General features: G+C 59.0%; 55 protein-coding genes and 2 pseudogenes. 19 read left to right on the top strand and 38 right to left on the bottom strand.

What is annotated here, in order from left to right:
- The first annotated feature begins 85 nt into the window (after nucleotides 1-85).
- Nucleotides 86-364 carry a hypothetical protein gene (locus CLV74_RS20150; protein ID WP_106268372.1) on the top strand — a complete coding sequence of 93 codons (279 nt, stop codon included), beginning with the start codon at nucleotides 86-88 and terminating at the stop codon, nucleotides 362-364.
- Between the two features lie 220 nt (nucleotides 365-584).
- On the opposite strand, the gene CLV74_RS20145 is transcribed toward CLV74_RS20150, so the two are convergent.
- The 9 genes from CLV74_RS20145 to CLV74_RS20105 all read right to left on the bottom strand — a co-directional run bounded on the left by CLV74_RS20145 (nucleotide 585) and on the right by CLV74_RS20105 (nucleotide 5,175).
- A complete protein-coding gene (locus CLV74_RS20145; protein ID WP_072704079.1) occupies nucleotides 585-1,286 on the bottom strand; it encodes an RES family NAD+ phosphorylase in 702 nt (233 codons plus the stop codon).
- Complete coding sequence (locus tag CLV74_RS20140; RefSeq protein ID WP_072704097.1) at nucleotides 1,283-1,684, bottom strand: MbcA/ParS/Xre antitoxin family protein; 402 nt, start codon at nucleotides 1,682-1,684, stop codon at nucleotides 1,283-1,285. Before CLV74_RS20140 ends, CLV74_RS20145 begins: the two co-directional genes overlap by 4 nt.
- Nucleotides 1,685-1,749: 65 nt before the next feature.
- Nucleotides 1,750-2,394, bottom strand: a complete 645-nt coding sequence (locus CLV74_RS20135) for an antitoxin of toxin-antitoxin stability system (RefSeq protein WP_106268367.1) — start codon at nucleotides 2,392-2,394, stop codon at nucleotides 1,750-1,752.
- On the bottom strand, nucleotides 2,387-2,806 hold the full coding sequence (locus CLV74_RS20130) for a hypothetical protein (protein WP_072704085.1): 420 nt from the start codon (nucleotides 2,804-2,806) through the stop codon (nucleotides 2,387-2,389). Before CLV74_RS20130 ends, CLV74_RS20135 begins: the two co-directional genes overlap by 8 nt.
- Before the next feature lie 71 nt (nucleotides 2,807-2,877).
- Nucleotides 2,878-3,075 carry a hypothetical protein gene (locus CLV74_RS20125; RefSeq protein ID WP_008335997.1) on the bottom strand — a complete coding sequence of 66 codons (198 nt, stop codon included), beginning with the start codon at nucleotides 3,073-3,075 and terminating at the stop codon, nucleotides 2,878-2,880.
- Nucleotide 3,076: 1 nt separating this feature from the next.
- Entirely contained in the window at nucleotides 3,077-3,454 is a 378-nt protein-coding gene (locus CLV74_RS20120; RefSeq protein WP_072704088.1) for a DUF6915 family protein, read from the bottom strand.
- Between the two features lie 10 nt (nucleotides 3,455-3,464).
- Nucleotides 3,465-3,956 (bottom strand): DUF6878 family protein, encoded by a 492-nt coding sequence (locus CLV74_RS20115; protein ID WP_072704091.1) that lies wholly within the window; start codon nucleotides 3,954-3,956, stop codon nucleotides 3,465-3,467.
- A gap of 96 nt (nucleotides 3,957-4,052) precedes the next feature.
- Complete coding sequence (locus CLV74_RS20110) at nucleotides 4,053-4,457, bottom strand: DNA repair protein RadC (RefSeq protein ID WP_245888630.1); 405 nt, start codon at nucleotides 4,455-4,457, stop codon at nucleotides 4,053-4,055.
- Nucleotides 4,458-4,464: 7 nt separating this feature from the next.
- Complete coding sequence (locus tag CLV74_RS20105) at nucleotides 4,465-5,175, bottom strand: IS6 family transposase (RefSeq protein ID WP_106268365.1); 711 nt, start codon at nucleotides 5,173-5,175, stop codon at nucleotides 4,465-4,467.
- Nucleotides 5,176-5,328: 153 nt separating this feature from the next.
- Between CLV74_RS20105 and CLV74_RS20100 the strand changes: the two genes are divergently transcribed.
- Nucleotides 5,329-5,580, top strand: a complete 252-nt coding sequence (locus CLV74_RS20100; RefSeq protein WP_106268363.1) for a WGR domain-containing protein — start codon at nucleotides 5,329-5,331, stop codon at nucleotides 5,578-5,580.
- Between the two features lie 155 nt (nucleotides 5,581-5,735).
- Here CLV74_RS20100 and CLV74_RS22640 read toward each other — a convergent pair whose 3' ends face one another.
- From CLV74_RS22640 to CLV74_RS22635, 4 genes are all read right to left on the bottom strand, one after another.
- Nucleotides 5,736-6,071: a hypothetical protein gene (locus CLV74_RS22640; protein WP_146134994.1), complete on the bottom strand. Its 336-nt coding sequence runs from the start codon at nucleotides 6,069-6,071 to the stop codon at nucleotides 5,736-5,738.
- Nucleotides 6,072-6,461: 390 nt separating this feature from the next.
- Entirely contained in the window at nucleotides 6,462-7,124 is a 663-nt protein-coding gene (locus CLV74_RS20095) for a hypothetical protein (RefSeq protein WP_146134993.1), read from the bottom strand.
- Nucleotides 7,125-7,189: 65 nt separating this feature from the next.
- The gene (locus tag CLV74_RS20090) at nucleotides 7,190-8,014 is read right to left on the bottom strand and encodes a nucleotide-binding protein (protein ID WP_072704217.1); all 825 of its coding nucleotides are present in this window, start codon (nucleotides 8,012-8,014) and stop codon (nucleotides 7,190-7,192) included.
- A gap of 15 nt (nucleotides 8,015-8,029) precedes the next feature.
- Nucleotides 8,030-8,425, bottom strand: coding sequence for a hypothetical protein (locus tag CLV74_RS22635; protein WP_072704214.1), 396 nt, complete (start codon nucleotides 8,423-8,425; stop codon nucleotides 8,030-8,032).
- 543 nt (nucleotides 8,426-8,968) lie between these two features.
- On the opposite strand from CLV74_RS22635, the gene CLV74_RS20085 reads away from it, so the two are divergent.
- The 4 genes from CLV74_RS20085 (at nucleotide 8,969) to CLV74_RS23250 (ending at nucleotide 11,835) form a co-directional block, all read left to right on the top strand.
- Complete coding sequence (locus CLV74_RS20085) at nucleotides 8,969-9,313, top strand: plasmid mobilization protein (protein ID WP_072704198.1); 345 nt, start codon at nucleotides 8,969-8,971, stop codon at nucleotides 9,311-9,313.
- Nucleotides 9,307-10,689, top strand: a complete 1,383-nt coding sequence (locus CLV74_RS20080) for a hypothetical protein (RefSeq protein WP_072704194.1) — start codon at nucleotides 9,307-9,309, stop codon at nucleotides 10,687-10,689. Before CLV74_RS20085 ends, CLV74_RS20080 begins: the two co-directional genes overlap by 7 nt.
- A 232-nt stretch (nucleotides 10,690-10,921) precedes the next feature.
- Nucleotides 10,922-11,488, top strand: coding sequence for a hypothetical protein (locus CLV74_RS23255; RefSeq protein ID WP_072704191.1), 567 nt, complete (start codon nucleotides 10,922-10,924; stop codon nucleotides 11,486-11,488).
- A 74-nt stretch (nucleotides 11,489-11,562) separates the two neighbouring features.
- Nucleotides 11,563-11,835, top strand: a complete 273-nt coding sequence (locus CLV74_RS23250) for an SLOG family protein (protein WP_245888628.1) — start codon at nucleotides 11,563-11,565, stop codon at nucleotides 11,833-11,835.
- Nucleotides 11,836-11,843: 8 nt separating this feature from the next.
- On the opposite strand, the gene CLV74_RS20070 is transcribed toward CLV74_RS23250, so the two are convergent.
- The 8 genes and pseudogenes from CLV74_RS20070 to CLV74_RS20035 form a co-directional block, all read right to left on the bottom strand.
- Complete coding sequence (locus tag CLV74_RS20070; protein ID WP_072704187.1) at nucleotides 11,844-12,137, bottom strand: helix-turn-helix domain-containing protein; 294 nt, start codon at nucleotides 12,135-12,137, stop codon at nucleotides 11,844-11,846.
- The gene (locus CLV74_RS20065; RefSeq protein ID WP_245888627.1) at nucleotides 12,134-12,487 is read right to left on the bottom strand and encodes a type II toxin-antitoxin system RelE/ParE family toxin; all 354 of its coding nucleotides are present in this window, start codon (nucleotides 12,485-12,487) and stop codon (nucleotides 12,134-12,136) included. Before CLV74_RS20065 ends, CLV74_RS20070 begins: the two co-directional genes overlap by 4 nt.
- Nucleotides 12,488-12,672: 185 nt before the next feature.
- Nucleotides 12,673-13,380: an IS6 family transposase gene (locus CLV74_RS20060; protein ID WP_072704184.1), complete on the bottom strand. Its 708-nt coding sequence runs from the start codon at nucleotides 13,378-13,380 to the stop codon at nucleotides 12,673-12,675.
- A 51-nt stretch (nucleotides 13,381-13,431) separates the two neighbouring features.
- Nucleotides 13,432-14,901: pseudogene (locus CLV74_RS20055) on the bottom strand (ParB/RepB/Spo0J family partition protein); the annotation flags it as partial.
- A gap of 106 nt (nucleotides 14,902-15,007) precedes the next feature.
- Complete coding sequence (repC, locus tag CLV74_RS20050; protein WP_245888626.1) at nucleotides 15,008-16,093, bottom strand: plasmid replication protein RepC; 1,086 nt, start codon at nucleotides 16,091-16,093, stop codon at nucleotides 15,008-15,010.
- Nucleotides 16,094-16,303: 210 nt separating this feature from the next.
- Nucleotides 16,304-17,272 carry a plasmid partitioning protein RepB gene (gene repB, locus CLV74_RS20045; RefSeq protein ID WP_245888625.1) on the bottom strand — a complete coding sequence of 323 codons (969 nt, stop codon included), beginning with the start codon at nucleotides 17,270-17,272 and terminating at the stop codon, nucleotides 16,304-16,306.
- Nucleotides 17,272-18,471 (bottom strand): plasmid partitioning protein RepA, encoded by a 1,200-nt coding sequence (repA, locus tag CLV74_RS20040; protein WP_028288490.1) that lies wholly within the window; start codon nucleotides 18,469-18,471, stop codon nucleotides 17,272-17,274. Before repA ends, repB begins: the two co-directional genes overlap by 1 nt.
- 366 nt (nucleotides 18,472-18,837) lie before the next feature.
- Nucleotides 18,838-19,719 (bottom strand): recombinase family protein, encoded by an 882-nt coding sequence (locus CLV74_RS20035; protein WP_072704174.1) that lies wholly within the window; start codon nucleotides 19,717-19,719, stop codon nucleotides 18,838-18,840.
- A gap of 226 nt (nucleotides 19,720-19,945) precedes the next feature.
- On the opposite strand from CLV74_RS20035, the gene CLV74_RS20030 reads away from it, so the two are divergent.
- Together CLV74_RS20030 and CLV74_RS20025 are read left to right on the top strand one after the other, a co-directional pair.
- Nucleotides 19,946-21,016, top strand: a complete 1,071-nt coding sequence (locus CLV74_RS20030) for a hypothetical protein (RefSeq protein ID WP_106268359.1) — start codon at nucleotides 19,946-19,948, stop codon at nucleotides 21,014-21,016.
- A gap of 531 nt (nucleotides 21,017-21,547) precedes the next feature.
- Nucleotides 21,548-22,213 (top strand): L,D-transpeptidase, encoded by a 666-nt coding sequence (locus tag CLV74_RS20025; RefSeq protein WP_106268357.1) that lies wholly within the window; start codon nucleotides 21,548-21,550, stop codon nucleotides 22,211-22,213.
- Nucleotides 22,214-22,238: 25 nt separating this feature from the next.
- Here CLV74_RS20025 and CLV74_RS20020 read toward each other — a convergent pair whose 3' ends face one another.
- A complete protein-coding gene (locus tag CLV74_RS20020; RefSeq protein ID WP_040618662.1) occupies nucleotides 22,239-22,523 on the bottom strand; it encodes a hypothetical protein in 285 nt (94 codons plus the stop codon).
- A 182-nt stretch (nucleotides 22,524-22,705) separates the two neighbouring features.
- On the opposite strand from CLV74_RS20020, the gene CLV74_RS20015 reads away from it, so the two are divergent.
- From CLV74_RS20015 to CLV74_RS20005, 3 genes are all read left to right on the top strand, one after another.
- Entirely contained in the window at nucleotides 22,706-25,060 is a 2,355-nt protein-coding gene (locus tag CLV74_RS20015) for a heavy metal translocating P-type ATPase (RefSeq protein WP_106268355.1), read from the top strand.
- 34 nt (nucleotides 25,061-25,094) lie between these two features.
- Nucleotides 25,095-25,382, top strand: coding sequence for a TFIIB-type zinc ribbon-containing protein (locus tag CLV74_RS20010; protein ID WP_071974146.1), 288 nt, complete (start codon nucleotides 25,095-25,097; stop codon nucleotides 25,380-25,382).
- Between the two features lie 182 nt (nucleotides 25,383-25,564).
- On the top strand, nucleotides 25,565-26,077 hold the full coding sequence (locus CLV74_RS20005; protein ID WP_106268353.1) for a L,D-transpeptidase family protein: 513 nt from the start codon (nucleotides 25,565-25,567) through the stop codon (nucleotides 26,075-26,077).
- On the opposite strand, the gene lnt is transcribed toward CLV74_RS20005, so the two are convergent.
- Genes lnt through CLV74_RS19955 form a run of 10 tightly spaced genes read right to left on the bottom strand, consistent with a single transcriptional unit; the run spans nucleotide 26,058 to nucleotide 33,504 of the window.
- Nucleotides 26,058-27,665, bottom strand: coding sequence for an apolipoprotein N-acyltransferase (gene lnt, locus CLV74_RS20000; protein ID WP_106268351.1), 1,608 nt, complete (start codon nucleotides 27,663-27,665; stop codon nucleotides 26,058-26,060). The genes CLV74_RS20005 and lnt overlap by 20 nt on opposite strands.
- Nucleotides 27,632-28,090: a signal peptidase II gene (gene lspA / locus CLV74_RS19995; protein ID WP_018001715.1), complete on the bottom strand. Its 459-nt coding sequence runs from the start codon at nucleotides 28,088-28,090 to the stop codon at nucleotides 27,632-27,634. Before lspA (CLV74_RS19995) ends, lnt begins: the two co-directional genes overlap by 34 nt.
- A gap of 28 nt (nucleotides 28,091-28,118) precedes the next feature.
- Entirely contained in the window at nucleotides 28,119-28,901 is a 783-nt protein-coding gene (locus tag CLV74_RS19990; protein WP_106268349.1) for a ZIP family metal transporter, read from the bottom strand.
- Nucleotides 28,902-28,913: 12 nt separating this feature from the next.
- Nucleotides 28,914-29,369 carry a DUF411 domain-containing protein gene (locus CLV74_RS19985; protein ID WP_043772538.1) on the bottom strand — a complete coding sequence of 152 codons (456 nt, stop codon included), beginning with the start codon at nucleotides 29,367-29,369 and terminating at the stop codon, nucleotides 28,914-28,916.
- A 3-nt stretch (nucleotides 29,370-29,372) separates the two neighbouring features.
- Nucleotides 29,373-30,740 (bottom strand): M23 family metallopeptidase, encoded by a 1,368-nt coding sequence (locus CLV74_RS19980; RefSeq protein WP_106268347.1) that lies wholly within the window; start codon nucleotides 30,738-30,740, stop codon nucleotides 29,373-29,375.
- The gene (locus CLV74_RS19975) at nucleotides 30,737-31,363 is read right to left on the bottom strand and encodes an SCO family protein (protein WP_106268345.1); all 627 of its coding nucleotides are present in this window, start codon (nucleotides 31,361-31,363) and stop codon (nucleotides 30,737-30,739) included. Before CLV74_RS19975 ends, CLV74_RS19980 begins: the two co-directional genes overlap by 4 nt.
- The gene (locus tag CLV74_RS19970; protein ID WP_058249020.1) at nucleotides 31,363-31,830 is read right to left on the bottom strand and encodes a copper chaperone PCu(A)C; all 468 of its coding nucleotides are present in this window, start codon (nucleotides 31,828-31,830) and stop codon (nucleotides 31,363-31,365) included. Before CLV74_RS19970 ends, CLV74_RS19975 begins: the two co-directional genes overlap by 1 nt.
- Nucleotides 31,831-31,853: 23 nt before the next feature.
- Complete coding sequence (locus tag CLV74_RS19965) at nucleotides 31,854-32,513, bottom strand: DsbA family protein (RefSeq protein WP_106268343.1); 660 nt, start codon at nucleotides 32,511-32,513, stop codon at nucleotides 31,854-31,856.
- Nucleotides 32,510-32,932 (bottom strand): disulfide bond formation protein B, encoded by a 423-nt coding sequence (locus CLV74_RS19960; RefSeq protein ID WP_009573598.1) that lies wholly within the window; start codon nucleotides 32,930-32,932, stop codon nucleotides 32,510-32,512. The genes CLV74_RS19965 and CLV74_RS19960 overlap by 4 nt, the downstream gene beginning before the upstream one ends.
- A gap of 5 nt (nucleotides 32,933-32,937) precedes the next feature.
- Nucleotides 32,938-33,504: an SCO family protein gene (locus CLV74_RS19955; RefSeq protein WP_038008468.1), complete on the bottom strand. Its 567-nt coding sequence runs from the start codon at nucleotides 33,502-33,504 to the stop codon at nucleotides 32,938-32,940.
- Between the two features lie 207 nt (nucleotides 33,505-33,711).
- Here CLV74_RS19955 and CLV74_RS19950 point away from each other — a divergent pair, with 207 nt between their 5' ends.
- From CLV74_RS19950 to CLV74_RS19920, 7 genes are all read left to right on the top strand, one after another.
- Entirely contained in the window at nucleotides 33,712-34,140 is a 429-nt protein-coding gene (locus CLV74_RS19950; protein WP_013959865.1) for a MerR family transcriptional regulator, read from the top strand.
- Between the two features lie 103 nt (nucleotides 34,141-34,243).
- Complete coding sequence (locus CLV74_RS19945) at nucleotides 34,244-34,822, top strand: cation efflux transmembrane domain-containing protein (RefSeq protein ID WP_106268341.1); 579 nt, start codon at nucleotides 34,244-34,246, stop codon at nucleotides 34,820-34,822.
- 95 nt (nucleotides 34,823-34,917) lie between these two features.
- A complete protein-coding gene (locus CLV74_RS19940) occupies nucleotides 34,918-35,673 on the top strand; it encodes a transglutaminase-like domain-containing protein (RefSeq protein ID WP_106268369.1) in 756 nt (251 codons plus the stop codon).
- The gene (locus tag CLV74_RS19935; RefSeq protein ID WP_106268338.1) at nucleotides 35,663-36,580 is read left to right on the top strand and encodes a cation diffusion facilitator family transporter; all 918 of its coding nucleotides are present in this window, start codon (nucleotides 35,663-35,665) and stop codon (nucleotides 36,578-36,580) included. Before CLV74_RS19940 ends, CLV74_RS19935 begins: the two co-directional genes overlap by 11 nt.
- Nucleotides 36,577-37,134: a methyltransferase family protein gene (locus tag CLV74_RS19930; protein ID WP_088726085.1), complete on the top strand. Its 558-nt coding sequence runs from the start codon at nucleotides 36,577-36,579 to the stop codon at nucleotides 37,132-37,134. Before CLV74_RS19935 ends, CLV74_RS19930 begins: the two co-directional genes overlap by 4 nt.
- Nucleotides 37,076-37,768, top strand: a complete 693-nt coding sequence (locus CLV74_RS19925) for a prephenate dehydrogenase/arogenate dehydrogenase family protein (RefSeq protein ID WP_088726084.1) — start codon at nucleotides 37,076-37,078, stop codon at nucleotides 37,766-37,768. Before CLV74_RS19930 ends, CLV74_RS19925 begins: the two co-directional genes overlap by 59 nt.
- Before the next feature lie 224 nt (nucleotides 37,769-37,992).
- The gene (locus tag CLV74_RS19920; protein WP_342753501.1) at nucleotides 37,993-38,352 is read left to right on the top strand and encodes a cation efflux transmembrane domain-containing protein; all 360 of its coding nucleotides are present in this window, start codon (nucleotides 37,993-37,995) and stop codon (nucleotides 38,350-38,352) included.
- A gap of 21 nt (nucleotides 38,353-38,373) precedes the next feature.
- Here the strand turns inward: CLV74_RS19920 and CLV74_RS19915 are convergent, their stop codons facing one another.
- From CLV74_RS19915 to CLV74_RS19895, 5 genes are all read right to left on the bottom strand, one after another.
- A complete protein-coding gene (locus CLV74_RS19915; RefSeq protein WP_106268336.1) occupies nucleotides 38,374-39,621 on the bottom strand; it encodes a cytochrome P450 in 1,248 nt (415 codons plus the stop codon).
- Nucleotides 39,622-39,738: 117 nt separating this feature from the next.
- On the bottom strand, nucleotides 39,739-41,085 hold the full coding sequence (locus CLV74_RS19910) for a TRAP transporter large permease (RefSeq protein WP_245888631.1): 1,347 nt from the start codon (nucleotides 41,083-41,085) through the stop codon (nucleotides 39,739-39,741).
- Nucleotides 41,086-41,101: 16 nt separating this feature from the next.
- Nucleotides 41,102-41,623 (bottom strand): TRAP transporter small permease subunit, encoded by a 522-nt coding sequence (locus CLV74_RS19905; RefSeq protein WP_106268333.1) that lies wholly within the window; start codon nucleotides 41,621-41,623, stop codon nucleotides 41,102-41,104.
- Between the two features lie 37 nt (nucleotides 41,624-41,660).
- The gene (lspA, locus tag CLV74_RS19900; RefSeq protein ID WP_106268331.1) at nucleotides 41,661-42,170 is read right to left on the bottom strand and encodes a signal peptidase II; all 510 of its coding nucleotides are present in this window, start codon (nucleotides 42,168-42,170) and stop codon (nucleotides 41,661-41,663) included.
- Nucleotides 42,167-43,021 (bottom strand): cation efflux transmembrane domain-containing protein, encoded by an 855-nt coding sequence (locus CLV74_RS19895; protein WP_106268328.1) that lies wholly within the window; start codon nucleotides 43,019-43,021, stop codon nucleotides 42,167-42,169. The genes lspA (CLV74_RS19900) and CLV74_RS19895 overlap by 4 nt, the downstream gene beginning before the upstream one ends.
- A 56-nt stretch (nucleotides 43,022-43,077) precedes the next feature.
- On the opposite strand from CLV74_RS19895, the gene CLV74_RS19890 reads away from it, so the two are divergent.
- Nucleotides 43,078-43,443: an ArsR/SmtB family transcription factor gene (locus CLV74_RS19890; RefSeq protein WP_106268326.1), complete on the top strand. Its 366-nt coding sequence runs from the start codon at nucleotides 43,078-43,080 to the stop codon at nucleotides 43,441-43,443.
- Nucleotides 43,444-43,558: 115 nt separating this feature from the next.
- On the opposite strand, the pseudogene CLV74_RS19885 reads toward CLV74_RS19890, so the two are convergent.
- A pseudogene (locus CLV74_RS19885) lies at nucleotides 43,559-43,640 on the bottom strand (IS5/IS1182 family transposase); the annotation flags it as partial.

The raw sequence follows: 43,640 nt of genomic DNA, 5'->3' as shown, positions 1-43,640 counted from the left end.
CCGACAAATCTCGTCAGGGGATAGGTTCCACATGGGTCAAATCTCAGTGACATTTTATATCGCCGCTGGGTCAGTTCTCGGTGACATCCAACACGTAACGCCCAAGCAGATCGCCTATGCGCGGTCGCTCGCCCTGCGCAACCGGACGCTCCTGCCCTGGGAGGTTCAGCAAGACCGGCGATCTTTGAGCGCCTGGATCGAGGCTCAGGCCCGGCTGAGGCCCGTATCGGACATGGACCAGCTGCCCACCTCCAGGCAGGTGGCCTTCGCTGAGAAGCTCGCCCGGATCAAACGGCGCGCCGTTCCGGACGAATGCTTCCGCGACAAGGGGCTGATGTCGAAGTGGATCAACGGGAATAAGTGATGGGTGTCAGTTGGTGGATGGCGAGTCAGCGCACGAATCCACCAAGGCTTCCTTCCGCCTATGAAATGCTGGCCGTAGCGCCTCTGTCGATAAGGGTGGAGAATCCAACGCCTCAAAGAACGCCTGATGGTCACATGGCTTCAAGTTCGTGACGTCCACGCTGTTGTCGTTTGCCTGTTTCATTTCTTCGGCCCCCCAAAAGCGCATGCGCTGTAACTTGTCAGCCGACAGCCGCAATCGAGTAGTGTGGTGTCCCATCCCACACAAGATCCCAAGACGCGCCCGGACGGACGTTCTGAATTGTGTGGGGCTCGAAGCAGACCAGGCAATTCCCGCCCGGTGCAGGAGCCCGGACCGAAGGGTAAATCAGGCCCTTGGATCCGCCCCGACGCAGATGCTGTGCCAGGCTTTGGCCCTCGGGATACCCGACAGCCGGATCCGGATGCAGCGCCGGATGACCTGCCTCATCGGAAATATCATCGAAGACGCCGATGAAGTCGGCTAGCAATTCCACATAGCGGGCGCTGTCATGGAAGCTGCCGATAAAGCCGAGTTCACGCGTGCGGTGCCAGGCCACTTCGCTGACAGAAACCATCACATCCCATGCACAGTACCACGCGCCGCGCTCCTCGGTGTTGAAGCGGTTTCCGCCGGCGCGGGTGTAGGTGAAGGCGGCATTGACGTGACTGTCTCCATAGATGCGCAGATCGCGGCTGCGGCGTTGCCAAGCGAGTTCGCGCGGGTCCAGATGCGGGTTGCGCCCGCGTTCGGCCTGTAGACGTCCACTGGTCAGGCCCTCGATCTCTGCCAATATCTCCATCTCGTCATCGGTATCGACGAGACCGCGCAGCGATGGTGGCTTGTGGTAGGTGGCAGGCAGGAGACGAACGAGACCGCGATCGGAAATCTCGGTATGCTTCATGCCCCACCACGCAACGCATCAAGATAGGTCCGAACCGCGAGGATCTGCGGCAAGCCCCCGTCGATGGCGGTGTCGACTGGTCGGCCGCCACCAAAGAGCGGACCGGTGTTCGGCCGGGTGAACCAGCTTCTTGCCAAAGGCTCCGAGAAGTAGAGTTCGAGCGACTTGAAGATGCCAATTACAGCGCTGAGCCGCAGCAGTTGATCCTTGGTGAGCTCTCCCGCGAAATCCGGCTTCTTGGCGCGCTTCCACGTGCTCTCTGACATGTCGGCAAGGCCAGCCGCTTCCTTGAGACTGAGACCCCAAGCATCGGCCACGCGTGCATAAGCTTTCAACGCGACGGCGTTGATCTGTGCGGGTTCCCGGATTTTCTCTGCAACGTGCATGGCGTCCTCCATTGACTTCAATATAGTCCATATGGACTTACTGTAAAGATCAAATGAACCTTGCGCTTTCATCTCTGTTACCCGAACCGCCGCCCTCCTTCCGTGAACGTATACGCGTTGACGATGATCCCCTCCTCGATGGCCTCGTCCGAGGTGAGGTGGTCGTATTCGGCCTCAAGCTGGCGGTAAAGCCAGCGGGCCAAATCACGCAGCGCCTCGGTCACGACTTCTTCCGCATCCTCGGTCGGCGGCTGCCAGGTCGCGCTGTCCCGCGTGATGTCCACCGACATGGTATATTCATGGTAGTGGCGGCCACGGTGGCTGGCCTCGGCGGCGAGTTGGTAGAAGTTTCGCCGCTGGATGGCCTGCAGGCGGTCGGCGATGCCATGCAACGTCGCGTCCGTGGGCGCGTAGTCCCGAATGCGCGCGGCGGCGCCCTTGGCGTGGGACCAGTAGCCTTCGAAACAGGCCCCGTCGCCCTGGCTCCAGAAGCCGGAAAACCAGATGCAGGGCTTGGCCCGCGTCCCGCCGCCCATCAGACGGACCGGGGTCGTCTTCAGGCGGATGCCGAGGAGCGCACAGACCCGCTCGAAATCCTCATAGACCGCGTCCCACCACTCGTCGTAGGGTCCAAGGTCGCGATACCAGTTGCGGGCCTTCTCCTTGGCGGCATCCGAGAGCTCGGGGAACTGGTAGACGGTGGTGCAGATGATCTCAGGCATCGACGTCCTCCCCATTCAGCGCAGCGGCCAGCCATTCCTGGCTGCTGGACCAGCCGATGGATTTACGAGCGCCGAGATCGATGGCATGCGCACCGCCGCCAAAGGCGTCGAGCCGCGGCCGGGAGCAGGTCAGAGCATACTGAAACCCCCAAAGGCCGGTGAGGTCGAGGTCTTCGGCGAGCCGCAAGACGAAGCGGATGACGGCTTCGACATCGCCGTGTTCGTCGTCATGGATCCAGAGGCTGCTGCCCTCGGGGGCATCCTGGTGCACGAGATCGAAGCCAGCGACATCTGGGTCGTCAGCGTCCTGATTCGCAGCGCGTAGTTCCTGAAACAGCGCGAGCGCGCGGGCGGCCTTGTCAGGGCTGCCGACGTCGATCAGGCACGAGAAATGGGTGAAGTAATCCGCCATGGGGACCTCCTGAATGGGGAAGACCCGGCCAGAAGGCCGAGTACTGGATTGGAAGGGTCGGCCGGGAGCGATCAGCCGGTCGGTTTGTCGTCCGCTGCCTGTCGCGCGGCATGCGCGGAGAGCATCTGCCGGTAGAAGCGTTTGCGTGCGGCCCGGAAGCCGCGCAGTGCGCGCGTGTTGGGGTGGAGCGCTCGGACCGCCGCGCGAACCACTGCCAGTGGCGAAGCGGTCGGCGGCAAGCCAAGACTTAGATAAGTGGGATCGGTCATGTCACGTGACCTCGACCACGGGCGAGACGAGATGCGGATCGACCTGTGCCTCGATCCGTTCGGTCCGACCCATCCAAGGCTCGGGCCGAATGGCCTTCACCCAATCGGCGAAGCTCGGGATGAAGCCGAGGTCCTCCTTAACATGCTGCTCGCCGACCCAGCGGGTCGGGATGCCGCGCCCGGTCGAGAGCGTGAGGGTCGGGCCGAAAATCGTCTCGGCCATGAAGATGCCCTCGGCATGGTGGCGCAACGCCCGGTGCCGAAAGTCGGCTGTGATCTCCTTGCTCTGGTCGAACCAGGAATGCACGGCGAGGTAGTCGTCGACCGTGCCGTCCCATTTCTTCACCGAGGACAGGGCGTGGTGATACGGATGTGCCATTGCCGCCCCCTCAGAAATCGTGGGTATAGAGTTCGGACGAGGTGAAGCGCTCGTTGAACTCGAGGTGGATGGAGCGAGCGCTCGCGTCGAAGCAGAATTCGCCGTAGGCCCCGTCATTGTTTTCCCAACCGCCATGGGTGTCGGAGAGCAAGTCGTAGGCCAGCTGCTCCACGACATCTTCGAGCGAAAGCGCCCGCATCTCGACCTCCGGATCGCCCCAGGTCAACGCGGCATAGGCGATCTCGGTCTTGGGGAAAGCAACCTCGGTCTCGCCAGCGTAGGCTTCGATGCTTTCAACCTGGCCGCTATCGCCATAGCCGTCGAAGCTCACGGTCACATGGGTGATGCTCGCGGCAGTCAGGCCATCGAAGAGGCGCTCCTTGTTGGCCGGACGCAAAGCTGCGATCCGCGCGTCGCGCTCGGCCTGCCGAGCCAGCACGGCGTTGAAATCAATCCCGGACGGCGCCATCGGCGCGACCAGGGTGGGTTCGATCTTGGACATTGGAAACTCCGGAATGAGGGAATGGATCTGAACCCCAGGCTCTCTCTCGTCCTCGTAGGTTCATATCCTCCCCTGCCCTTCTCTGACTCTCGGGCGTCACGCCGCGATCTGCAGGGCGTGAGACGCGAAGGCGCGCCAGAGCGGATCGACAAGACGGGCATCGAGAAGGTCAGCGTGGTGCCGCAGCCTTCGCGCGAGGCCATGTTCATGCCACTCGGCCGCTCGTATGGCCTGCGCGCGGGTCTGGCTGGCCGCGGACACGACGGCACGGGCTTCGGCGGCATCCGAGACCGGGTGGCACCATGCGACGCCGCCATCATTGGTAGCACCGGCCAGAACGAGGCGGCCCTCCCGATCGAGGATTGCCAGGATGCGCGAAGCGTCTTCAGGTGCGATATCTTCGGCGTGAACGATTGCCCCCTGCATGGCATCGGCCAGCGTGGCAAACCGCTCCAGTGGGATTGCCAACTTGTTTTCACCTGTTTGAGAGAGGCGAGACATCTGCCTGTCAGGCGGTCATTTCGGCAGCATAGCCTCTCCAGAGGTCGAAAGCATCGGACCTTGCGTGGCGGTATGAGACGGCGGAGAGTTGATAGCGTCGTGGGCGAAAAACGGTGTTGATCTGATCATGGGCAGCCAGAAATCTTTGTGCCTGCCGGGGAGATTTAAACCGCCCCATCAACTTCTCGCGTTTCCGTGTTGGCCTGTGTGATCCTTCGATCCGGTTGTTCAAGCCCTTGTGTGCGCGATGATCTGCGCCCGGTGCGAGGTCCCGGATCGGCCTGAAATAACTGCGCAACTTGTCCGTAATGATGACACGGGGTTCACCGAACCGGTCGATCAGCCTTGCCAGAAAACGTCTTGCAGCATTGGCATTGCGCTGTGGCTGAACGAGAATATCAAGGACGTCGCCGTTCGCGTCGACCGCCCGCCAAAGCCAGTATTTTCTGCCGTTGATTGGGATGATGACCTCATCCAAGTGCCATTTGTCGCCCGCGACCGGTCTGTCGCGCCTGATGCAATCGGCAAAGTGACGGCCAAAGCGGTTCACCCATTTTCGGATCGTTTCCCGGCTGACCGTCACACCCCGATCGGCGAGAAGATCCTCGACATCCGCCGTGCTGAGCGCGAAGCGATGATAGACCCAGACGGCATATGCAACGATTTCACGAGGGAAACGGTAGCCTTTCAGGCGCGGCATGGAGGATGGTGTATTCATACACAACGCCTAACCAAGCACCCCTCCGCAAACAAGTTGGCAATCCCCCTAGAACTTGTAGAGATGGTTCATCAAGGACTTGAATCTGGATCGCGCCACAGATTCAGAAATTGAATTGGACCGCGGTCGGCAAAACCCTCGATACTCAAGTGCATGAAACACATGCCTACACCTCTATACCTGACACGCTCGGACCCCAGCCGGAACATGGCTCGGTTCTATGCACTGTCACTTGAACCCACGCTTTTCGGCGAGGTGTCCTTAGTCAGGAATTGGGGACGGATAGGAACGTGTGGGCAGGTTCGAACGGAAACGTTCGAACGACCAGAGGCCGCGAGTGCAGTGTTCAACCATCTTCGCACTTTAAAGCTTCGGAAAGGATATCGCGTCAGAAGCGGCGGTTGATACGCTACTGAAACAAACTGTCCATTGCTCCGTGGAGCCATAGCCCCTGAGTGAGCCGAGATGAAGACTCTCAGCGTACCAGTCGAACACTCAACTCGTACTAGCTCCTAACACCGCTTGCAGCAGACGCTTGCACGAGCGCGGACCAAACCATCTTAAGTCACATCTGCCATGATGAATCTTTTGGGCCAGAGTAGGTCTCTGTTTAAAAGTCCAAAATCTTTATTGATATCATACCTACTAAATAAAGAAAAAGGCTTAAGTTCACTGTTGTAAATCATACCCGGTGGTGATGTGCGAAGTTTTTCTGGCGTGGGCATGAAGTTGTAAACGTAAAATCTGCGGTATCTTATAAAATCACCGAAATCTTTTTCGATATTTACCCCATATGTAAACGTTCCATTCCACTCCTCAAAGCTCCACCTTATGCATTGACCATCAGCCAAGAAGTATGGCTTAGCTTTTTTGAGATAATTTTCGATTTTTCTCAAATCACTCCCCCCTAGTCCAGTTGCGTTACAGCGCTTTAGCGTGAATATTAAAAAACTTGTAATAATCAGGTATAAATATAAATCTTCAGCCTAGCGTTTGAAGCAAATGCAACACAGATCATACTTGCGACAATATAAGAACAAAACAAGAACATGCAGCCGTAGCCTTGACGATTTAAGAAGAAGAAATTTTGCGAGAACAGAAGTTTGGTAGCCTTCCCCTGATGAAATCATCCGGATTCATCACGAAAACATTGACTTTCGAAGAAAGTCTCCATCAGGCACGGACACCCCTTTGAGACATGCTCAATCATTTCTGGCAAGTCTAAGGACATTGGGGCATCCGACCATTGCGCGATACCCGCACTGTCAATGGCAGCGGCCATCTGGTCAACTGCCGAGTGAATGGCTCAGGAAATACTGGATTCCACTCGTCAGACGAGCCCACCGGATTGCTACCCAGTTAGAAGCAGAGGGGCGTGGTTCCTGTTCCTGCGGCTCCAGCCACAAGGGCAGAAGGCACCAAGCGGGCCTGCCATCCTGCGGCGGGTGATAGGCTGATTGACCGGTCACGCAGACCTGCTTCAAGAGCCAGTCCAAATCTGTGTTCGCGGACTGCAATTGCGCCCATTCGCCAGCATCAGTGCGCGCGGCAAAGGCCGCATATTCCGCCGCCCCCGCTTTGGCATGAGTGCCCCCGATCCAGTAGCCCGAGCCAAAGAGCACCGGCACCGCCAATGCCACGGCCAACCCGACCCTGCCCGCCACGCGCAGGGTGTGCTGCGCGGCAAGTCTGGGCAGGTCCTCTGCCAGGGTATCACGGACGGTATCGGTGACGCGCCGCGTAAACTCGCGCTGCTCACTCTGATGGATGACGCGGAATTTCTGGTATTCTTCGCAGGCGGCGACGCCGATCCTGTCCGATAGCTTGCCCATCTCATCCAGCCTTTGATCCAGACTCGTCTCCAGCAGCACCCCCACCGCGATCTGCACCGCCAAAGGGTCATTCGGGTCGATCCCGGCGCTGTGGATCCGCTGATACACCAGATCCATCTGAGCCCGCGTCATCGGCCCCCAGTTTTTCAAAAGGGCATCTACTCTGGTCGGGGGAAACCGCTTCATTGTGCCAGCCCCAGAATTTGGCGGATTTCGTGTGTCAGTTCCTTGCTGAAATCCTCAGTGAAATTGTACAGGCGCGATTGGTCGGTGATCGACATTTCCGGCATGTTTGCCCCGACAGTGAAGGGAACCTTCTGCGCCTTGAGCAGTGCCATGGTCCGCTCATCAATAGCGGGCAGATTCATTTCCGCGCCTCCAGCGGCCAGCAACCGCGCACGGGTTTTACCGCCCTTCTCCTCGCCCGTGGCATCAGTATAACCGTACCAGTGGGGGAAGTGGGCCTCGGACCGGTTCCCTTGCAGATTCAGCATTGCGATGTGCCGGACGTGATGGCCAAGATCGCCGAGGTTTTCGGTGATATCCAGGTACTTGGCCACGGACGCGACTGTGCTGATGTCCGGCGTCAACAAATGGACGAACACAGCGCAAGTGTCAAAACGGGCAATGGAGCGAACAAACTGATAGAGGGAGTCCGGCTTGTCCCCGAACAGCCGCTGCATGTCGGTCAACCCGCCACCCGCGATATCATGGACCATATGAGGGTAACCCTGCCGCAAGCAATCGACCAGCACGGTGCGGGATTCATCCCTGACGCTATATGGAAAGGCACCCACCAAGGGGTCTTGGGCCTCGGTCAGCTGCCCCGTGGCATCCCGCGTTCCCAACGTTTCATAGAGGGAACTGACATCGACGTTGCCGTCATAGGCCGCGACGGGAACGCCCTCGAAACGCAGGGCATCAACCAGAGCGATGGCGGCGGTGGACTTGCCCGAACCGCCCTTCTCAGAGGTCGTTAGGATGAGATGATTGTTGAAAACAGACACTTGTTACTCCTGTAGTTACAGTTGGTTTTCGGATTTTCGTGAAGTTGTGGCATGAGAAATTATGCTGCCCGGCGCACCCAAGAACGGGCGGGCTGTCGGAAGCGGTGATCGCGGTTTGGGGCGGGGCGTGGATTTGGTGGGTTTCCGCCAGATTTCAGCGCGGATTTCGGCGTCGGTTGGGTTGGCGTTGCCAGCATCGGCCAGCGCTTTTTCTGCCTTGCCAATGTCCCCAATATAATTGGAGAGGGTCCTCGGAGAGATGTGAAGCCCTTCTTCAGCAAGAATTTCCGCAATTTCTTCAACGCTGAGTTCTCTATGGCGAAATTGCCAAATTTCCGCACGGCATTCTATTACCTTAACCAGAAGGGAGCGACGATCCTTGGCGGGAGTGTCTGAAAGACGTTCCTGCATTCTTTCCCTGAGAAAACTCATTTCTAAAACCCTTCACTAACACTCACGTCACATCGCAATGATTCTTCCAATTTATGAAAGAGTCCAAAAATATCTTTTAGATAGAACATAAGAAATAATTTGACTCTTTCTTAGAGACCAAAGGAAGGCATCCATCACGCCAGATGACGAGTATAACGTTGAAAATGAATAATAATGCGGAATGCGTTACTGGCGGAGATCTGCGTTACGCAATAATTTCATAAATGAAATTCGCAAAACAGCCACCTTCGATACACCCGGTGGAAATATTCCAAAGCTGCAATCCGCGATTTGCCAACTGTGCGGCGCTCACTGTGAGCATCACCCTCCCGAGATTTTCGAATTATTAATTAGAAATTATAAATGTACGGAATTAATATTTCGCACTCACCCACTGTGTCATGATGTGCGATCACTGTGCGGCACTGTGCAAGTCCAATGCGTGACTGTGCAGGTACTATTCGTCACCCTCTCAGCAAGACGCCTCGGACCGCGGGGGCAAAACTCTGGCAGGAGGAATAAATGGCACGCCCCAGAAAACCGGATCAGGATAAGCGCACCCGTTGGGATGTCCTCTATGTGACCCCGTCAGAGCGGCTGGAAATCACCGAGGCCGCGAAACAAGCGGACCTCTCTGTCAGCCAATACCTGCTCGCGGCTCATCGCCGGCGTGGTCCATCTGCGGACCGGGCGGGGACCATTCTGGCCCTGATACAGGCAGAGCGAGAACTGGCCGCGATTGCGCGACTGCTGCAAGCTACGCCAACGGATGCCTTGGTTTTGCATTCAGATCTTCTGGCGATCGAGCGCAGCTTTCGCAGGGCCGCGCTGCCTTGGGCCTATCGGTTGGAGGGTGACACATGCTGATCACCCACGCCCGCTATAGCAAGGACGCGACATCGGGGTCACAAGACGCCGTGGGGTACATGTGCGACCACACGGTCCGGAAATCGAACAAGCTGGTTAACCGCGCCCCCGCCCCCGAAATCCTGATGGGTGATCCCACCCTGATCCGCGCGGCGATACGGCTGGCGCCAGGCCAGCACAATTACCGCAGCGCGGTGCTGTCCTTCGCACCCAAAGACGTGGATGTCGCGGCTTTCAATGCGGGGTGTGCTGTCCAGCGGAAGCGTGTGAACCACGCCCTGTCGATGTGGCTAGAGGCTGCATTCGCGGGCATCCCTGTCACCAACCGGCCGCCGGTGTTGGCCACAACGCATACTCACACGGGCCGGATGGAGGTTAACCTACTGATCCCCCGCTGGGTGCTGCGCGCCGACGGCAAAATCCGCGCCTACAACCCCGATCCGCCCGGCGCGGGCAACCGAGCTCTGCGCGAGGCGGTCGAGGATGCCCTAAACCATCGCTTCGATTGGGCTGATCCGCGCAATCCCCTGCTGAAACGATTGGTGCATCTGCCTGACTGGCAGCTCAAAGAGCACGCAGAAGCCAAACGCCAAGGCACCCCCATTCCGCAAACCCCGCGCACCATTCTGCTTGCTGGTATCGTTGAGGCAGTATTTGCCAAATCCATCCAGTCCCGCGATGACCTGCTGGAATGGTTAACCGCGAACGGTCACCCCGTGCACAGCATGGGCAAGCAGCACATCACCATCGGCGGGCCGGATACGCCAGCGAACCAACGCATGCGTCTGACAGGCCCGATCTTTGAAGAGACGTTTACCGATTTACCTGCGCTGATCCCGCAAGGCGGGGCCAAGGAAATCATTATCCAGAAGCGGTTTAACCAAATCCGCAACTCCATCCAGAGCCTGCCCACGCTTTGGCAAAAACGGGCAGATTTCAACCGCAGCCGTTTCGGCCTGATGCGCTGGCCTCGTTTGGCTCTGACCCTGCGCAATTGGATGTCCGGCCCGTTCACTCCGCTGCAAATCCCCTCCTTGCGGCTCGACCGCCCCCTGCAAATTCAAAGGATACCTGATGCCCCTCGCCCCCAACCTGTCCCCGATGGAACGGCAATTACTGGAACGCCAAACAGCATTGGCCGAGGCGATCTTGCTACGCCTCGACGCCATAGAAAGCCGCCAATTGCGGATCGAGCAGGCCCTGTCGGCGCAGGCCAACAACTGGATTTCGGCCGAGGCGCAGGTGACCGAAATCCGCAAGTTGCTCTTGGAAATCCCGTCAGAGGCAGCCGACTAGACTTGATCCGTCGGCGTATTCACGCTCTGCCCGCTGGACCTGACGAGCCGGGTACCGGCTCGTCAGGCATGATGCATTAGGCTCAGGACTTCGGTAACTTTCTCAACTAGGTCCGGCAGGGCAGTTGTTCCGCAGGTTCGATCTGATCCCGTTTGGAAAAGGGAGCGATGGACCGGCGGACCGGAGCAGAGTGCTCCTCGCCCGGGCAGCAATGTGACGCTTCGCTCCGATCCTGAAGGATGCAGCCAGGTCGCAGCTGGTCTTGGTATCTCCCCATCCAAATCGGGTCAGATCAAACAGAGGAGCCAGACAATGCCCCATCAGACAGACATCCAAGAGGAAACCGGCTTGACGTCCGCCATCCTCGACCATCTCGCACTTCATGGCGCAACGCCCGGCCCCGGCGAGACCGATCTTCGCCCCCAGCCCCAGCCCGACGAGGTCGATCTCGCCATGGCGACGCTCTTTGACACCACCACCGGCCTCCTCACTGGCAGCCAGTTGGAAGACAATCTCGAAGAGATGCTCTGGTCCCTCACCTCGATCTTCCATCGCCGGCTGATCCATGTCCAGAAGCTCCTCGACGACAATGAATTCGAAGTCCGGGAAAGTCTGGCCATCCAGGACGGCTCCGAGGTCGCCTCGGTCGAGCTCGAGCGCCTCCAGATGATCGGGCTGAAGCTCCGGGACCATCGCGATGCCTTCGAGCAGATGCGCGATCTGGCTGTGTACCACTTCGCGGCCGCCACGGGTTCACCTTGGCTGCCCCGCACCGGATCCAAGGTCTCGCATCGGGGTCTCACCTCCGCCGTGGTGGACAGACAGCCGGACCTATCTCTCGGCCAAGCGCCGCAAAGAGACCGAGGTGCACTGCACTGAAGGCACGCGGATTGCTTTCTCGGGCGGGGATTATCAGGCCTACGATCTGATCTGGTCCGTCCTCGATGCCACCCATGCGAAATACCCCGACATGGTTGCTCCATGGCGGCACGCCCAAAGGTGCAGAAATGATCGCGGCCCGTTGGCCTGATACCCGTGGTGTCACCCAAGTGGTATTCAAACCCGACTGGAAGAGCCACGGTGAGGTCGCCCCGTTCAAGCGCAACGACAAGCTGCTCGAGACCATGCCGCAGGGTCTGATCGCCACCCACGGTTCGGGCATCACCGATAACATCGTCGACAATGCCCGCAAGCTTGGAATCCGCATCAAGAAAATCGGGGCTTAGGCCCCGGTTCACGTGCCGCGTAATAGATCCTGTACGACAGAAGGCTTCTTTGCGATCAGTGCCAGCAGAACCTGTGCCGGGCCTGTCGGGTGTCGACGCCCGTGTTCCCAGTTCAGCAGCGTGCCTTTCGCGACGCCAATGCTCTTGGCGAACTCCGCTTGGGACAGGCCTGTCCGTTGCCGAACTTCGGCGACATCGACCTCAGCAACGGAAACTTCATGGACCTTCACGCTGGCCAAGTCGCCATCTGTGAAGGCCAGCGCTTCTTCCAGCCCCTTGGTGATGGATTCGAATGCACTCATGTTGCGTCTCCATATTTAGCGACAAGCGCCTTGCTCATCTCTACTGCCGCGGCCTGTTCGGCCTTTGACAGGTTGGCTTTCTCATTCTTGGCAAAGACCGTAATCAGGAAAATCGGCATATGGGTCCCGCCAAAGACATACACCGTCCTGAAGCCGCCGCTTTTTCCGCCCCCCTCTCTCGGGATACGGACCTTTCGCAATCCGCCACCAAGAGAGATGCCCGCTTCCGGATTGGCGGCAATGAAGCTGATCGCAGCCTCGCGCTCCTGGTCCGACATCATTGCCTTGGCGCGCCTCTGAAATTCGGGCAGTTCGACCACTGTTTGCAATCGTGTCATCGTCAGTTCCATATAGGTTTTCGAGGTGTATGTGTCAATGACGTATAGCATGCGCACTGGAAAGGCAAGTTGGCAACCTTCCTTCAGCTTGCGCTCGGTCGACACCTTGGTGAACCGGTTCTGTCGCAAACTTTAGCAGGGAGTGCGGCACCGTAAATTTAACCGGCCAAGCACAAAAACTGGACCGGCTGCGGTGTTCATGCGGCTTCGAGTCGAGCGATGTCGCGCCACGCCTCCATGGCGGCGGCACGAAGTTCGCGAAAATCTGCGGATGTCATTTTGTGGCGAGGCAGGTGAAACAAGTTGGCAATTGGGTCATGGATGGAAGCGAAGCGCTGTAATTGCCGGGCGGATTTGAAGCGTTTCATAACGCGCTCGCGCCTTCGGGTCGATTGGTGTGAGTTTTCAGCCCGGTTATTCAAACCCTTGTGTGAGCGATGCTCGACCCCCGGCATGATCTGGCGCTTCGCCGCCGGGTATGAGCGAAGTTTGTCAGTGACCAGAACCCGTGGCGGATGGCCCTGTCGTGTCAAGAGCCTGCGCATCAGGCGCAGGGCAGCCCGCCGGTCGCGGCGGGCTTGAACCAGCACATCCAGCACGAAGCCCTCCTGATCGACGGCCCGCCAAAGCCAGTGCTTGCGGCCCCCGATTGAGATGACAACTTCTTCCAGATGCCACTTGTCGCCGAGTTTGCCAGCCGAACGGCGACGGATTGTCTTCGCGAATTCCCGCCCGAATTTTTCGGCCCATGCCCGCACCGTCTGGTGCGACACGATAATACCGCGCTCGGCCAGAAGGTCTTCAACCATCCGCAGGCTCAGGGGGAAACGGAAATACAGCCAGACAGCATGGGCAATCACGTCGGGCGGGAAACGGTGGCGGCGATAGAGGCGAGCGTCGGTCATACCGCTATGTCACATTTTACACGGGCAATCGCATTAACTTTACGGTGCCCCCACGAGCTTCAGGAGCAGCAGCGTCAACGCGACGTCGGGGGAGCGCCCGACAGCTTCGCGCAGTGCCAATGTCCGATGCGCCGTCAACTCCATGATCAGACGCTCGGGCAACGGTTTAAACGCACCATCGTCCTCGTCGTCGGGCATGTTCGCGCCAAGCACTTGAACAGCAGAGGTGATCACCGTGCCATGGCCGATACCATCCACTTTGCTCCCCGTTGAAAGCTCAACGCCCTGCCCGTCTGCCGCCTGTTCACCGCTGTGGACGTCGGCATCTTGCCGAGGTTCATCCTCGGGCCGGACAAAGCCCCGATAAACTGCAAGCTCGCCATCGCGATCAAGCGTGACGAAAGCCCCTGCCCGCGCGATGTCCTCCGCGACGAAGATCAGCGGCCGAGCCTCGAGCTTCTCCATCGCGACTTCCAAGTCGCCAAGACGCGCGTCGATCTCTTCAGGGAATTCATCCTGGCCCTCGTATTCCTCCTCGAGCGCCCGGTACTCGGCAAGCAGCTTGGCATGGGCCGCGCCTTCGTCATCCGTCATCGGCGCCGGGTCTCCGCTCAGCCGCCGCAAACCGTGGCTGTAGCCATAGGGCAGGTCGAGCGAGACCTCGATCCATTTCCAACCTTCGGTCGCGATCGCTTCGGCTTCGGCCTGAAGCTTCTCGCTGACGAGACGATCCAACAGGGCAGGGTCTTCCAGCCAGCCGCCGTCATCGCCTTGGAAGAGGTCATGCAACAAGGTGCCACCAGCAGCCTCATAGGCCTCGACGCCAACAAAGACGGCACGACGGTCAGAAGCCCGCACAGAGGTTTCCGTCAGCATCCGCCGGATCTGATAGGGCTCCTTGTTCCAGGATGACCGGATCGCCTCCCAGACCTGAACCTGGCGCTCATGATCCGGATTGACCGTGAAGGCCATCAGCTGTTCCAGCGTCATCTCGTCCTCGGCGTAGAGTTCGAGCAGGGCAGGGGCCACGGCGGCGAGTTTCAGGCGCTGTTTCACCACCTGCGGCGTGACGAAGAAGGCGGCTGCGATCTCTTCATCGCCTTGACCCTTCTCCCGCAACGCCACGAAGGCGCGGAACTGGTCGAGCGGATGCAGGGCTGCACGCTGCATGTTCTCAGCGAGCGAGACGTCTGCGGCGAGGATGGTGGAATTGGCATCCAGCACGATGCAGGGAATGGGCGTGGTCTTGGCCAGGCGTTTCTGCTTCACCAGGAGAGACAGGGCCTGGAAGCGTCGGCCGCCAGCGGGGATTTCGAACTTGCCGGTCTCGGTCCCATCATCCGCCAGAACGGGCCGAACGCTCAGGCTCTGCAGCAACCCACGGCGGGCGATGTCTTCGGCCAGTTCCTCCACCGAGATACCGGCCTTGATGCGCCGGACGTTGGACTGGCTCAGCACGAGCTTGTCGAAGGTTATGTCCCGGGACGGGGACAGGGTGACTTTCTGGGCAGATTTGGCCATCAGATCTTCTCCGCGACGGGCGCCGGAAGCCACTCTCCCGATCTCACTTCCCGTCACCCCTTTCACAGCCCATCTCTACCTCTCAACATGTCCACCGCGGTGGACATCACGCAGTTGCTGTCCCAGAACGAGAAAGCCTCTCCAACAACAGTGATGGGTTGAAGTCAGTTTCTCTGCGACCGAGCGTGATGCTGTGGAAATACGCTCCAAAGTCTCGGATGCGATTGCTCATCTGGAGAATTATGAAGATGGCGCATGATGCTTTTTGAGAGCCTATCTTCTTAGCAGCCTTTTCGAAGGTGCTTTCGTGGATTCCCATCATTGGAGCGAGCGTTCTCGCGTGGCTTTCGACATCGTGCCAGTTCCTAAGAGAGTTCGTTGCGAACGATGTAGCCTGGTCACAAACTGTTGTGAGCGTTTGCAGGGGAGGTGTTTGGCTGTTGGTCCCGCTTTCTAAATCTTTTTGTTCTTTTTTAGACTTAGAATGGTGGCGGACAGTTTGCCCGTCATTGGCGGGCAGTTTCATTGTTTCTGGTGCGTCCACCGCGGTGGACATCTGTTTGCATTGAGCCTCCAGTTCGCCGAGCAAAGTACGATACTCCGCGATCGAGAGCTTCCTTCGAAGAACTCGGCGTACCTGATGAGTGAGTTCATTCTCGGGGTCAGCTTCGTCGATCTGAGCAAGTTTGGTTAGGATTTGCTTTCGCAAAAACACGCGATCCCGACGAGCGCTTTCCATCGCTTGGGCTGTCGCAAATAGTTCGCCGGCACGCGCGAGCAACGGAGCCAGCGACAACCCATAGCTAATGGACTGACCCTCGGAGGACTTCACTCGGTATCTCTTGCGATTTGGGCTGTCGTGGCGCTTCATGAAACCGAGTTCAACAAAGCGATCGATGTGCCTACGGAGGGTTCGTTCATCGATCCCGCCAACTCGACGGCAGATCTCGTCGTTGGAAGCGAAGACTGTGTCTCCATGCCCAGGCTTGAGAAAGCTCAGCATCGCTTGGAGCGTTTGAACATGTCCTGGACGGAGACCGAACAGGCTGCGAGTATCTCTGAGCGCGCGGAAGACTGCCCAGATGTCGGTTTCAGGTGCTGACGTGGCGGGGGAGCCCTTGCCGACGCCAAAGGTCTGAACGGAAAGCTTTGTGAATGCCATGTTTGTTGAACGACGACCGTTGCGGCCCACAACTTCCCCGGCTCTTCCCGCTGTTTTTGGCGAGAAAAGGCAACAAAAAGACGTCCACCGAATCGGTGACTCTTGACCGGTATGTCGGAGATTGCTACATCACAGGTGCTAATCAGATGATGAGGGCTCTCCGGGGGAAACCTTGGGGGGCTCTTTTCTTTTTGGTCTTCGCCTTTCTCCTCTGCTCGTGTTTTTGGTTATGACCGGGGATCAGCTCCCCGAGCCTCTCTCATTCTGCCATTGTTCAAAAAGCTGTCGCAGCGTGGTTTCCGCGCGCTCTTCGAGCCATTGGCCGAATTCCGGGTTGTCCTTGCGGGTGATCTTGATAGCGATCGACTTGCCATCGACTGAAAGTGTGCCGACAGGGCTACCACTATTGTCCTTTACCACGGTCGTTTGGCCACGGGCGCTTTGGTCGGCCGCGCCACGCGCCTTGCTGGAGCAAGCAACATAGACGGCTTGAAACTTGTCCGAGCTTGGAGTGGTGTCAGGCAGAGAGGCAAGTGTCTCACGCGCAATGTCGACAAGCGGAACCTTCTCTGAAAGTGCAGCAAGATCACCCCATTGGCGTCGACCTACGCCATGAGCCGGGCCGATAAGCCGGACAAGTTCGTCAGGCAGCTGCTCGATGACTACACGATGGTTCGACACACCTTGTCGGGTGAGGCCTAAGGCGTCCTGAATGACGCCAGGCTTGTAACCGGCCTCCTGCATCTCTTTGATAAAAAGAGATTTTTCAATGAAGGACGGATCCAGCCGCAGGTTGTTTTCCTGACCTTGCGCGATCAGAGAAGCATCATCATCGAGCGTTCGAACGATCGCTTTGACGGTTCCACCAACTCTTCGAATGGCTGCAAGTCTGCGACGCCCGTAGATGATGCGGTATCGATCCGGTTGGTCAGAGGGGCGAACCATGATCGGCACTTGCTGACCATGCTTGCGAATGCTTTCGGCGAGATCTTCAATGCTACTATCTTCTAGGATCAGGCGATCCCGGAGGCCATCCATATCGATCCGGTCGGGTTCGATATCTCGGATTGAGTTGGCGGTGATTTCCCGGAGAGAGTCCCGCAATCCGCCGACCGAGCCAGGTAGCTTCGAGGATTTGACCGGGGCAGGGGAGGGGGCTGCCGACGCTTTCTCGTCTTTCGGTGGCTGGTTGAAGATATTTCGAGCCATCAGCGACGCCCCCATGCCATTTGGATTGTCTGCTCCAGCTCATCGGCAACGCTGTTCACGCTGGTCAAAGCCCGATCAATGGTCTTCCGAATGAGCTGGCTCGGGTCTACCTCATAGATGGTTTGCTGAGTCATGCCGGCGTCAGAAATGGCTGTCGACTTCAGCATCGGTTCAGTCATGACTTGGCCCGCAAGGATTGAACGTAGGTACCCGGCCATTTGCGTTTGTGGTCCGTCCGACGGCTCGTAGCGTGTGATCAGGAACTTTACGAAGTCCCAAGTGACATGTCGTCCAATCGCCTCTTCGACGGCTTTGACCGTTTCCGAAGCGAGTTTGAGGAACTGGCTCATCGAAGCGATGTCGAGCATGCCGGGGACGACCGTCACAAGTAAGCCCGTGGACGCTGCCAATGCTGTCAATGTCAGGAAGCCCAACTGCGGAGGGCAATCGATCAGCACGATGTCATAGTCTGAGTCGACTTCCTCTAGCGCCAGAGCAAGACGCTCTGCAAAAATCGGCTGAACCCTGCGCGCAAGGGCATTCGCTGTCTCGGTTTCGTACTCGGACAACATCAAGCCAGCCGGGACCATGTCGAGCTTGTGGAAGTATGTTTTCTGGATGACCTCCGAGAGCGGAACCTGATCATCGTATCTCAATGCGTCGTAGATTGTGCCGCCTTCGGCGAATTCGAGCTCAGGCCGGAAGCCGAAAAATGTCGTCAAACTGGCCTGCGGGTCGAGGTCCAGCACAAGCACGCGGTAGCCACGCAGGGCATACCTGTGTGCCAAATGGATCGTCGCTGTTGTCTTCGAGCTGCCGCCTTTGAAATTCACGACCGAAATGACCTGAAGACGGTCACCGTCTCGGCGGCCAGGTCTGTACGCGTCAGCATTTTTGCCTGTCCGCGCCAAAATGTTGCGGAGGTCGTCAACTTCTTCGGCCGTGTAGAACCTATGACCGCGACCGTCAGTGTGAACTTCTGGGAAGCTGCCATCTTTGTGGCGGTTGCGCAGGTTCGACGTACTAACGCGCAGCAACTCGGCGACCTCGGTTGAGCTGAAGCGGCGCAAGGACTTGCGTTCTTCTGGCTCGAACGCAACTTTCATCTGCCGGTCAAGCGACTCAGCAAGACTGTCTGCAAATGCTCCGATGTCGGAAGAGCCTATGCCTTGCGCGTAGCCCGTATTTCGATCATCCATGTTCTGCCGCCTCTCATGGCCTTTGCTAAGGCTCTTTGTCGTTCTGACGGTCGAAGCCACGTCTGACGCGTTTTGCCGTCAGAATGGAGATGCCACGAACATCTGAGTCCGGCAAGAATAATCTAGATGTAGTGGAAAAGTTATCCACGGCACCAATTTGGTCGCGCGGGGCTTACGCTAGATAACGCATTGATTACCAACGATAAAGACCGTGTCTGGCGAAGCCGACACCCTTCGAGATATTTTCTGCTCGCGCGAACTAACCCCAAGGCATTGTTGGATATTTACGTGGTTTTCGTCCAATTGAGGCGATGATTCTGGAAGATTTGGGCCGAGCGAACAGGGTGGTTTGCCGACCATTAGCGCCTACAAAAGGCCGAGGCGCTCTGCACGCTCCAGCAGCATTCTGACTGAGGAAGGCTGCCAGCTGGTTCGACCGCGAGGGGTGCGCTCACGCATGGATTCGAGTCGGTCGCAGATTGCCTGCAAGGTGATCTCCGGGTCAGCACCTTTGATTGCGGCGACAATCGCAGGCAGGCGATCGTCGGTTTCGCGACGTCCAGCGCGTCCAAGCACTTCAGCAGGCAGGAATCCGTCCGCCACGTATGCCTTCACGGCGCGGAGCAGGCGGCTTTGCGTCCAGCGCCGATCATGGGGCAGGGGGCCATTGATGATCCGCAGGACGTCTTCCCAAGCCATATCGGGGCGCAAACGGCGCACATGGGGCACCCAATCCTGCGCAGTTTCGTTCAAGCGCTCCATGTAGCCGTCCTGTCGCGCCAGCCGCACCTTGCGCAGCGTTTCAGGGTCCTTGGCGCGAAGACCTGGGTTGCCGCCGACGCGGCCCTTTGAGCGTGCCGAGGCAAGTCCGGCTTTGGTACGCTCGCGGATCAGGGCGCGTTCGAACTCAGCCGCAGCGCCCAGAACCTGCAACGTGAACTTGCCCTGGGGCGAGGCAGTGTCGATCGGGTCCTGGAGCGAGCGGAAGAACGCCCCCTTGCCCTCCAGTCTTTCGATCACCTCAAGTAGGTGCGACAAAGACCGCGCAAGCCGGTCGATCCGCACGACGACCAACGTGTCGCCCTTGCCAATCCGCTCCAGCACACGTGCAAGCACGGGCCGCGCGCGATTGCCGCCCGAGGCGTGCTCTTCAAAGATCTCGGCGCATCCCGCAGACTGCAGTGCCTCAGACTGGGGCAGGGGGGTCTGATCCTCGGTGGAGACGCGCGCATAGCCAATCAGGGGCATGAAACCGGGCCGTTTGCAATTTAATATATTGCTAATAAACGACCGTTTGTAAACAAATGCAAGTAGGTGCTCTCTCGTCGTGCTCGTCCAAAAACCTTTGGTTTCCTTGCGCTGAAAGCGATCTGAGAGGTTTCACCTGCAGTCGCGCGCTCGTACTATATAAAGGGCGCAGGCAGCGGCCACGAAAACGCCTGGGCAATGTGCAAAAAATCAGTATTTTGCACACATGGTGACGCAAGCCTCTTCTTTGACTGATGATTACGACGACCCCCTTATCACCATCGAGGAGGATGAAGAGGCTCACGAAGACGAGCTCTGGTTTCTACCTAGGTCACTTGAAGAAGAACCGGATGATTTGCCTCCAGGGCCACGGGCGGAACCGCCCGACACTGCTGTCGTCGAAGACTGGGCAAAAGCAGAAGGCGTTCACGCTGCGCGACTGGCAAGAGTGGCTGGACGCCTGGGAGCTCTGGATGACCGGCTGCTGCGTGGCCCGGAAGGCTGGCGGCATCGCCTCGCTCTTATCGAGGCAGCGGATCTCAGCTGGTTCGCAGGGGATCGGGTGAGTTCTGATCGTCTGGCGCTCTGGATATCGATGCGGCTGTCAGGTGCACAGGATGACCCAAATGCACTGGCAAGAGTTGGATGGGCTGTTCGGCGCCTAACAGGCGGTCCTGGACCGAAAGCTGACTTGGCCGCCTTCCTGGATCGCCGCGATCCCGAGAACATTGAAGACAGCGCTGAGCGTTTCGAGGATCGCGCGGGTGGGTGGCTGGACGTCATGGCAGCCGCAAAGGGTCTCCACCCGATCACGCGGGCGTGCATGGGGTATCACCTGTGGAGCTTGGCGGGCCTCGGACGCCACGGCGACCAGATCGAAGCTGCCGTCACCGCGTCCAGGATCGCGACCAGCGATGGAAGCGGTGCCATCTTCGCGCCGCTCGCTATGGCCGGGGCCGGGGGGCTGCGCGTTTCGGGCTTGCCACCCGAGCGTTTGGCCCGCTGGTTGGATGGGATGAACAGCGCAATTCTAACGGCGATGCGAACACTTGATGATATTGAAGTGTGGATCGGGCGGGCAGAAAACGTCATGGCGCAATTATCTGGCCGCACGCCGGTTGCCTTGCGAAAGGTTTTCACGGAATGGCCCTTGGTCTCCGCCCCGATGGCTGAGGCCATGACCGGAGCCAGCCGCGCCGCCGTTCAGCGCAATCTCGCATGGATGGAGGCAAGCGGTTTGATCCGCGAGGTGACGGGGCACGGGAGGTATCGCATGTGGAAAGCTGACCTAATATAGGTCATTTGTCGAGGCTGACACCGGCTTGACCTGGCACGCTTTAGTGCCGCCCCAGATGATCGTTTAAGCCACTTTCCGTTCGAATGCGACAAGGCTTTTCCAGCCCAAAGCGTTCGTTAGCCATTCGTCTCACGTTTTTGTGACAATTGATCGCTTGAAGCTCCAGTGGGTGAAGGTTGTAACGGGGCGAAATAACGGAATGAGAGCCGGAGCCAGAGATGGCATCGTAGCATTTGCGAGTGGCGTAAGTTCCCTGTGCCGTGACGTTCCCGATCTCATGGTCGCGATATCGAAGCCGCTGTGCCTAAATTTCCAGACAATCTGCGACTTAACGAATTGTCGCTGCGCAACTTCGGACCAGGTATCGTGCGAGCAGTTTTCTCCTCCCTAGCAAACTGGAAACTGCAAGGATCGCATGTTTACTTACGAAGATTTGCCCTTGAACCTCTAGCCACTAGAAGTCCTATCTGTTCAAGGAGAACACATACCGTTCTTGCCATCAATCGCCGGTGAGAACCGAAAGGGTACGAAATGCTGACAAGACGACACTTCATTCAGACAACAACGGCGCTTTTTTCGGTGACCGGTCCCGGTATGGCTTTTGCCGACACTTGGCCCACCGAGGCTCAGAAGGCTGAATGGGACGCACAGGTGACGCCTCAGGGTTATGTTGCCGAGACTTCCAACCCATGGGGATTGCACCCGCGGTTCCTACCGCAACGTGTGGTCGCGAAGGCCGGTCTCGTGCCGGGAGATATCCATGTCGACGCGGTCGCACGATATCTTTACCACATTGAAGAGGGTGGAACCGCGATGCGCTACGGCGTGGCCATCGCGCGGGGGAACCTCTACGAGCCGGGTGTCTATACCATCAAGCGCAAGGTCAGGTGGCCGCACTGGCAACCGACACAGAGCATGATCAATCGCGACCCCGAACTTTATGCTGACATTGCCGATGGCATGGAACCGGGACCGGAAAACGCGCTTGGATCGAGGGCGCTGTATCTCTACGTCGGGGATCGCGATACCCTTTTGCGCATCCATGGCACTCCGAGCCCACGGAGTATCGGTGGCCGCGCAAGTTCGGGCTGCGTACGGATGGTCATGGCTCATATCAATGATCTTTACCCGAACGTCGAGACCGACTCTACGGCCTATCTTTACTCGGCGGAGGACAGCGTGACTGCCCGCAGCTAAGCCAAGCAGCGGACGGCAAACGCAATTAAGTTTCGCGAGGGGTGCAGATACGATTGCCGTTCGCCGTGCGCAGCGGCAGCAAGGTTGTTTCTACGGGGCCGCTGTGTTCGTACCAGTAGCACCCGTCTTCCGGCACCAAGCGCGCGGTCGCAACATTCTGATCCGGGGCAGCCATCGCAATCACGGCTTCGGGAACGTTGCCCGGCTGGTCTGCCGCGTCGCCCGGCCCAGTCGGCTGGACTGCGCACCCGGCCGTAAGCGACAGCGCCACTGCGACCATCATTTTTTGCTTCAGCATCAAAACCCGCATCAAGCTTCCTTTCATGTCTGTTTTTCTTTGCAGCGGCTGTTCATGCCTCAAGGCGTGATGGAGCCGGTCACCGCATCCTCTAGCAATAAATCAAACTGAAATACCACCGTATTTTGCTCTTGAAGCTCTAGCTACTGTAGGGGCTATGTCATGGTAAAGCACCCGAATCCAGAGGTCCATTCATGCCGTCCGACACCCATCGTCACGACCACGATCACGCCGAAGATGCCCAGACAAGCGGCGGCAGCTGCTGCGGGAGCGCCGGAACGTGCGGCGACACCGTTCCGGCGACCCCCGCGCCAGCGGGCGGGCGCAGTTTTCAGGTGTCCGGCCTCGATTGCGCCGAGGAGGTAGCAATCCTGAACAAGGTGGTCGGCCCGAAGATCGGCGGGGCCGAACATCTTGCGTTCGACGTGATCAATGGACGGATGACTATTCTCGACAGCGCCAAGAGTGTATCGGACGGCGAAATTGCAGAACTGGTCGCAAGCACCGGCATGACCGCCAAGCCTTGGGATGCCGAAAACGCGTCGGTCGACCAGGCGGCCCATCTTGCACGCCAGCGGCTGTTTACGGCGCTCAGCGGCGGCTTCTGGGCCGCGGGATTTCTGTGGCACATCATCGAGACCGGCATGGGGGGGGCACTCGGCCTCTTCGCAGGGCACGGCGAAGCGCCGATGCCACTGGTCGAGGCAGGGCTATTCGCGGTTGCGATCCTGTTCGGTGTTTGGCTCGTGGCGCCCAAGGCATGGTCGTCCGCACGGCGGCTGTCGCCCGACATGAACCTGCTCATGGTCGTCGCAGTCGCGGGTGCAATTGGCCTCGGCGAATTTTTCGAGGCGGCGACGGTTGCGTTCTTCTTCTCGCTCTCGCTTTTCCTCGAAAGCTGGAGCGTCGGGCGTGCGAGGAATGCGGTTTCAGCTCTGCTGGACCTGGCGCCGCCGACGGCAAGAATTCTTTATGATGACGGTTCGGAAGCGGACGTACCGGCTTCCGCGGTTGCTATCAACGCACTTTTCGTCGTGCGCGGCGGAGACCGCATCCCATTGGATGGTGAGGTTGTCGATGGGGCAGGGGCCGTCGATCAGGCGCCAATCACCGGAGAGAGTGCGCTGGTCCCAAAGGAACGGGGCGACGAAGTCTATGCCGGTACGATCAACGGCGAAGGCACACTGACGGTGCGCGCCACGAAGGCCGCCTCGGACACCGTGTTGGCCAAGATTATCCGCATGGTCGGCGACGCCCATGCCCGCCGCGCGCCGGTGGAGCAGTGGGTGGCGAAATTCGCCCGCATCTATACGCCTATCGTCATGGCTCTCGCCATTGCAATTGCCCTGCTGCCGCCGCTCATTTTCGGTGGGGCCTGGGATTATTGGTTCTACAATGCACTCGTGCTGCTGGTGATCGCCTGCCCGTGTGCTCTGGTCATCTCGACACCGGTCTCCATCGTCGCCGCACTCACCGCCTCAGCGCGGGCCGGAGTGCTGATCAAGGGAGGTGCATATGTTGAGGCACCGGGCAAGACCACTGCACTGGCCATGGACAAGACCGGCACGATCACCATGGGCGAGCCCGAGGTGGCGGCGGTGCATCCGCTGGGCAAAGCATCGGCGCAAGATCTGATGACCCTCGCCGCTGGGCTGGAGGCACGTTCCTCACATCCCTTGGCGCGCGCCATTCTTGCGCGGGCAGAAGCCGACGGCATCAAGGTATTCGCCGCGGAAGATACCCGAACCGTTCCGGGCAGGGGACTTGAAGGACGCACAGACGGCCGGTCGATCTGGCTGGGGTCGGACCGGTTTGCCGAGGAGAAGGGTTTCGGCGACGCCATTCCGAAGGATTTGCGCAACCGCATCGAAGGGGCTGGCAGCACCCTTGTTGCCGTGGGCGACGACACCGGCGTCACCGGCATCCTGGAATTGCGCGACCGTATCCGCCCCGATGCCAAGGGCATCGTGGCACAGCTCCACGCGCAGGGCGTGAAGACCATCGTCATGCTGACGGGCGACAACGAGCGGACAGCGCGCGCTGTTGCAGCCGAGGTCGGCATCGACGAGGTCCGTGCCGAGCTTCTGCCCGAAGACAAGGTGACAGCTATCGAAGAACTGGTCGAAACGCATGACATGGTGGCCATGATCGGCGACGGGGTCAACGACGCCCCGGCCATGGCGCGCGCGCATTACGCCATCGCAATGGGTGCCGTTGGTTCGGACGCGGCAATCGAGACGGCGGATATTGCCCTGATGACAGACGACCTCGGGAAGGTGCCTTGGCTGATCGGTCATTCGCGCCGGACAATGTCGATTATCCATCAGAACATCGGTATTTCCTTGGCGACCAAGGGCGTTTTCGTTGTCGCTACCGCTTTCGGAGTGGCATCGATGTGGGGCGCTATTGCAGCCGATGTAGGAGTGTCATTGCTGGTGGTGGCCAACGCCCTGCGCCTGCTGAACAGCCAAGAGGCCAAGGCGCCGCCGTCTGGCGGTGAACAGGTTGGCGAAGGCTTGGCCAAAGGGGCGCTGGCACATGGTCATTGAACTGGGAGAACCCGGAAAGGAGCCGAGACGAGACATGAGCGTGAAGGGCAGGATGATGTGTCCGGTTTGCGAGGTGCCCTTGAGCATGACCGACCGCCAGGGGATCGAGATCGACTTCTGTCCCGATTGCCGGGGTGTCTGGCTCGACCGGGGTGAACTGGACAAGATCATCGAGCGTTCGGCACCCGATGTGGCGCCTCAGCGGGTGCCTGAGCCGCGCGGCTACGACGATGATCGCGGCTACCGGCGCGGAAAGCACGGCGGCGGCGACCGCAAGCACGGCTATCGCCGCAAATCCTGGCTTCACGAGTTGTTCGATTAAGGCTTGCCGTGGTCTCCCTGCCGGTCGCCCTCAAGGCGCTGCGGTAGGCCCGCAAGGCATTCAGCGGTGAGCAGATTGGTCCAGAGATGGCAAAGGCCGCGCTTGCCCACGGACATTGATCACGCAGCATTTGCAAGGTAACGTAATGTCCATATCAGACCTCACGAAAGAGGCGTCGAGCAGTGAAAACCATCCGATTTCCCCGCCGCGCCGTCCTGTTGGGCGGGTTGGCAGCGTTTTTGTCTGGCTGTGCCAGCAAGTTTCGCAGCTATGGCGGACCCGAAGTGACCCGTGTTCGGCTTTACAAGGGGCAGCGTTTGCTTGTTCTGGACGGAGCCGATCGCGTATTGCAAACCTATCCGGTCGGGCTGGGTTTCGCTCCTGAGGGTCACAAGCAATTCGAGGGAGACGGCCGGACCCCTGAGGGCGCTTACGTAGTCGATAAGCGCAACCCCGACAGTACGTATCATCTTTCGGTTGGCATCTCCTATCCGAATGAGGCCGACATCGCCTTTGCTGAAGCGCAGGGCCTTTCCCCGGGCGGCGACATCTTCATCCATGGTGGTCCACGCCCAGGCATCGACCCAACGGACGTCCGCGACTGGACAGCTGGCTGCATCGCGGTCACAGATCGGCAGATCGAGGACATCTATGCAATGGTGAAAGACGGAACACCTATCCACATCTTTGCATGACGGTCCTTCTCATGCGGCGGTAGCGCGCCGTCGCATTGGTCGCCATTGCCCAGCTCCACGAAGCCAAGATGAGCGCCAGCAGCATCCAGTCCCCGAAGCTCGCGTAGAGTGTCGGCGGTCGCGCGGAGGGCAGGCTAGCGTCGATGATGCCCGTTTCGCCGGTATCGAGCCGCGCAATGATCTCTCCGCTCGTGTCGATGACCGCAGAGATGCCCGTATTCGCGGCTCGAATGACAGGAAGGCCTTCCTCTACGGCGCGCATACGTGCGGAAGCCAGATGCTGCTCAGGTCCGATGCTGGTGCCAAACCAGGCGTCGTTGGTTGCGTTGAAGATCCAGTCTGGCCTGAACAGGTCGTCGACCACATGGCTTGGGAAGATGATCTCATAGCAGATCGCCACGGCGACCAGCGGCACACCCGGAAGCGCAAGCGTTCGCGGGCCCGGTCCGGGCGTAAAATCGCCCAGACCCGCCGTGAGCCGCTCGATGGGCAACCAGCCACGGAATGGCACATATTCGCCGAAGGGTACGAGATGGTGTTTCGCGTATCCGGTCAGGATTCTGCCGGTCGCGCCAAAAGCCTGGACCGTGTTGAAATATCGGGTGCCATCCTCGCTCGGTACACGGTCCGGCACACCGGTGAGCAGCACCCTGCCCTCTGTGAGCGCAGCGGCAATGCGATCCCGTGCCTCCGTATCCTCATCGAGGAAACCCGGAAAGGCGGTTTCCGGCCAGAGAAGCACGTCGAAATCGCCGCGCCGGGTTGAAAGCTCAAGATAGCGCGCGAATGTCGCCTCGCGGTTCTCGGGCGCCCATTTTTCCTCTTGTGGAATGTTGCCCTGGACGATGCGCAGGTCGACACCGGGTGGCTGTTGTGCATCCGACTGGAGGCGCAGCGTGCCGACAGCCCACATCGTCGCGATTCCGGCCAGCGCCATGAGCGAAACGGTCAATCGTTGCCGCCCGGACGCCATAGCAGCCGCGCCAGGGAGTACCGCGACGAACACGGTGAGAAAGCTTAGCCCATAGCTTCCGACCCAGGCGGCGGTCTGGCGAAGGGCGGCGTAGTCTACAAGTGCGTAACCGGCCAGATTCCAGGGAAACCCTGTCAGAACGTGACCACGCAACCACTCGGCCACGGTCCAGGAGGTCGCGAACAGGAGGCAGGCCAAGAGACTGCCCATGGCTCCGCGCCGCGCGATTTCGGCAAAAAGCGCAGCGGCAATGGCTGGGAAAATCGCGAGACCTGCGGACAATCCCGCGACCGCCGGAATCGCCATCGTCCCAAACCGCTCGGCCTCGACGTAGAAACTTTCCGCGATCCACCAAATCCCGAAACCGAACTGGCCGAGACCAAACGCCCAGCCGACGAGGAAAGCGCGCCCGAAGGAGAGATCGCGAAGCCCGACAAACAACGCGGAATAGGCAACGGGAACGAGCAGGAGAATCGAAAGAGGCGGGAAAGTCAGAACGGTCACCGCCCCGGCGGCGAAACCAAGCGTCATCCGCCAAAGAAAACGGTGGCGCAGAGCGATGCGGTTCAGAATTTCCGGCTTCACGACTTGATCGAACGCCGCGCGCTGATCCATGGCGCGGCGAGCAAGAGCCCCACGCCACTGACGACAAATACATCGGCCAAGTTGAAGGCAGGCCAATGTGTTGTGCCAATGTAGAAATCGAGAAAGTCTGTTACAGCCCGATACCGCACACGATCGATGACATTGCCCAGGGCTCCGCCAATGATCGCACCGTAGGCAAGCGTTTCCACCGCATTGTCGGCGCGAAACAGCATAACCCCCAGCCAAACACAGATGGCAAGAGCGAAAGCGATGAGGCTCCACCACGGCGCGCCGCCCAACATCCCGAAAGTCACGCCGTCATTACGATAAAAGACGAGGTTGAATCCCGGAAACACGGGAATTCCGGCGCTTAAAGTGACGGCATTCGCAACGACAATGGCTTTGGTGATCTGATCGATCGCGAACGCAGCAAGTGCTGCGAAGACGCCGATCATCGGAGATACCTTGTTTAGTGACATTGCCTCATCCCAACCAGACATCAAGGAACAGCATCAGAACGAGCCCGACTGCGAGACCGAGCGTCGCCCTGTTCTGATGGCCGCTGCGATGGGTTTCGGGGATGATTTCGTGGCTAATGACGTAGAGCATTGCGCCCGCGGCAAAGGCCAGACCCCATGGAAGCAGCGGTTCCGACAGTGTGATGATGCCGGCCCCGAGCAAACCGCCAATCGGCTCGACCATGCCCGTCAGCGCCGCGATGCCCCAGGCGCGCAGCTTCGGATATCCCTCGCCCAGCAGAGATACAGCGACGGCCAATCCTTCGGGCGCATTCTGAAGCCCGATGCCGATGGCGAGCGGCAGACCGCCCTCCATACCTCCGGATCCGAAGCCGACCCCCACGGCAAGGCCTTCGGGGAAGTTGTGGATCGTGATCGCAATGATGAACAACCAGACCCGCCGCAAAGACGCCGCTTCGGGCCCTTCGCGTCCCGTCCTGAAGTGCTCGTGCGGCAGCTTTTCGTTCATCAGGGCGACAGCCCCCATGCCCAGAAGAATCGAAACGCATACGATGGCCGCAGGCATCGCGCCGTTTTCGAACATCGGCTCCGCCGCATCCAATGCCGGGATGATCAGCGAAAAGAAAGAAGCGGCGAGCATCACACCGGCAGCGAAGCCGAGCGACAGATCGCGTGTGGCCCGAGACGGGATGCGCCCGAACAGCACGGGAACTGCTCCGACTGCTGTGAGCGATCCGGCGGCAAGACTTCCGAGAAAGCCGAGCATTATCGGAGACAGATTTTCCATGGGCGGGCCAGATTATCCTTCGGCGTAGCTCGAAAAGACTTCCGTCGACCCGTCCTTGCGGATGAGGAAGACATCATAGGCCTCGCGGTCGTCTTCTGGCCCCATGCCGGGCGAGCCATAGGGCATCCCCGGAACAGCGAGGCCGACGGCGTCCGGGCGCTCCTCGAGAAGGCGGCGGATGTCAGCGGCCGGTACATGGCCCTCGATCACGTAGCCGTCAATGAGCGCGGTGTGGCAGGAGACCATGCGCTGCGGCACGCCGTTGTCTAGCTTGAAGCGCACGAGAAGCCCGCCGAACATGTCCTGGCCGGTCGGCACAAACCCGTTCTCTTCGAGATGTTTCATCCACGAGAGGCAGCAGCCGCATCCGTTGGTCTTGCGGACGTCGATCGCCGTTGCCTCTGCGAGGGCCTGGGCCGCTGGGAACAGGGCGAGCGTGATGGCAAGAGCTTGGGTCATGCGTTTCATGGGTCAGAGCCTTTCGGTTGTCGTTTTGGCAATCTCGCTGCCGAGGTTTTCATTCAGAAGCGCCCGCGCCTCGGCCAGACGCGAGAGCGCGGCGGTATCATCCGCATCGCTCTCGGCCGCTTCGGCGAGCCGGTCGTCAGAGAGGGGGTCAGTCGGGCGCCCATCCACGAGCACCTCATAGTGCAGGTTCGGACCTGTCGCCGTGCCAGTCGCGCCGACGCGGCCGATCACGTCTCCCGCCGCAACGCGTTGGCCTTGTGCCAAGTCTTCCGGCACGGCGCTCAGATGCGCGTAGCGCGTCATGGTGTCGGAGCCGTGCAAGATTTCGACCACGCGTCCATATCCGCCGCGCCAGCCGATGAAATTGACCCGCCCCGGTGCCGTCGCTTGAACCGGTGTCCCACGTGCCGCTGCAAAATCGACGCCGGTGTGCATCCGGACGTTGCCAAAGACCGGATGCGTGCGGCGTCCGAACACCGAGCTGAGGCGCGCACCCTCGACCGGCTGTGCGAAGACGCGCAGCACCTCGCCATCGACGTAGATCGTCGCCTGACCGCTGCCGTCGTCCGGCCATACGATCTCGTAAAGCGAACCGCCGATGTCCAGTGCGGCGAAGGCGAGTTCGGGCTGTCCGATCCTGTCCTCGCCGACCCGCGCCTCACGCCAGAGAAGCCTTAGTGTTTCGCCGCCGGCCATCTCGCGGCGGAAATCCACGGTCCCACCCAGCATCTGCGCAAGGTCCACGGAAAAACGGGCGGGTATGCCGGCTTCGTCGAGTGCCGCGAAGATCGAGCTGTCGATCATGGCTTCGCCGGCAAGGGTTACGATTTCCGGATCCGGAGCCACGACCTGCGTGGACATCTGCTCGCCGAAAACCACCTCGATCCGAACCCCGTCCTCGACGGCGAGTGAGACGGTGCCGGGGCTGCCGTCCATGGTCGAAGCAACAGTGACCGAGTGCCCCGGCCGCAGCCGTCGCAGATCGTATTCCGCGCCAAGCGCGAGGGCAACTTCGGCTCTGTCAGGTGCCGCAAGACCAGCTTCAGACAGCAAGAAATCGAGCGTCTCGCCAGGTGCAATGTTGCGCGACCATGTCGACAGGGGTGGCTCGATCGCCTGCACGGGCCTGTCGGCAAACGCGACCTGCAGAAGGGGGCCGAGGTCGGGTGCATCTTCTGCCCATGCCGTCGCGGGCAGCGTCACGAGGATGTCAACGTTTTGGGGAGCTTCAGGACCTTGGGGCATCCATTTACCTGCCGAGGCAAGTTCCGGCGGCACGGGTTCTTTCGACATGAAATCAGAGAGGGCGATAGCCGCTCCCGAAACCATCCCCGCAATTGCGACACAAGCCGCCATAGTTCTGAGCCTCATGTCGCCCCCTCCGTTTCTTCTTTCAGCGCGCGGCGAATTTTCGGCACCGCGAATTCTCTGGGTTCGTGATAGTCGATCATGGTGACGAACCGCCCAGAGGCTGCGAACAGGAAGACGCTCGCGCTGTGGTTCATCGTGTAATCGCCGCTCTCCGTCGGCACCCTTTCGTAGGTGGCGTGGAAGCCGTCCGCGACGCGCGCTATCTGCTCCTCCGGCCCCGTCCAGCCGCGAATCGCCGGATGGAAGTAGCCGACATATTCGGCCATCGTTTCGACAGTGTCGCGCTCGGGATCGACCGTGATGAAAACCACGTTCATCTCGTCGGCCTCGTCTCCCAGATCGTCGAGCCATCCCGAAATGTCCGAGAGCGTGGTCGGGCAGACATCGGGACAGTAGGTGAAGCCGAAGAACGCCATCGTCGGTCGCCCGATCAGGGTTTCCGGCCCGACCGCGTTGCCCTCATGATCCGTCAGACGGAAATCCATCGCGGTCAGAGCCACTGGCCGCTGCCCGATAGGCTCAGGTCCACCGGGGCCATCGACCTGCCACCAACCGACGAAGAGCATCAGGGCGACCGCCCCGACACCAGCCGCGCCGTACCCCAGGATCGCCCGTCGCTGCATCAGTCCTCTGGCCCCCGCGCGGCGATGCCGAGGATCGGAACCTCGACCGTCACTTCGCCTCCGTCGTCGAAAAGCAGTGTCAGCGGAAAAGTGTCCCCTTCCGTCATTGGTTCTTGCAGCCGCATCAGCATTGCGTGAAGGCCCCCCGGTTCGAGCGCGATGCTCTCGCCCGGGGCGATCACGATCTCCCCCGCCGGGCTCATGGAGCTCACACCTTCGGCATTGGTCTTCGTCTCGTGAATTTCGGGCATCATCGCGAGCGGTGTTGCAAGGCCGATCAGCGTCACCGGCTCGTCGCCGGTGTTGCTTATCGTCATGTATGCGGCCCCGGGGCGGTTCATCCCGATAGAGGCGCGGGACCACGCGTTCTCGACGACAACATCCTCGGGTCCGGCCAGCGCGGGCACTGAGAGCCCTCCTAGGGTCAAAAGCGCAGTCAATGTGCCGGTCAAAATATGCTTTTTCATCGTTTTGATCCTGCCCTTTCCATTCATTTTTGCGCGGAAGCGACTTCGGCAGCCACCAATCGCCGCAGTTCTGCCTCCCCGAACGGATCGAGCGGCTTGCCGTTCACGAAGAATGTGGGCGTCCGGCGAATTCCCACGGTCTCTACATCGGCACGATCCTGATTCAGGATCGCCACTACACCCGGTGCCAGCATTTGCGTGCGCGCGGCCTCGGCATCGAGCCCGGCCGTGGCGGCGACCTGTAGGATTAGGCCGGGCGCCGGGGCACCGTGCGACGCCCATCTCGGCTGTTCCCGCAGAACGGCCTCGAGCACCGGCACGTAAACGTCCTGCATGCGCGCCGCCTCGAGCACGCGGATGGCTTCCTCGGATGCCGCGCCGTGGAAGGGCGTGTAGCGGATCACGACGCGGACAGCTTCCCCATGCTCGGCCATGATGTCCTTCACGATGGGATGAAAGGCGCGACAGGCCTCGCAGGCCGGATCGAAGAATTCGACGATCGTGACGGGCGCATCCGCAGGCCCGAGGATGGGCGAGTAGGGGCGGATCATCGCCTCCGCAAGTTCCGGAGCAACGGGCTCCGCTTCGGCCACTGGGCCGGGGCGGTTTGCAAACCAGGTGGCTCCGCCGAAACCGGCGGCGCCGAGGGCAAGAACGGACAGGATCAGGCCGCGTCGATTCATGTTCGTGTGTCCTTTAATGAAAGGGCCGACAGCGCCCCGATCAGCGCGAAGGCGGCGAGCGCCATCAGCGGGATAGGGATGCCGAAGACCAGTTGGTTGTCATCGGTGCAAGAGGGGCCGGTGGCCGTGCAGGGCTGGACGCGTTCGGGAACAAGACCGACGTACAGCCCCATGTGCCAGAGGGCGATTGCGCCGCCGCCAAGCGCCAATGCGATGCCGTAGCGCCCCACGCGGCCGTCCCGCCACCAAAGGCCGAGCCCGAGGACAATGGCCAAGGGGAACATGAAGGCGCGCTGGAACCAGCACAGCACACAGGGCGTCTGCCCCAGCACCTCGCCGATGAAAAGCACGGCAAGCGAGGCGACGAGCGCGATGATCCACGCCAGCCCGAGGGCTGTTTCTCCGGACATACGGTTCATGTCGGTCAGATCCTCTCTTCCAGATTGGCGAGGATCTCTTCGGCGGAGGTGCCGTAGGGCCACGAGTCGGCGAAGCCCGCGTCGGGATCGAAGAGGAACAGATGCGACGTGTGGCCCATCGTGTAACCATCCGGCGCCGCAGCCTCTTCGACGCGTTCGAAGAAGATCGGAAAGGTCTCGGATGTGGCGGCGATCTGTTCCGGCGTGCCGGTCAGCCCGATGATGCCCGCATCGAACAGCGGGACGTATTCGGCGAGTGCTGCGGGCGTGTCTCGTTCAGGGTCGATTGTTATGAAAATCGGTTGGACCTTGGCGGCATCGTCGCCCAGACCGTCCATCACCGCCGCGACCTCGGATAGGGTCGTCGGGCAGACGTCGGGGCAGTTGGTAAAGCCGAAAAAAACCAGCATCCAGCGCCCCGCAAAGTCCTCCTCGGTTCGAACCATACCCTGGTGGTCCGTCAGTTCGAACTCAGCGAAAAAAGGCGGTTCGGCGTCGGTTCGGGCGCTATCGGCACGATAATCGGACCATAGCAAAAGCCATACGAAGGCAAGCGCTGCCACGCCTGCCAAAACCCAAAGAAACTTCTGTGCCGATGTAAGGGACAATCCTGTTCGCCTGATTTTGATTCTTATTGCCTGTGCGGATACATCCTCTAGCTGCTAGAGGTTCAAGCACGAAATCATGGTATAGCTTGAACTCACGCGTCTGTGAATCCGACACTTGTTTATTCCGACGGCAAAACCTACACAAACTGTATCTTTTTCATGGAGGCGAAAATGCTCACGATCGGTACTCTGTCAAAGAAGACTGGCACAAAAGTGCAGACCATCCGGTACTACGAACAGATCGGACTCATGCCCGAACCTGGCAGGACCGAAGGCGGACAGAGGCGCTACGACAATGCACAGCTTGATCGACTGTCCTTCATCCGCCACTCGCGGCAACTCGGCTTCTCGCTCGATGCGATCCGCGAGCTGCTCGACCTCAGCGACCATCCCAATCGGCCCTGTGATGAAGCTGATGCCATCGCGCGTCGCCAGCTCAAACAGGTGGAGCAGCGCATGGCCCGCCTGAAGGCGCTGCGCACGGAACTGAAACGCATGGTTCACGAATGCAGCGGCGGGCGGACGGGAGATTGCAAGGTGCTTGAGGTGTTGCGGGACCATTCGGAATGCTTGACCGAACACGAGGAAATCGGGGCCTGAAGGAATTCAGCCAACATTCCGGCTGGAACGCAGATCAGCCGCAGAAGTTAATGTGTCGTACAACACAAGCTGGAACCACAAAATGGCCGCTAGACAAGATTCAATGGAGAGACGGACGCTTTGGATCGTTCTGGCGCTCAATATCGGTTTGGCCGTGGCCTTTTTCGCAACAGGCGCCTTCGGCGACTCAAGTGCCCTGATCGCCAACGGGCTCGATAACCTCTCCGACAGCTTCGTCTACGCGATCAGCCTTTTCGCTTTGTCCCGATCCGCCAAATGGAAACGCGGGGCGGCGAACGTTTCCGGCGGGCTGCTGATCCTGTTCGCTGCAGGCATCCTCTACGATGCGTGGCGCCGCTACATCGGTGGGTCAGATCCGCTCGGGACGATCATGATTGCAATGGCCCTGATCGCGGCGGCTATCAACGCAGTCTGCGTTTGGCTGCTCGCTAAGCTCAAAAATCCAAACGTCAATATCCGCGCGGCCAACACCTTCAGTTACAACGATTTCGCCGCGAACCTCGGGATCGTCGTGGCCGGTGGCCTCGTCGCTTGGCTAGGAACCAACTGGCCGGACCTTGTCGTCAGTGTGATCGTCGCCGGGATCGCGGCCTGGGGCGGTATCGACATCCTGCGCGACGCACACGGCGAACACCACAAAGCGGTTCACACGGACAAATAGTTGCGGGAGATTCTTTCTGAAAGAAAGGATTGAAGCTATAGTGACTATAGCAATTAGTCTTGTTCCAAGACGATTCGAGGAGCGACCCGTTGCAGATGACCGACCCCCTACTTGTACCCACCAAACTACTGGATTTTGATGCCGCGCCTCTTGCGCGTCTAATTGAGAACCGCAGCTGGCGCGGCTTATCCGAATACGATCGGATCGGAGCTGCCTATGATTTCGTTCGGAATGAAATCGCGTTCGGATACAATCGAGCTGACGACATCCCCGCATCCGAAGTGCTTTCCGACGGCTATGGGCAGTGCAATACCAAAGGCACGCTCTTGATGGCGCTGCTGCGTGGTGTCGGCATTCGTTGCCGGTTGCATGGGTTTACGATCCACAAAGGCTTGCAGCGCGGTGTTGTCCCTGAGCTGGTGTATCCGCTTGCTCCGCAGGAAATTCTCCACTCATGGGTCGAGATCGAATTTCAAGGTGCCTGGATCAACCTTGAAGGCTTCATCCTGGATGACGCTTTCCTCGATGTCCTGCAAACGTCATTCTCGGACACAGAAAGTCTCTGCGGTTATGGCGCGGGCACGGATTGCCTTGGCGCGCCTCCCGTCGCCTGGAACGGAGAAGATACCTACATTCAGAAAACCGCCATTGTGCAAGATTTTGGCGTGTACGATACGCCGGACGCCTTCTATTTGTCCCATGAGCAATCCTTTGGGTGGCTGCGTGGTGCCCTTTACCGTCATATCATCCGCCACTGGATGAATGCGCGCGTACGTGGTTTCCGCAGCGGCCGCCTCAAGACTGACCGACGCGCGACACACGCGCATGAGGAGCCTGCCAATGCCGCATGATCATGGGCACGCGCATATCGAACCGGATTCTGGCGATCGGCGGGTTGCCATCGCGATCTGGGCGAACGGGCTTCTTACCGTTGCGCAGATCGTCGGGGGCATATTCTCGGGCAGTCTGGCACTGATCGCCGATGCGCTGCACAACTTTTCCGATATGGCCTCGCTTGTCATTGCCTTCGCCGCACGCAAGATCGCGCGCCGCCCGGCCGATGAGCGCATGACCTTCGGCTATGGCCGGGTCGAAATCGTCGCGGCCCTGATCAACTACACCACCCTCATCGTGATCGGCTTCTATCTGATCTACGAAGGTGGCATGCGCATGATTGATCCACCCGAAGTCATGGGGTGGACCGTAGTCATTCTCGGTGGAATCGCGCTTGTGGTCGACACGCTGACCGCAATGCTGACCTATTCGATGCAGAAGGGGAGCGTGAACATCCGTGCGCTTTTTCTCCACAACCTTTCGGATGCGTTGGCTTCAGTGGCCGTCATAGTCGGCGGGACGCTCATAATACTCTATGATATGCGTTGGGTTGATCCGGCCATCACTATCGGCATCGCGCTCTACATCCTGTATTTGTCCTTCACCGAAATAGGGGGCCCAATTCGAACCCTGATGCTTGGGAGCCCACCAGATATTGATGGAAATGACGTGGTCAGAGCGATCCAGAGTGTCGATGGCGTTGTGGACGTGCATCATGTCCACCTGTGGCAAATGCAGGAGCACGCTGCGGCATTGGACTGCCATATTGTCGTCGAACGCGAATGGATGGGTGAGGCCGACAAGATTAACGAAAACGTCAAATCGGTGCTGCATGAACGTTTCTCAATCGAGCATTCCACGCTTGAATTCGAAGCGAGCGACAATGCGCATCAGGAGGCGCAGGTGTTCGGACACCGCTCATGACGATTGCCCAAGGCATACTAGTGGTCGTTGGCCTGCTATCCGGTCTGGTTTTGATTGGTGCGCTCCTTTGGTCGATCGCCCGCCCGTCCAAGCGCATCTGGCCTCCAAACAGAGAGCATTCAGTCATACCAAACATTGCATGGGGTCTCACATTGGCCGTGTTTGGGGCGGTGATCGGTTTGGGCATCTTGGATTGGAAATCCGCTTCTATGGCCAACCCACTCCGTTGGGCGGTCGGGCCGTTCTTGATCGCAACCGGAAATCTGATTGTCTGGTGGGGGGCATTCAGCATTGGACTGAAAGCCACCAGCGGTGCGAAAGACGAGCTGATCACTTCGGGTCTCTACCGTTTCTCTCGGCATCCGCAGTACCTTGCCGACATGGCCATCCTGATAGGTTTTGGTCTTCTCTTCGCCTCATCTTGGGTTTGGCCTATCGTCATCGTTGGAGTTGCCGCGCTGGCCCTTGCCCCGCTCGCGGAAGAGCCATGGCTGCATGAACAATACGGCTCCAAGTATCGCGATTATTGCGCTGAAACGCGTCGATACCTGTAAACTCGCGACCTCACGAGAACGTCATCGTTTTTCAGTTGAACCTCTAGCTTCTAGAATGTCCTCATTCGAGCAAGTTGTCAGCGAAATTGCAGTTGCTTGTAAACCTGGCGCGCTGATTGTCGATGTTGGCTCGGTCAAAGTCGTTCCTTCCGAAATCATGCTGCGCCGGTTCCCGAACTACGTAGACATCGTCGCAACGCACCCTTTGTTCGGTCCTCAAAGTGCGATGGAAGGTATTGAAGGCCTGAAAATTGCGGTCTGCCCCATTCAGGGAAAACGACATGCGAGGCTGGCTGCGTTTTTACGCGTAGCTCTTAGGCTGACTGTCATCATGACAACACCAGAAGATCACGACCGAGAAGCAGCAGTTGTCCAAGGGCTCACGCATCTCATCGCCAAAGTGCTGCTTGGAATGGGCCCGCTACCAACGCGCATGACAACGGAGAGCTTTGACCTGTTATCTGAGGCGATTTCCATGGTGCAGGATGATGCGCCGGAAGTATTTGAAGCGATCGAAAAGGCTAATCCTTACGCCGAGACCGTAAGACGACAGTTTTTTGACTTGGCCGCGAGATTGAGTGTCGATCCGGAAACAGCATCGAGAATACCGCTGCACAATGAGACCGGACATTGATGGAGCAGCACCTAACGGAAGCAAAGTCCCGCGTTGCAGTCGTTGCTGAGCCAATCGATCGAGGTCCGGCGTGCGGACAGAGTGAGCTCTCGCTGCGATGGCGCGAACGGCCGCTTTGGCGAAACCTGTAGCAGGAATTTGGGGCCGAATGACCAGCCTAGCGCTCGAAGTCCGCTACCAAGCTGTTTCCCATGCGAATCGTTGCCGCAAGCTTTGACTGAGCAATCCATTCCACCATCTCAGGGCTTGGTGGACCGAGCAAAACAACCTCTTCGATTTTGGCGCAGCTATGGAGTATGCTCATTTCTATGGTGGTGAACCCATTTCTTGCCTGGGGCAAATATCGCTACGGAAAACGGCTGGATGCGCCCGCTTTGAAGTATGGTGCGAAGGATACGATGATCTGCGAATACCAGACGGTCGTGGTTCTTCTGGGGATCGGTCTGACGCAGTGGATGGGATGGTGGTGGGCCGATCCGGTCGCAGCTTTGCTCATCGTTCCCTATGTTGCGTGGGAGGCATTCGAAGCCACCAAGGATGCATTTTCAGTTGATCCGGAAGAGGACGCGAAGGCGACAGGCTGAATGATCGACCCTCAAGTCTGCTCAATGATGTCGCCTGACGTTGTGGAGGATCATTCGAGTCTTGGGCAGAGGCGGCAACTCTTTCGTATCAATCTCCAAATCCTGATCCGGCACATCGTAGTCGATGGACCCTACGAAGTATTCGCAGAACGCCTTCATCTGGCTGATTGCGATCCATTCGCCGGGGCAACGGTGGTTCAAGTGGTGGTCGCCACCGCCTTGTGGGATGAAATCATAGGAGTCTTCGATACGACTCTGAAACCGTTCGGGGCGAAAATCGCGCGGCGCGTCCCAAGAACGCGGATCGGTGTTCGTGCCATAAAGATCGAGCAAGACCCTGCATCCCTCCGGAAATCGGTAGCCATTCCACTCGAATGCCGTCTTGACCCGCGCCGCAACCGCCGGAAAGAACGGATACAGGCGACGGACCTCTTGCACGAATGGATCAAGTAGCGCGGCGCCGTTTTTCAGTCTTTGTGACCACTCAGGATACCAATGGAGGGCATGAACGGCATGGACGATGAACACAGACACGGCGACAGTCGGACGCAGAACGTTCAGCAGTTCCACGGCTGCCACCTTTGGGGGCAATAACTCCCCGTCGGGATCGCGCCATGTCGCGATAACGTATAGAGCGCTTTCCTTTTGTGGCTGGAGAGTGTCGTCGCGGACTTCCAGTATCATCCGCGAAGTCCATTTTTCCAGTTTCTGCCGCGACCGACGTGCACGCCAGTGTTTCGGGCCAACGGCTCCTGCATCCTGAAAGAGCGTAGTCAGTTGCGCTGTTCGCTTCTTTACTTCCGCATCCGGTAGCGGCACCCCAGCCCAGGCGCAGACGGCTCTGGTGAGCATTTCGCGCACCTCATCATAGAGCACGACTTCATCCGCCGCTTCCCAGTCCCGCACATAGTTGTCCAGCATGTGCAGGGACATACCCTGGAGCGCTGCAATCCGCTCAGAGGCCATAAGAGACATGAACATCTGCTTTCGGTGACGATGCGCGTCGCCATCGAGGCCCTGAACACCGCCTTCACCGAGAAGCGTTTTTTGAATGCGGCCCGGCATCGAGTCCGCGCGAACGAGCCGGTCTTCCTTGTAGAAGACTTCCGCTGCCGCCGCACCGGTCATGCAAATGGTTTGCTTAAGGAGGACGCGAGTCGCGAATAGATCGCTGCCGAGGTCGCGGCAGGTATCCGATATGAAACCATATGGGTTGCGCAGTAGGGCGAGCGTGCTGTCGAAGCCCGTTGCGGATGGAATGCTGACCATTGATTGTCCTCCCTAAATGTTACGCTCGCGGCGGTCTCGTTTCGGGCTCTCCGCTTCATCCAAAGCATCACAGCCAACAAACCAATCAGTGCATTTGCGCGGGACATGCATCATTTATCACCGCTGGATCAGCTGCGGCGCATCTGCCGAACCGAGTGCTGCTTCGGGCAGCCAGGTGACAAGCTGGGGGAAAGAGATCAGCGCCGCGATCAATACAATTTCAATGGCAACGAGCGGTACCGCACCGCGATAGATATCGGAAAGGTTGATACCTTTCGGTGCCGCCATCTTGGCAAAGAACAGTGCGTAGCCGAAGGGGGGCGTGAGAAAGGATGTTTGCAATGCCAGTGCAATCAGGCCAGCAATCCAGATTTGTGCAAAGTACGCAGAGCCGACGTGATCCGCGAAGTCGAGCTCGGAAATGATCGGCATCAGCACGGGTACAAAGACCAAGAGAACCTCGATCCAGTCAAAAACAAAACCAAGTATGATGATCACGCCAAGGAGCGTCGCCAACAGTTCCCACCGGGTGAGGTCGAATGCGGATATCCAGTCGAAGATGACATCTGGTCCGCCAACGAGGTGGAAACTCAGCGAAAAAACCGATGCGCCGAGTACGATGAAGAAGACCATCGAAGTCATCGCACCTGTCTGCACCGTGACAGAGTTCAAAGATGGGAAAGACAAACGCTTTCGCGCCAGCGCGACCAAGAGCGCGCCAAACACCCCTACTCCGGCCGCCTCTGTGAGCGTCGCAAAGCCCAGAATAATGCTGAGAGGAATTGACGCGATTACAGCGACCGAAGCAATCACGAACAAAAGGTCTGACCCAAGATTGGTCTTTGGCGCGTCCAAAGGGATTTCGACGGTTTTTCGCAAGAAGATGGCAAAATAGATCGCGAAGGCGGTTACCATCAGAAGAACGGGCACGATGAGAGCCACGTACATCAATCCAATGCGCAGATAGAAGACGTTCGAGATAAAAAACAGCATCACGGCTGGCGGAAACACGACACCGAGCGCGCCAGAGGCCGCGACGGCTGCACCCGCGGTTCGCGGGGCGTAGCCGGAAGCCATCATCGGGGTATAGGCGACCAGCGCCACCGTGATGACCGATGCCCCGATAACCCCGGCTGCTGGCGCGAGCACCAGACCGATCAGCAGGGTCGCGATGGCGTAGCGACCCGGAACACCCGTCAGAATACGCCCCAGCAAGCGAAACATGGTTTCGGCAACCCCGCTGGCATTCAGGATCAAACCGAGAAAAATCAGCATAGGAACACTGGTAAATTGGACTGATTCATTGGTCAGTACACCGCGGGCCCGCAGGTAGATCAGCCCCAGATGCTGAAAATCTGTGATCCCCACCCAAACAGCAGCCACAAATCCCAGGAAGCCTGTCCCCGCCAGGACAAGGGCAACCGGAAAGCCGCTGAAGACCCCGATGGCCATCACGGCAAGCATGGCCACCGTGAGGACCTCATTCACCATTGTGCAGCCCGCCCGATTGTTCCGGTGCGCCTTGCGCACGTTTCCCTGCCAGAAAGGCGATGTTGCGCAAGGCTACGATCACACCCGCAAGGGCCAGCAAGATGGGGCCGATAACCCCGGCTATGCGTTGTGCCCACAACTGGGTTTCGGCGAACTTCGTGGTGCGCATCAGACCGTCCCACCCGTACCAGGTCAGAATCGCGGCGAGAGGCAGAAGGACAAAAAAGCCACCTATCAGTTCGATCCACGCAATACGGCGCGCGGACCAATGTCTGCGAAGAACATCAACGCGCACATGACCGTCGCTCAGATAGGTATAGCCAAGGGTCAAGAAAATCAGAATGAACAGCAGCGATGTGGACAGGTCCGGCAAATAGCTCGACATGCCAAGTTGTAGCTTTCGATCCAGCATCTGAAGCGCGCCGTAGGCGGCAATCGAAACAACTGTCAGCCATGCAGTCACGACGCCGATGCTACGAATGATCCGGTCAATCCAATCTAAAAACTTCAAGTCCAGGCCCCTCCCAAAGCTCCTTACCTGTGAGCTGCTATCTCCCCGCGACATTTTCCTTGCGGGGGTCTTGTCCGGGCTGTTCCGGTTTGCCTCTCGCGGCACGAAAGCCGTCCCAGAACAGCAGGGCCGCTCCACAGAAAATCGCCACATCAGCGAGATTGAAGGATGGCCAGTGGTATGTCCCGAAATGGAAATCCAGAAAGTCAGGGACCGCCTGATACCGCAACCGGTCGATGACATTTCCAGCTGCGCCGCCGATGACCAGACCGAGCGCAGCAGCGGTCAGTCTATCTGGCGCGCGCCATAACCAGATCAGCAGCCATGCGATGATCGCGTTAGCAAGCACGACGAGACCCCACGAGGGCACGATCCCACCAAGCAACCCGAAGCTGACTCCATCGTTCAGGACACGGACAAGATTCAGAAAAGGCAGAACCTCGACCCCGCGCTCCAGCTCCGGTGTGTTCAGGGCGAGCGCCTTTGTGCTCTGATCGAGAGCGAGCGCCGCAATGGCGCAGAGCCCACCCAGAGTGCGGCGGTTCATGCTGCCGCCTTCAGATCGGAACGCGCATCACGGATGATCGACCAAGATGAATGCAGGAACAGTCCCGCAATCCCAAAGGCGACAATGAGGTCTGGCCAGGCACTGCCCAGCCAGACCACCAGTCCGGCTGCGATGACGACCGCAGCATTGCCGATGGCGTCGTTGCGCGAGAACAGCCAGACAGCGCGCATGTTCGCGTCACCCTTGCGATACCGCAGCAGGGGCAGCACGGACACAACATTGATAACGAGAGCGATCAGGCCCAGAAGGCCCATGAGAGCCGCATCCGGCGTTATCGGTTCGAAAGCCCGCATGATGGTCGTGCCGAGAACTCCAAGGCCAAGGAGGCCAAGGAAGATGCCCTGGATCAGGGCCGACCGTGCCCGCCACGCGAGACTCCAGCCGATGGCCAGAAGTCCGAGGAAGGTAATCGCGCCATCGCCGATGAAATCGAGGGCGTCGGCTTTCACGGCCTGCGATCCGGCGATAAACCCGCCGACCATCTCGATGACACCGTAGCCGACATTGAGGATTACGACGATCCATAACGCACGTCGATAGGCCGGGTCCTGATGGGCCGCACCTTGCTGAAGGTCCTCGTCGCTTTCGATGCGGTCAAACCCATACCCCGTTGTCTCAACGGCCTTTACGATGTCCGGCAAACGCGCTTCAGGGGCCTTCAGAGTCATGATATGGGTCGCCGCCGACACTTTCACCGCGTCGGGCGCGACCCCTGCAGACTGCGCCGCCCGTTCGATCTGCGCGGCATCCTTGGCGCAATCCATGCCGGAGACGCGGTAACGGAAGGATGGAACATCAGCCGTCGATCTGGCGCTGTCGGCGTTGGCCATGGGTGCAATACTCCTGCTAGAGTGAATCAAGAAACAACATATCAGCGAGGAATGATATGGACCAAATCATTGCCGACCGCAATACCGGGACAAGCACTATAGAACGAAGGGCGAAGCTGTTTCGCGGCTTTGCGGACCCAAGCCGTCTCGCGATTCTTGGCGCCTTGTGTGAAGCGCCGTTGGCTGTGCACGAGATCGTGACGCGCACAGAACTATCGCAACCAAACGTTTCCAACCATCTCCGATGTCTTTTGGATTGTGGGCTTGTCGCCAGCGACCGCGATGGACGCTTCATCCGCTACCGCATCAGCAGTCCGCGTATTACAGCCCTTTTGAACGATGTGGACGCACTTCTCGATGTGGTCGCAGAGGGTGTTGAGGCGTGCGAAAATTATTGCGAAGGTAAGATGCTGAAAACATGATTGGTGCCGCCAAGGCGGTTGGCGATCTTCGGAGAATCGAATTTTCTATTGTGAGTTCACAGTTTGGATTGCACGCCGCCAGATCATCAAAAAGCCGGAACACTAGGGTCAGGATTCATAACCAGTAGATGACGGTTGCTGCGAGCGCGATGGCTGAGAGAAAGACCTTTGGACAGCGGTCATAGCGGGTTGCCACG

The sequence above is a fragment of the Donghicola tyrosinivorans genome (assembly GCF_003003355.1).
Taxonomy (GTDB): Bacteria; Pseudomonadota; Alphaproteobacteria; order Rhodobacterales; family Rhodobacteraceae; genus Donghicola; species Donghicola tyrosinivorans.
This window is presented reverse-complemented; position numbering and strand designations above follow the sequence as displayed.

What these genes read in the sequence shown, in the direction of transcription:
- CLV74_RS20080 (WP_072704194.1), top strand. Translation starts at nt 9,307, where the DNA reads ATGCTGATCACCCACGCCCGCTATAGCAAGGACGCGACATCGGGGTCA.
- CLV74_RS19980 (WP_106268347.1), bottom strand. Translation starts at nt 30,740, where the DNA reads ATGAGGCTCAGAACTATGGCGGCTTGTGTCGCAATTGCGGGGATGGTT.
- CLV74_RS19965 (WP_106268343.1), bottom strand. Translation starts at nt 32,513, where the DNA reads ATGAATCGACGCGGCCTGATCCTGTCCGTTCTTGCCCTCGGCGCCGCC.
- CLV74_RS19935 (WP_106268338.1), top strand. Translation starts at nt 35,663, where the DNA reads ATGCCGCATGATCATGGGCACGCGCATATCGAACCGGATTCTGGCGAT.
- CLV74_RS19960 (WP_009573598.1), bottom strand. Translation starts at nt 32,932, where the DNA reads ATGAACCGTATGTCCGGAGAAACAGCCCTCGGGCTGGCGTGGATCATC.
- lnt (WP_106268351.1), bottom strand. Translation starts at nt 27,665, where the DNA reads ATGGATCAGCGCGCGGCGTTCGATCAAGTCGTGAAGCCGGAAATTCTG.
- CLV74_RS20030 (WP_106268359.1), top strand. Translation starts at nt 19,946, where the DNA reads ATGGTGACGCAAGCCTCTTCTTTGACTGATGATTACGACGACCCCCTT.
- CLV74_RS19990 (WP_106268349.1), bottom strand. Translation starts at nt 28,901, where the DNA reads ATGGAAAATCTGTCTCCGATAATGCTCGGCTTTCTCGGAAGTCTTGCC.
- CLV74_RS19925 (WP_088726084.1), top strand. Translation starts at nt 37,076, where the DNA reads ATGAACAATACGGCTCCAAGTATCGCGATTATTGCGCTGAAACGCGTC.
- CLV74_RS20010 (WP_071974146.1), top strand. Translation starts at nt 25,095, where the DNA reads ATGAGCGTGAAGGGCAGGATGATGTGTCCGGTTTGCGAGGTGCCCTTG.
- CLV74_RS20015 (WP_106268355.1), top strand. Translation starts at nt 22,706, where the DNA reads ATGCCGTCCGACACCCATCGTCACGACCACGATCACGCCGAAGATGCC.
- CLV74_RS20100 (WP_106268363.1), top strand. Translation starts at nt 5,329, where the DNA reads ATGAAACACATGCCTACACCTCTATACCTGACACGCTCGGACCCCAGC.
- CLV74_RS20125 (WP_008335997.1), bottom strand. Translation starts at nt 3,075, where the DNA reads ATGACCGATCCCACTTATCTAAGTCTTGGCTTGCCGCCGACCGCTTCG.
- CLV74_RS20130 (WP_072704085.1), bottom strand. Translation starts at nt 2,806, where the DNA reads ATGGCGGATTACTTCACCCATTTCTCGTGCCTGATCGACGTCGGCAGC.
- CLV74_RS20135 (WP_106268367.1), bottom strand. Translation starts at nt 2,394, where the DNA reads ATGCCTGAGATCATCTGCACCACCGTCTACCAGTTCCCCGAGCTCTCG.
- CLV74_RS23250 (WP_245888628.1), top strand. Translation starts at nt 11,563, where the DNA reads ATGCGAAATACCCCGACATGGTTGCTCCATGGCGGCACGCCCAAAGGT.
- CLV74_RS22635 (WP_072704214.1), bottom strand. Translation starts at nt 8,425, where the DNA reads ATGCAGGAACGTCTTTCAGACACTCCCGCCAAGGATCGTCGCTCCCTT.
- repB (WP_245888625.1), bottom strand. Translation starts at nt 17,272, where the DNA reads ATGGCTCGAAATATCTTCAACCAGCCACCGAAAGACGAGAAAGCGTCG.
- lspA (WP_018001715.1), bottom strand. Translation starts at nt 28,090, where the DNA reads ATGATCGGCGTCTTCGCAGCACTTGCTGCGTTCGCGATCGATCAGATC.
- CLV74_RS20110 (WP_245888630.1), bottom strand. Translation starts at nt 4,457, where the DNA reads ATGTCTCGCCTCTCTCAAACAGGTGAAAACAAGTTGGCAATCCCACTG.
- CLV74_RS19910 (WP_245888631.1), bottom strand. Translation starts at nt 41,085, where the DNA reads ATGCTTGCCGTGATGGCCATCGGGGTCTTCAGCGGCTTTCCGGTTGCC.
- CLV74_RS20115 (WP_072704091.1), bottom strand. Translation starts at nt 3,956, where the DNA reads ATGTCCAAGATCGAACCCACCCTGGTCGCGCCGATGGCGCCGTCCGGG.
- CLV74_RS20065 (WP_245888627.1), bottom strand. Translation starts at nt 12,487, where the DNA reads ATGGAACTGACGATGACACGATTGCAAACAGTGGTCGAACTGCCCGAA.
- CLV74_RS19985 (WP_043772538.1), bottom strand. Translation starts at nt 29,369, where the DNA reads ATGAAACGCATGACCCAAGCTCTTGCCATCACGCTCGCCCTGTTCCCA.
- CLV74_RS19940 (WP_106268369.1), top strand. Translation starts at nt 34,918, where the DNA reads ATGACCGACCCCCTACTTGTACCCACCAAACTACTGGATTTTGATGCC.
- CLV74_RS20085 (WP_072704198.1), top strand. Translation starts at nt 8,969, where the DNA reads ATGGCACGCCCCAGAAAACCGGATCAGGATAAGCGCACCCGTTGGGAT.
- CLV74_RS19970 (WP_058249020.1), bottom strand. Translation starts at nt 31,830, where the DNA reads ATGAAAAAGCATATTTTGACCGGCACATTGACTGCGCTTTTGACCCTA.
- CLV74_RS20060 (WP_072704184.1), bottom strand. Translation starts at nt 13,380, where the DNA reads ATGACCGACGCTCGCCTCTATCGCCGCCACCGTTTCCCGCCCGACGTG.
- CLV74_RS19915 (WP_106268336.1), bottom strand. Translation starts at nt 39,621, where the DNA reads ATGGTCAGCATTCCATCCGCAACGGGCTTCGACAGCACGCTCGCCCTA.
- CLV74_RS19945 (WP_106268341.1), top strand. Translation starts at nt 34,244, where the DNA reads ATGGAGAGACGGACGCTTTGGATCGTTCTGGCGCTCAATATCGGTTTG.
- CLV74_RS19930 (WP_088726085.1), top strand. Translation starts at nt 36,577, where the DNA reads ATGACGATTGCCCAAGGCATACTAGTGGTCGTTGGCCTGCTATCCGGT.
- CLV74_RS20095 (WP_146134993.1), bottom strand. Translation starts at nt 7,124, where the DNA reads ATGGATCTGGTGTATCAGCGGATCCACAGCGCCGGGATCGACCCGAAT.
- CLV74_RS20020 (WP_040618662.1), bottom strand. Translation starts at nt 22,523, where the DNA reads ATGCGGGTTTTGATGCTGAAGCAAAAAATGATGGTCGCAGTGGCGCTG.
- lspA (WP_106268331.1), bottom strand. Translation starts at nt 42,170, where the DNA reads ATGAACCGCCGCACTCTGGGTGGGCTCTGCGCCATTGCGGCGCTCGCT.
- CLV74_RS20145 (WP_072704079.1), bottom strand. Translation starts at nt 1,286, where the DNA reads ATGAAGCATACCGAGATTTCCGATCGCGGTCTCGTTCGTCTCCTGCCT.
- CLV74_RS19895 (WP_106268328.1), bottom strand. Translation starts at nt 43,021, where the DNA reads ATGGCCAACGCCGACAGCGCCAGATCGACGGCTGATGTTCCATCCTTC.
- CLV74_RS19975 (WP_106268345.1), bottom strand. Translation starts at nt 31,363, where the DNA reads ATGCAGCGACGGGCGATCCTGGGGTACGGCGCGGCTGGTGTCGGGGCG.
- CLV74_RS20105 (WP_106268365.1), bottom strand. Translation starts at nt 5,175, where the DNA reads ATGAATACACCATCCTCCATGCCGCGCCTGAAAGGCTACCGTTTCCCT.
- CLV74_RS20035 (WP_072704174.1), bottom strand. Translation starts at nt 19,719, where the DNA reads ATGCCCCTGATTGGCTATGCGCGCGTCTCCACCGAGGATCAGACCCCC.
- CLV74_RS20120 (WP_072704088.1), bottom strand. Translation starts at nt 3,454, where the DNA reads ATGGCACATCCGTATCACCACGCCCTGTCCTCGGTGAAGAAATGGGAC.
- repA (WP_028288490.1), bottom strand. Translation starts at nt 18,471, where the DNA reads ATGGATGATCGAAATACGGGCTACGCGCAAGGCATAGGCTCTTCCGAC.
- CLV74_RS20140 (WP_072704097.1), bottom strand. Translation starts at nt 1,684, where the DNA reads ATGGAGGACGCCATGCACGTTGCAGAGAAAATCCGGGAACCCGCACAG.
- CLV74_RS19890 (WP_106268326.1), top strand. Translation starts at nt 43,078, where the DNA reads ATGGACCAAATCATTGCCGACCGCAATACCGGGACAAGCACTATAGAA.
- CLV74_RS20025 (WP_106268357.1), top strand. Translation starts at nt 21,548, where the DNA reads ATGCTGACAAGACGACACTTCATTCAGACAACAACGGCGCTTTTTTCG.
- CLV74_RS19950 (WP_013959865.1), top strand. Translation starts at nt 33,712, where the DNA reads ATGCTCACGATCGGTACTCTGTCAAAGAAGACTGGCACAAAAGTGCAG.
- CLV74_RS23255 (WP_072704191.1), top strand. Translation starts at nt 10,922, where the DNA reads ATGCCCCATCAGACAGACATCCAAGAGGAAACCGGCTTGACGTCCGCC.
- CLV74_RS20070 (WP_072704187.1), bottom strand. Translation starts at nt 12,137, where the DNA reads ATGAGTGCATTCGAATCCATCACCAAGGGGCTGGAAGAAGCGCTGGCC.